We start from the raw sequence: 55467 nt of genomic DNA, 5'->3' as shown, positions 1-55467 counted from the left end.
AGCTCGTCGTAGGCCGAGGATGAGCGGGCCGCGGTCACGATCAGGTCGGGGTCGAGTTCGGCGACCGCCTCGAAGTCGGGCTCGAAGAGTGTTCCGACCTTCGGCAGGTCCGCGTAGGCGGCGAGGTAGTCGGGCAGCAGCGCGTCGGGAATGCCGACGACGGCATCGCCGAGGCCCAGGGCATCCAGCGTGTCGAGGGTCGCGAGGTCGAAGGTCACGACGGCAGCCGGCTGGAACGGGACCTCGACACTGCCGGCGGCGACCGAGTAGTCGACCACGGTCTGGTCGGTGGCTGAGGCGTCGTCACTCGCCATGAACGCGGGCTGGGCGTTCTCGACGGTGATGGTCGCCGTGGCGATGCTGGCGGATTCGGCGGCGCTGCTGCACGCGGTGAGGCCCAGTGCGGCGGCGGTGACGAGCGCGAGCGGCGTCGCGATTCTCCTGCGGTCGGTCAGAGGCATTGAGTGTTCTCCTTGAGTCGGTGACCGGGTGTTCTCCCGGGCCTGACGTGACGCACCGGGCGGTGCGCCTCGGCGAGCATATAGGAAGTTAGGTGAGGCTTACCAAACTAAAGAGCTACACTTTCGGCGATGAACTTCTCTCTCTCCCGCACCCCGCTCACGAACGGGCCGCGCCGCGTGCGCGTGCGCCGCGTCGAAAACCTCACCCCGACCTACCGTCGAATCGCTCTCGAGGGCGACTTCGCCGGGTTCGACTCCCTCGGAGCCGACGATCACCTCCGGCTCTTCTTCGCCCCGGCCGAGCTGGAGGTCACCGAGCTGTCCCAGCTCGGCGACGTCCCCTCGCGCGAGTACACCCCGGTGTCGTGGGGCCCGGACGAGCTCGTGCTGGACTTCGTCGTGCACGGCGAAGGCCCCGGGTCCGCGTGGGCGGAGGCGGCGACGCCCGGCGCGGGCGCCATGGTCGGTGGACCGCGCGGCTCCCAGGTGATCGAGGGGCGACCCGATCACTGGCTACTGGCGGGCGACCGCACGGCGCTCCCGGCGATCCGCCGCTTCGCCGCGCAGGCCGAGGCGGGCGTCCCGGTTGAGGTCATCGCGATCGCCCACGACCCCGCCGACGAGCAGGAGGTCGCCTCCGCGGGCGAGCTTCGCACCACCTGGGTGCGCGATCTTCCGGCGCTGCTCGAGGCGCTCGCCGCCGTTCCGCGGCGCGACGGTGACGGCTTCGCCTTCGTCGCCGCCGAGCAGTCGGTCGTCAAGCCCGCGCGTGCCGCGCTCGTCGAGTTGGGCTTCGACCTCGAACGCTCGGTCGTCAAGGGCTACTGGAAGCGCAACGAGGCCGAGTACCACGCGCCGCACTGAGTCGGGCGTGCCCTCTAGCCTGGAGTCATGACCTCCGCCGCGCCCGCCGCCCAGCCGAGCGCCCCCGCCGAGGTGCTGCACCGGGTCTTCGGCTACGCCGCGTTCCGCGGCGAGCAGGCCGAGATCGTCGACCACGTGGTGGGCGGCGGCGACGCGCTCGTGCTGATGCCGACCGGCGGCGGTAAGTCGCTGTGCTACCAGATCCCCGCCCTCGTGCGTTCCGGCACCGGCGTCGTCATCTCGCCGCTCATCGCCCTGATGCAAGACCAGGTGGATGCCCTCGCCGCTCTGGGCGTGCGCGCCGCGTTCCTGAACTCGACGCAGGATGCCGAAACCCGCCGCGAGGTGGAGGCGGCCCTCGTCGCCGGCGAGCTCGATCTGCTCTACCTCGCGCCCGAACGCCTCAACGTCGGCGCGACGCTCGATCTGCTTGATCGCGCGCCGCTCGCCCTGTTTGCGATCGACGAGGCGCACTGCGTGAGCCAGTGGGGTCACGACTTCCGCCCCGACTATCTGCGTCTCACCGTGCTGCACGAGCGCTGGCCGACGGTGCCGCGCATCGCGTTGACCGCGACGGCGACCGATGCCACCCGCCGCGAGATCGTGCAGCGGCTCGAGCTCACCGACGCGCGCCAGTTCGTGGCGAGCTTCGACCGCCCCAACATCCAGTACCGCATCGAGCCGAAGGCGCAGCCGATGCAGCAGCTGCTGACGCTGTTGCGCACCGAGCACCCGGGCGATGCGGGCATCGTCTACTGCCTCTCGCGCAAGAGCGTCGAGAAGACGGCGGATGCGCTGGTGGCGGCGGGCATCCCCGCGTTGCCGTATCACGCGGGTCTCGACACCGCGACGCGCGCCCGCAACCAGTCGCGGTTCCTGCGCGAGGACGGCATCGTCATGGTGGCGACGATCGCGTTCGGCATGGGCATCGACAAGCCCGATGTGCGCTTCGTCGCGCACCTCGATCTGCCGAAGAGCGTCGAAGGCTACTACCAGGAGACCGGACGCGCGGGGCGCGACGGCCAACCGAGCACCGCCTGGCTCGCCTACGGCTTGCAAGACGTCGTGCAGCAGCGCCGCATGATTGACGAGGGCGAGGGTGATGTCGCCCACAAGCGGCGGCTGTCGGCGCACCTCGACGCGATGCTGGCGCTCTGCGAGACGATCGAGTGCCGCCGTGTGCAGCTACTGAACTACTTCGGGCAGGCCTCCACGGCGTGCGGCAATTGCGACACCTGCCTCAGCCCGCCTGAGTCGTGGGACGGCACCGTTCCCGCGCAGAAGCTGCTGTCGACCGTGGTGCGGCTGCTGCGCGAGCGCGACCAGCGATTCGGGGCCGGGCACCTGATCGACATCCTGTTGGGGCGCGAGAACGACCGCATCCGCAGCAACCGGCACGATGAGTTACGCACCTACGGCATCGGCGCGGAGCTGAGCGAACAGGAGTGGCGCGGCGTCGTGCGGCAGCTGCTCGCGCAGGGTCTGCTGGCGGTGCAGGGCGAATACGGCACGCTCGGCATCACGGAGGCGTCCGCCGCCGTGCTCGCCGGCGAACGTCCCGTGCACCTGCGCCGCGAGCCGGAGCGCCCCGTCAAACGCGCCAAGCGCAGCGGAGGGGCGGAGCTACCCGAGCAGGCGCAACCGCTCTTCGAGCGCCTGCGCGAGTGGCGTGCGGGGGTGGCCCGAGAGCTCGGCGTGCCCGCTTACATCGTCTTCGGAGACGCCACCCTGCGCGGCATCGCGCTGACCGAGCCCACCTCGATCGAGCAGCTGGCCGAGATCAGCGGGGTCGGCGAGAAGAAGCTCGAGGCCTACGGCGACGCGGTGCTGGGAGTTGTGACCGCGACTCAGTAATCTCGTGCCATGACCGACCTGCTGAGTCGTCGCGCCGGTGATGTCACCGCCGGCGTGGCGTTGCTTGCGTTCCCGTTCGTCACCGCGATCGTGAAGCTGATCGCCCCCGGGTGGATGGCCCTGATCTACCTGATGGGCCTGATGGTGTTCGTGCCCTTGTACGTGCTCGTCGTCGTGATCGTGATCACCGGCTTCTTCGCTCGGCGGAGCCCCTTCGCGTTCGTGACCGGGGGCCGGCTTCGCGCGCGCACGGCCGCGTGGCTGCACATCGCCGCGTTCATCCTCGCGACGGCCGTGCTCGTCGACGGCGGCGACGACGGCAGTTGGACCTCGCCGCTCGCGCTGACTCTGGGGTTCCCCTCGAACAGTGCGTTCGCGGATGCCGCCAACGTCGCCTTCGTGCCGCTCACGGTGCTGTCGGGCGCGGCCCTCGTCTGGCTCCTGGTGGAGTGGATCGTGGCGCTGCGCGCCCGACGAAACCTCTAGGGGCCGTCGGCATCGTTTGTGGAATGAGTACAAGGCGATGCCCCCGGCGCGCCGCGCCGATTGCGCTCACAAACGACGATCTCGCAACTCTCAGCCCCCGGACGTAGCCTCGCGTCAGGACCTCACGAGGGAGTTGTGTGTCATGACCGATCTGGTCGATCGTCCCGCCGCTGCGGACGGCAAGGATTTCGAGAACACCGAGACGAGCGCGATCGAAACGAGCGCTCTCCACATCGACGTGGCCGCGCTCGGTGAGCAGCTGCTCGGCCGCTGGGCCGAGTCGCGCCGGCGTTCGCGCGAGTTCATGAAGAACCCCGCAATGTGGCGCGATCCGGCGCTCGGCATGGACGAGCACCGCGAGCGCGTGCTGGCCCAGTTGAAGCTCCTGGTCGAGAACGGTTCCGTGCACCGCGCGTTCCCGAAGAAGTTCGGCGGCGACGACGACCACGGCGGGTTCCTTGCCGCCTTCGAAGAGATCGTCACGGCCGACCCGTCTCTGCAGATCAAGTCCGGCGTGCAGTGGGGACTGTTCGCCTCCGCGATTCTGCACCTGGGCACCGAGAGCCACCACGAGCGCTTCCTGCCCGGGGCCCTCAGCCTCGAGGTGCCGGGTGCCTTCGCCATGACGGAGACCGGTCACGGCTCCGACGTCGCCTCGATCGGCACGACCGCGACCTACGACGAGGCGAGCGACGAGTTCGTCATTCACACGCCGTTCCGCGCCGCGTGGAAGGACTACCTGGGCAACGCGGCCCTGCACGGCACCGCCGCGGTGGTCTTCGCGCAGCTCATCACGAAGGGCGTCAACCACGGGGTGCACGCCTTCTACGTGCCGATTCGCGACGCGAACGGATTCCTTCCCGGCATCGGCGGCGAAGACGACGGGCTGAAGGGCGGCCTCAACGGCATCGACAACGGCCGGCTGCACTTCACGAACGTTCGCGTGCCGCGCACCCACCTGCTCGACCGTTACGGCCAGGTGGCCGAGGGAGGCGCGTACTCCTCGCCGATCGAGAGCCCCGGCCGCCGCTTCTTCACGATGATCGGCACCCTGGTGCAGGGGCGCGTCTCGCTCGACGGCGCCTCGGTGGTGGCGAGCAAGATGGCGCTCACGATCGCGACGCGCTACGCCGCCGCCCGCCGCCAGTTTGCCGACGGCACCGGCCGCGGCGAGGTGACGCTGCTCGACTACCAGCGCCACCAGCGCCGCCTGCTGCCGCGTCTCGCCGCGACCTACGCGATGTCGTTCGCGCACGAAACCCTGCTGGAGAAGTTCCACGCGGTCTTCTCCGGCGCCGAAGACACGGATGATGACCGCCAAGAGCTCGAGACGCTCGCCGCGGCGCTCAAGACCTTCAGCACCTGGAAGGCGCTCGACATCCTGCAGGAGAGCCGCGAGGCGTGCGGCGGTTCCGGCTTCCTCGCCGAGAACCGTCTCACCGGACTTCGCGCCGACCTCGACATTTACGTCACCTTCGAGGGCGACAACAACGTCCTGCTGCAGCTCGTCGGCAAGCGCCTACTCTCGGACTACGCGCGACGCTTCGCGAAGGCGGATGCGGGGGCCCTTGCCGCGCTCGTCGCCGGCCAGGTGGGCGACGTCGCGATCAACCGCTCGGGGCTCCGCGCCCTCGCGCAGAAGGTCGCCGATTTCGGCTCGACCGCCCGCTCGATCGGCTACGTGCGGGGCGCCGATGCGCAGCGTCAGCTGCTCACCGACCGCGTCGAGTCGATGGTCGCCGAGCTCGCCGGGCACCTCCGCGAGGTCGGCAAGCTGCCCGCCGACGAGGCGGCGGCGCTGTTCAACCGCCACCAGAACGACCTCATCACGGCGGCACGCGCGCACTCTGAACTGCTCGAGTGGGAGGCGTTCACCGAGGAACTCGACAAGGTGGCGGACGACGACACGCGCCAGGTGCTCACCTGGCTGCGCGACCTGTTCGGCTTCACCCTCATCGAGGAGCACCTCGATTGGTACCTGCTGCACGGTCGCCTGTCGGCCCCGCGCGCGCGGGCGATCACCGACTACATCGACGACCGCTTGCTGCCGCGGTTGCGGCCGCACGCTCTCGACCTCGTCGACGCGTTCGGCTACGAACCCGAGCACCTGCGGGCGCCGAACGCCACCGACGCCGAGCACGAGCGCCAGGAGGAGGCACGCGCCTACTACCGCGACCTCGAGGTGACGGGGCAGGCGCCCGTGATGGAGAAGTCGTCGAAGAAGTCGACGAAGGGCTGAGCATGAACCGGCGAGCGATCGGCATCGCGCTCGTCGTCGTGCAGTTCGTGCTTCTCGCGGCGCTCGTGCTGCTCCCGTGGACGACCCCGTTCTGGGAGCGCTCGCCGGTCGCTTTCGCGATCGGCGGCACGCTCGCCCTTGCCGGTGCCGTGATCGCGGTGCTCGGGGTGGTCGGTCTCGGGCGCTCGCTCACCGCCAATCCGGTTCCCCTCGACGAGTCGGAACTGGTCACGGGCGGGCTCTACGGGCTGGTGCGGCATCCGATCTACAGCGGACTGCTGCTGGCGGGCCTGGGCGTCATGCTGGTGGCCGCAACCTCGTGGCACCTGGTCGCGTGGGCCGCGCTCGTCGCCTTGCTGATGACCAAGGCGCGCTGGGAGGAGCGGATGCTGTTCGAGCGCTACCAGGACTACGCCGACTACGCGCGCCGAACCGGCCGTTTCGTTCCCGGGATCGGACGAATCGGCTGAGCCGACCGCGCGGTTAGTGCTTCGTCGCCTTCGTCACGGCGTCGGTGTTCGCCGTCCGGGCATTCGATGCGCGCTTGTCGGCCTTGGCGAGACGCTTCTCCTTGAGCGTCTTCGAGGCGGCCGTCTTGGAGCTGTCTTTTCGAGCGGACTTGTCACCCATGAGGGCTCTCCTTGGTGAGCCGAAACGGCTCTGTGCTCGTGAGCGTACGCCCTAGATCTGGTCGCTGAGTGCGCCGGCGAGGGCGGCGACCTCCTCGGCGCATCCCCAGGAGAGCGTGACGCCCGACCCGCCGTGGCCGTAGCAGTGGATGACCGGGCGGCCCTGCGCATCCGGAATCGTCTCGACGCGGACCTCGTGGCGACCGGGGCGAAGGCCCATCGCGCGCGAGGTGATGGGGGCGTCGCGCAGTTCGGGGATGAGCGCGCGCACGCGCTCGAGCACCCCGGCCTCGACCGCGGGGTCGAGCTCGAGGCCCCACTCGCCCTCCTCGTCGGTGCCGCCGCAGACGATCTCGTCGATGCGGGGGATGACGTAGGTGAGCCCGGCCGGGTTGCCGTAGTCGAGCGTCCACTCGAAGTAGCCGGGGTTCTTCAGCCGCACCGTCTGCCCGCGGATCGGCGTCACGTCGGCGTCGTCGGCGAAATCGTTGGACGCCAGCCCCGCGGCGAGCACGACGAGGTCGCCGCGCTCGAACGCCTCGTCGAGGTCGGTCAGTTCGCGGCGGACGGTCTGCACACCGCGGGCGTCGCACTGGGCCTGCAGCCAGGGCAGGTAGCGCGACATGTCGATGACGGGCACCGTGCAGACGCTTGCCGAGACGACGCCGTCGGGAAGCTCGGCGGGGTCGTCGATCGTGGTGACCGAGGGCACCGCGGCCGTCCACCAGAGGTCGGGGTTCGCGGTGCGGTGCAGCACGCGGCCGCGTTGCATCCGCACGCCGGTCTCCGGGTCGGCGGTGAGGGCCTCGAGGCGCTCGAAGGTGCGCGCACCCCAGCCGAGCACGCGAGCCGCGGGCGCCGAGCGGAACGGAAACCACACCGCGCCGGCGCGTGCCGAGGTGGTGTCGGCGAGCTTGTCGCGCGCGAGAACGGTGACGTCGTGACCGGCGTCTGTCAGTTCGAGTGCGCAGCTGAGGCCGATGACCCCGCCGCCGACGATGGCGATTCTCAGCGGTTGACCCTGCCTCGCCCGAAGATCAGCCAGAGGATCGACCCGAGGATGCTGAGGAAGAACGCGACGAGCGTCCAGACCACCTTGCCGAGGAATCCGTGATTCGGATTCTTGATGATCGAGACGAGCGTGATGATGAAGATGACCAGCGGGACGATGCCCGCGAAGCTGAGAGTAATCGGATCCACGGGTCGATCGTATCGGCCCGGACGAGCCCGAGCTTGGGTGTTGGGGCCGCGCCGCGCGCTGCGCGTCGGGTGTCGCTACAGCGCCTCGAGGATGATAGCGGAGCCCTGCCCGCCTCCGCCGCAGATGCCCGCGGCGCCCACCGATCCGGTGCCGACCGCGCCGAGTCGCCGGGCGAGGTGACCGACGATGCGGGTTCCGGAGGCGCCGATCGGGTGGCCGAGCGCGATCGCACCACCGTGTGCGTTGACGAGCGCGGGATCGACGTCGAGCACGCGCGTGGACTGCACCGCGACCGCGGCGAAGGCCTCGTTGATCTCGATCGCGGCGAGCTCGTCGGCGGCGAACTCGGTGCGGGCGAGCGCCGACTCGATGGCGCGCGCGGGCTGCGAGTGCAGCGAGACGTCGGGGCCGGCGACGAAGGCGTGCGCGAGGATCCGCGCGAGCGGGTGGATGCCGCGGATGCGTGCCTCGTCTTCGTGCATCACGACGATCGCGGCGGCGCCGTCGGAGATCTGCGACGAGTTGCCTGCCGTGATCGTGCCGTCCTTCGAGAACGCGGGGCGGAGCTGCCCGAGCGACTCGACGGTGGTGTCGGCGCGGAGCCCGTCATCGGTGTCGACCGTGGTGCTGCCGCGACGGGAGGTGACCTCGAACGGGGCGATCTCCTCGGCGAGGAACTCGGTCGAGGCTGCGAGTCGCTGGTGCGAGGCCGCGGCGACGGCATCCTGCTGTTCGCGGGTGATCGACAGGCCCGGGTTCCGCTCCTCGGTGGAGAGCCCCATCGAGCGTGACTCGAAGGCATCGGTGAGCCCGTCGTGCTCCATCGTGTCGAGCAGTTCGATCGCGCCGTACCGCGTGCCGGTGCGGGAGCCGGGGAGCACGTGCGGCGCGAGCGACATCGACTCCTGGCCGATGGCGACGACGATGCGGGCCTCGCCGGTGGCGATCAGGCGCGCGGCGGCGGTGACGGCCTCGAGGCCCGACAGGCACACGACGTTGAGGGTTTGCGCCGGCACGTCGTAGGAGAGGCCGGCGGCGATTGCCGACTGACGGGCCGGGTTTTGGCCGGCACCTGCCTGCAGCACCTGACCGGCGAAGACGTGGTCAATGTCGTGCGGGCTGAGCCCCGCGCGGGTGATCGCGGCGGCGGCGGCGTGTCCGCCGAGCGTGGTGGCGGGCACGCTGGCGAGGGCGCCGAGGTAACGCACGAAGGGGGTGCGGGCGTAGCCCGCGATGACGGCGCTCATGCGGTGCCTCCGGTGATGAGCGCGGCGGGCGAGTCGTGGTCTGACCACATGGTGGACACGGGGCTCCTTTGTCCGGTGCGACTGAGTCATGTCTGACGCTAGGAGGCCGCACCGAACTGGTCAATACTTGAGACGCGCGGGGATGCGCGACAGGTCAGTCGCTGAGCACTCGCATCGAGACTTCTCACCATGTGAGCAGGAGGCGACTGTGGCGGCAGAGATTCCGGGGAGCCAGGTCGTGCGCCGGGTGGGGGCGATCCTGCGCAGCGTGGGCGCGGGCGAGCCGCACGGGGTCTCGACCGCCGAGGTCGCCCGCGGCACGGGGCTCACGCGGCCGACGGCGCATCGTCTGCTGCGCTCGCTCGCCGCCGAGGGCCTGCTCGATCAGGGTGCCGACCGCACGCGCTGGCACCTCGGCCCCGAGTCGTATCTGCTGGGACGGGTGGCGCACACGCGGTTCGATGTCGTGGATGCGGCGCGCGAGAGCGTGCAGGCGCTCGCCGATGCGACCGGCGAGAGCGCGTTCTTCTCGATGCGCCGGGGCGCGGAGACGGTGTGCCTGTTGCGCGAGGAGGGCAGCTTTCCGGTGCGTTCCTTCGTGCTCTCGGAGGGGGTGCGCTTCCCGTTGGGGGTCGCCTCGGCGGGGCTCGTGATTCTGGCGTTCGAGAGCGACGGGTTCATCGACGACTACCTGGCCAGCGCAGCGCTCAGTGCCGAGTGGGGTGCGACGCACACGCCGGAGCGCATCCGGGAGCGGATCGCGGAAACCCGCGAGGCTGGTTACGCGGTGAATTCGGGGCTCGTGGTGGAGGGCAGCTGGGGGATGGGGGCGGCCGTGTTCGACGACGCGGGCGCGCCGCGCTGGGCGCTCAGCTTGACCGGGATCGAGGCGCGGTTCCGCGCCGAGCGTCAGCCGGAGCTGGGGCGGCTGCTGGTGGAGCACGCCCATCAGGTGTCGCAGCGCTTGAGTGCGGCGGAGCGACCGCCGGTCAGCGCAACGCGGCGAGGATGAGCTGGGCGAGTTCGTGCGGCTTGGTGAGCTGCGGCCAGTGCCCGGTCGGCAGCTCGACGATCTCGCGGCTCGGGATGCGCGCGAGCTCCGCCACGTAGGGGTGCCCGCCCGCGATGAACTGCTCGAGCAGTTCGCGGGGCATCGTGCAGCTGATGATGGTGACCGGCACGTCGTAGCGGCGTTCGTCGTGCAGGTGCTGCGGTTCGGTGGCGACTCCCACAGGTTCGGGCACGGCGATGCGCCGGAACTCGGCGCGCAACGCCTCGTCGAGGTCGGTGAGCTCTTCGTCTTCGAACGCGCCCCAGTCGGGCAGTGGAATGCCGTGGTCCTCCGACTCGAAGTCGTCGTTGATGACCGCGCCCTCGCCCAGGGGGCCGGAGTCGACGTAGACGACGCGCGCGATGCGGTCGGGCCTGGCATCCGCCACCCCGTGGGAGATCGCTCCGCCGCCGGAATGGCCGACGAGCGCCACCGGCCCGTCGAGCGAATCGACGATCGCGGTGACCGCATCGATGTGGGTGCGAAGCCCCACGCCCTCGCGCTTCGCGGTGGCGGACTCCTTGCCCGGCAGGGTCGGGGTGAGCACCTGGTGCCCCGCCGTGACGAGGGCGGGTGTCACCGTCGCCCAGGAGTCGCCCTGCAGCCAGAAGCCGGAAATCAGGATCACGTGCATGCGCGTCACGCTACGCGTGGCCGCCGACGTTGTCGATGAGTGGATCAGTGCTCGTGCTCGTGCTCGTGCTCGTGCGCGTCGCCGTCCCCGTCGAGCAGCATCCCCACCGAGGTGGCGCAGGTGTCGCCCTTCCAGGCTTCGAGTCCTTCCCGGATCGCGAAGGCGGCGATGAACAGTGCCGCAACCGAGTCGGCCCAGGCCCAGCCGAACAGCGAGTTGAGCGCGAGGCCCGCCAGCACGGCGACCGAGAGGTAGGCACAGATCAGCGTCTGCTTCGAGTCGGCGACGGCGGTGGCGGAGCCGAGTTCGCGCCCGGCGCGGCGCTCCAGCAGCGAGACCAGCGGCATCACGATCACGCTGAGCGACGTCAGCACGAGGCCGACGGTGCTGTGCTCCGGTTCGGTCACGCCCGCGAGCGAGAGCACGGCGCTGACGGTGACGTAGGCGGCGAGCAGGAAGAACGAGACGGCGATGACGCGTAGCGTCGGCTTCTCCCAGCGCTCCGGGTCTTTGCGCGTGAACTGCCAGGCGACCGCGGCGGCCGACAGCACCTCGATGACCGAGTCGAGGCCGAATCCGATCAGCGCGGCCGAGGATGCCGCCGTGCCGGCGGCGAGCGCGATGACCGCCTCGATGGCGTTGTAGCCGATCGTGAACGCCACGATCCAGCGGATGCGGCGCTGCAGCACCGCGCGACGGGCGTCGGTCGCGCTGGTGGCCGGCGCGGTCACTCGCAGCACCCTTCGACGGCGCAGTTGGGGTTCTCGCAGGGCACGCCCGCGTCGACGGTGGCGACCACCGCGAGCAGCTCGGTGAGCGCATGGCCGAGGTGCGGATCGGCGATCTCGTAGCGGGGCTGGCGCCCCTCCGGTGTCGCGGTGACGAACCCGCAGCCACGCAGGCAGCTGAGGTGATTGGAGACGTTGGAGCGCGTCAGGTCGAGGTCGCGGGCCAACTCGGCCGGGTATCCGGGGTTCTCCAGCAGAGCGAGCAGGATGCGGGAGCGGCTCGGATCGGCCATCGCCCGACCCAGGCGGGTGAGCACGTCGACGCGCGAGGAAATGGTCAGCATGCGCTGACTATACAGCCATCGCTGAACTGTCGCGAACCGCCGCCGCGCGCGCCTACCGCGACAGCGTGGCGAACTTGCGGATCGAGAGCGGGATGAACACCAGCAGCAGCACGACGACGCCGATCAGCACGGTGGCGATCGGGTTCTGGGCGGTCCAGGCATCCCCGGCGGGTGTTCCGGGTGGCACGTTGCCGAACAGTTCGCGCGCCGACTGCACGAGCGACGAGACGGGGTTCCACTCGGCGAAAATGCGCAGCGGGGTGGGCAGGTTCTCGCTCGGCACGAAGGCGTTCGAGATGAAGGTGAGCGGGAAGAGGATTAAGAACGAGGCGTTGTTGATCACCTCGGGGCTTCTGACGCTCATGCCGAGGAACGCCATCACCCACGAGAACGCGTACGCGAACAGCAGCAGCAAGCCGACGGCGGCGAAGAACTCGAGCGGCGAGGTGTTGACGCGCCAGCCGACGATGAAGCCGGTACCCATCATCACGGTCATCGCGAGCGCGTTGATGACGAGGTCGCCGTTGGTGCGGCCGATCAGCACCGCGGCGCCGCTCATCGGCAGGGTGCGGAAGCGGTCGATGATGCCGTCTTTGAGGTCTTGCGCCATCGCCGAGCCCGAGTAGGTGGAGCCGAACACGACGGTCTGGGCGAAGATGCCGGCCATCAGGAACGAGGTGTAGCCGTCGCCGGGAATGTCGATCGCGGCGCCGAAGACGTAGCTGAACAGCAGCACGAACATGATCGGCTGGATGAGGCTGAAGACCAGGACGTCGGGCACCCGGACGATCTTCATCATGTTGCGCCAGGACATCACCCAGCCGTCGGAGAGCAGGCGGCTGAGCGGGGTGCCGGGGATCGCTTGCAGGGTTCCGCTGGAGGTTGCGGTGCTCATGCGGGGGCCTCCGTCGCTTCCTCTTCTTGTTGTTCTGCGACGTGTCCGGTCAGTTGCAGGAACACGTCGTCGAGGGTGGGGCGGCGCATGCCGGCGTCGTGCACGGCGATGCCGGCGGCCGAGACGGCACCAATGATCGCGCTGAGCGCGGAGGGGCCGTCGTCGACGGGCACAATCCAGGTGCGCCCGCCGGTGAGGGCCGGTTCGCCCGTGCCGAAGCGGGCCAGAATGTCGCGCACCGCGGCACCGTCGGCGGGGTCGACGAGGGTGAGGGCGACGCGCTGCCCGCCGACGGAGGATTTAAGTTCGTCGGCGGTGCCCTTGGCGATGACGCGGCCTTCGTCGATGACGGAGATGGAGTCGGCGAGCCGGTCGGCCTCGTCCAGGTATTGGGTGGTGAGCAGCACGGTGGTGCCGTCGGAGACGAGGGTTTCGATGACATCCCAGAGGCCGAGGCGACTGCGCGGGTCGAGGCCGGTGGTCGGCTCGTCGAGGAAGAGCACCGGCGGTTTGATGACGAGCGCGCCGGCCAGGTCGATGCGGCGGCGCATGCCGCCCGAGTATCCCTTCACGGGGCGCTTCTGCGAGTCGACGAGGTCGAAGAGTTCGATGAGCTCGGTGGCGCGCTGCTTGGCGACCTTCGTGCCGAGGTGGTAGAGCTTGCCGACCATGACGAGGTTTTCGAAGCCGGTGAGGTTTTCGTCGACGGCGGCGTACTGCCCGCTGGCGCCGATCATCCGCCGGATGGCCTGCGGGTCGCCCAGCACGTCGACCCCGTCGATGGTGGCGGAGCCTGCGTCGGGGCGGATGAGGGTGGTGAGCACCTTGACGGTGGTGGTCTTGCCCGCGCCGTTCGGGCCGAGTAGCGCGGTGACGGTGCCTTGTGGAACCTCGAGGTCGAGCCCGTCGAGGGCGCGCACGACGGGTGCCCCTTTAGGGGTGTAGGTCTTGACGAGCCCGGACGCCTCGATGAAAGCCATGGGCGGGATGCTACTCGGTGCGGGTGACGTTCAGGCGAGCGTGCGAGTGCGACTCCGCCGAGGGCGGCCGGCTCGCTAGAACGGCGGCGGGTCGGCGTTGCGGCGGTGGCCGGTGGGGCTGGTCCACACCGCACGGGGCGAACCGGGAGGTCGTTCGACCCGCCACTTCGTTTGGTGTTTCATCGTGTGGTGTTTGCGGCAGCGGTAGCTGAGGTTGTCGGCGGTGGTGAGGCCGCCCTCCGCCCAGGCGGTGGTGTGATCGAGGTCGCATTGCGCCGCACGCCGGCCGCAGCCGGGGAAGTCGCACGTGACTTGTTGGATTGCGAGCCACCGCCTGAGTGCGGCCGAGGGGCGGTATTGGTGAGCATCCATGTGGAGCACCGTGCCGCTGATCGGATCGGTGAGAAGCCGCGTAAAGGTGGGCGCGGTTGCGCACAACCGGCGAGCGGTGTCGAGGTCGATCGGACCGACTCCCTCCAGCACCGCCGGTCGGTCGTCGTGCCCGAGCAGGCTGAGCACGGGGACCGTGAGCGCGACGGTCACTCCGACGTTTGACTGGGTGCCGGTGCCGGTGCCGCCGCCGATGACCAGGTCGGTGAGCACGTCGGCGCGCAGTTGCGTCATGGTGCGGGTCTCGTCGGTCTCGGTGAACAGTCCGAACGCGAGCGTGTCGAGCCGAGCGCCGACCATCGCGAGCTTCTCGGCGGGCAGGTAGGCGTGCAGCCAGCCCATGCCGTCGCGGTCGAGTTCGGTCCAGGTGCCGCGGCCCGCTTCGGCCGCGAGGCGGCGCTCGGCAATCGTGGCGCACCGCAGCTTCTCGGCGATGGCGTGCGCGCGGGTGCGGAATCTCGCGGGAGCGAGAGTGCGGGAGGCATCCAGAATCTGGTTCTCAAATGTGACCCAGCTCTCGGGCGGCAGCTCGGCGACGATCGCGGCGGCTTCGCGGGCGTTCTGCGTGTGGATTTCGCCCTCGCTGAACTCGGCCCAGAGGAGGGGAAGTCGCTCGCGCAGCGTGCTGGCGACCCGCCCGTGGGAGCGCACGGTCGCTTCGGCGATGTTCAGTCGCACGGACAGGTCGGCGGCGGCCGCCCGCTCGGCGAACTCGACCGCATCCCCGCGCAGCATGGCCGCGTCGATGAAGACCTCCGGATGCGCCGCCGCCTCGCGCAGGGTCGCATCGATCGCGCGGAACACCTCCGCCGATGCGCGCCACTGCGTGCGCTGGGCGATCTCGGCCTCGGCCATGCCGAACTCGACGCGCGTATCCGCGTTCGCCGGGTCGAGCAGGAGGGCTTCCATGGAGACAGTCAAGCAGTGACCACCGACATTGGACGACCGCAGAAAGGCCTGGTCAAATACCACTTATCCACCTGCGAGCGGCCCCAGGGGCGTCTGTGGAGGAAGTACCGAACTGCGCCGAACGCGGGCGGCGCTCGGAGGTAGCGCGGTCGAAACGAGCGAATGCCCCCAAACGAACGAAAGCCCCCATCGTCATGGGGGCTTCGAGTGGCTCCGACGGGCGTCGATCCCGTGACCTCACGATTTTCAGTCGTGCGCTCTACCAACTGAGCTACAGAGCCTCGGGAACATGTTCCCGATGTGGAGCGAGCCTCTCCAGATTCCTCAGGAGAGGCTCGCTTTCCGCGACCCTGACGGGACTTGAACCCGCGACCTCCGCCGTGACAGGGCGGCACGCTAACCAACTGCGCTACAGGGCCTTGCTATTTGATTGTGTGTTGAGTGACCCCAACGGGATTCGAACCCGTGCTGCCGCCGTGAAAGGGCGGTGTCCTAGGCCACTAAACGATGGGGCCATGAAAAAAATCACATAGCAACCGAGGGTCAAGCATACGCACGGCGCGCCAAAAACTCCAATCGACGCAATCGGCGGTTTCGGCGCGCGCAACGCGGCCTTCCCAGCCACTCGGGTTAGGTTCAAGCCAGGGTCGAGGGTTACGACGCTGCAGCTCGAGGCATCCCGGTGCTTTCAATGCTGGGCAAGTCTCGGGGTTGTTGCTAATGTGACTCGTGTTGCCTTTGTGACTCGAGTGGGCCAAATCCACGTCACGAAGATTTGAGGGAAACCATGGGATCACATCCCGGCCGGGGGGCCGTGGGCGCGAGCCGCATCGCACACTGGCGGGCGGCGCGCCCGCGGACGGCCGCGCTCCTGCTCGCGCTTGCCCTCATTCCCGCGCTCGGCGTCGCCGCACCCGCCTCCGACACCGCCAGCGCCGCGGTGCTCGTCGACTACCCCAGCTGGGACGACGTCCAGGCAGCCAAGGCCGACGAAGCGGCGGCGAAGGCGGAGATCACCCGCATCCAGGCGCTGCTGGCCGATCTCGAAGACGAGGTCGCGGCCACGCAGAAGGTCGCCGAGGAGAAGGGCGCCATCTACGCCGAGGCGCAGAGCGCCTACGACGAGCAGGCCTACATCGCCCAGCAGCTCCAGGAGCAGGCGGATGCGGCCCAGGAAGAAGCCGACGACGCCAAGCGCACCGCTGCCCAGCTCATCGCCAACCTCTCCCGCGGCGCCGCCGGCACCGACCTGACGGCGACCCTGTTCGCGCAGAGCGACAAGGCGGATGCGCTGCTCTACAACCTGTCGGCGCAGCAGAAGTTCAGCTCCACCAACCAGCAGCTCTACACGCGGGCGGTGCAGCTGCAGAACAACGCGCAGTCGCTGACCGACCAGGCCGCGGTGGCGCAGGAGCTGCTCGACGAGCTTCGCGCGATCGCCGAGGCCGCCTTCGAAGAGGCGCAAGAGGCCGCGATCGTCGCACAGGAGGCCTACGACGCGCAGGCCGAGAACAAGGCGCGCCTCGAGGCGCAGCTCGAGGTGCTCACCACCAAGCGCGAGGTGACCGAAGCCGACTACCGGGCGGGCGTCGAAGCGCGGGCGGCCGCCTCCGGCGGGGTCGTCAACGCGCAGGGCTGGGCGAACCCGACCTCCGGCTACATCTCGAGCCCCTTCGGCAACCGCTACCACCCGATCTACCATGTGTGGAAGCTGCACTCCGGAACCGACATCGCGGGCGGCGGCTACAACGCCCCTATCTACGCGGCAGCCGACGGGCGCGTCGTCTACGCCGGCTACTACAGCGACCTCGGCTACTACATCAAGATCGACCACGGCGGCGGAATCGTCACCGGCTACGCCCACATCAACACCGGGGGGATGCTCGTCTCGGTCGGCGAGATCGTCATCGCCGGGCAGCAGATCGCGAAGGCCGGCTCAACGGGGGGCTCGACGGGCCCGCATTTGCACTTTATGGTCTACCAGAACGGGGTGCTCACCAACCCCGTCACGTTCATGCAGGACCGGGGGGTCACGCTTGGCTGAGCGCGCACGGAGCGAACAGGGCCGCTGATGACAGCGAGCCGGCGCTTCAGGGGGGCGGCGGCAGTAGCCGTCGCTCTCGTCGTCGCGCTCGCCCCCGGCGTCGCCGCGCACGCGGCCCCGATGCCCGACTACCCCAGCTGGGACGAGGTCGAAGCCGCCAAGGCGGACGAGGCGGCCAGCGCGGCTGCCGTCGCGCAGATCGAGGCGGCGCTCGCCGTGCTCGAGACGGAGGCCGCCGAGCTCGGCAAGGTCGCGCTGCTGCGGGCTGAGGAGTCCGATCTAGCGCAGCAGGAGCTGGAGGCGGCGACCGAGCGGGTCGAGAACCTCGAGACGCGCTCTGCCGAGGCCCGCGACCAGGCCGACGAGTCGGCTCGACGGGCCGCCCAGATCCTGACCCAGCTCTCGCGCACCGGCGGAGGCGATCCGACGCTCGCGCTGCTGTTCGGCTCGGCGGAGGACACCGACGAGGTGCTCTCGATGCTGGCCTCCATGTCGCGCCTGAGCGAGACCTCGCGCGCGCTGCTCGAACAGGCGGTCTTCGACCGCAACTCCGCCGACTCCCTCGCAGCCGAGGCGGAGCTCGCCGAGGAGAAGCGGGGCGAACTGGCCGAGGTGGCCGCCGAGGCGCTTGCCGAGGCCGAAGCGGCCGTGGAGGAGGCGCAGGCGCGGGTCGAGGAGACGCGGGCCGACTCCGAGCGCATGTACGCGCAGCTGGCGAGTTTGAAGAACACCTCCGCCGACCTGGAGCAGGCCTACCAGGAGGGTCTCGCCTGGGAGCGGGAGCAGGCCGCGGATCCGACGCCGCCGGTGCCGCCCGCCGACGACCCGGACCCGCCCGCCGAAGAGCCGGCCCCGCCGGCGAGCGACAAGGTCTCGGGCGCGATCAGCTACGCCCGCGCCCAGCTCGGCGAGCCGTATGTGTGGGGCGGTGCCGGGCCGAGCGGCTGGGACTGCTCCGGGCTCACGATGATGGCGTACTCATCGGTCGGCGTCTCGATCGGCGGGCACGGTTCAACCAGCCAGTACAACTACCTGAAGTCCGCAGGCAAGCTCGTCAACATCGCCGACCTGCAGGCCGGGGATCTGCTGTTCTACTCCGACGGCGGGTCGACGACCGGCACGAAGTATCACGTCGCCCTCTACGTCGGCAACGGCAAGATGATCGAGGCGCCGTACCCGGGGCAGGTCGTGCGCGAGGTGTCGATCCGCTACGGCGACCTGGTGCCGTATGCGGGGCGTCCGACGGGCTGAGCGGGTCGCCGGGCGCGGTTTCGATACGCGCTGCGCGCTACTCAACCGGCGAGTGCCGCGCTGCGCGCTACTCAACCGGCGGGTGAGTCGGTCGAGTAGCCGACGGAGTCGGCGTATCGAGACCTAGTGGGTGGGCGGCACGAAGGCGGCGAGGCCGGCCTGCACGACGCGGTCGGCTTCGGCCGCATCCCCCCAGCCCTCGGTCTTGACCCACTTGCCGGGCTCGAGGTCCTTGTAGTGCTCGAAGAAGTGCTCGATCTCTTTGCGCTTGTACTCCGGCACATCGTTGATGTCCTGGATGTGGTCCCAGCGCGGGTCCTTCGCGGTTACCGCGATGACCTTCGCGTCGCTGCCGCCGTCATCCGTCATGTTGAAAACGCCGACGACGCGCACGCTCATGCCGATGCCGGGAAACAGCGGGTACTCGCCGAGCACCAGCACGTCGACCGGGTCGCCGTCGAGGCCGAGCGTCTTCTCGAAGTAGCCGTAGTCGGTCGGGTACGCCATCGGCGTGTAGAGCACGCGGTCCAACATGACGCGACCGGTCTCGTGGTCGATCTCGTACTTGTTGCGGCTGCCCTTGGGCACCTCGATGGTGACGTCGTAGTACTCGGCCATGTCCCTGGTCTTTCGTCGCAGATGGATGTCGCCATTACGTTAGTCGAATGGTCGCGCGTCCGAGACTCAGCCCCGCGATCGCGGACGTCCGTCGCGCCGTCCGCGCCCCACTCTTTTCAGGAGTTTCTGCGACGGGTGGGGCTGGTGAGGCCGCCGACGCCACTTCCGCCACACCTGTCACACAAACTCCTGAAAACGGAATCGTGTTGGTGGCGCTGAGCGGGGGCGGGGACTCGTTGGCGCTTGCGGCGGCGGTCGCGTTCGAGGCGCCGCGCGCCGGCTGGCGCGCGGGGGCGATCGTCGTCGACCACGGGCTGCAGGGCGACTCGGCCCGGGTGGCCGAGCGCGCCGCCGCCCAGGCGCGCGGCCTCGGCCTCGACCCGGTGCGGGTGGTGCGCGTGCAGGTCGACGCCGCCGACCCGGCGGGCCCGGAGGCGGCCGCCCGAACCGCCCGCTACGCCGCCCTGGATGCCGCGGCCGACGAACTCGGCGCCGACCTGATCCTGCTCGGCCATACCCTCGACGATCAGGCCGAGACCGTGCTGCTGGGCCTGGCGCGCGGTAGCGGCGCGGCGAGCCTGCAGGGGATGCCCGCCCAGGCCGGCCGCTACCGCCGCCCGCTGCTCGGCATCCCGCGCCAGACCACGCGCCAGGCCTGCATCGACGCCGGCCTCGATGTCTGGGACGACCCGCACAACGCGGATGCGCGCTACACGCGGGTGCGGGTGCGCGAGCGCGTGATGCCGGTGCTGGAGTCCGAGCTCGGACCCGGCATCGCCGAGGCGCTCGCGCGCACCGCCGAGCAGTTGCGCGAAGACGCCGCCGCGCTCGACGCCTTCGCCGAGGAGGTCGTCGAAGACGTCGTCGAGTTGGAGGAGGCCGGGGTCTCGCTCTCGGTCGCGGCGCTCGCCGCAAACCCGGCGGCGCTGCGCCAGCGCCTCATCCGACTGGTGGCGCAGAGCGAGTTCCACCAGGCGCTCAGTCGCACCCACACCCTCGAAATCGCGCGCCTCGTCACCGACTGGCGCGGCCAGGGCCCGATCGATCTGCCGGGTTTTTCGGCCGAGCGCCGCGGCGGTCGCATCCACCTCATCTCGACCGCGGCGGGCGAGCTCACCGGGCAGAAGCCGCCGCACGATCACTGACATAGGCTCGTGACATGGACACGAGTGACATCGAAGGCGACCTGACCGAGATTCTCTTCACCGAAGAAGAGATCCACGCCAAGATCGCCGAACTGAGTCGCCGGATCGAACTCGACTACGCGGACAAGAAGCCGCTGTTGGTGGGCGTGCTGAAGGGCGCCGTCATGGTCATGGCCGACCTGGCGCGCGAACTGAAGATCGACGTCGAGATGGACTGGATGGCGGTCAGCTCTTACGGCAACAGCACCGAATCCAGCGGCGTCGTGCGCATCGTCAAAGACCTCGACACCGACCTCGCCGGGCGCGACGTGCTCATCGTGGAGGACATCGTCGACTCGGGCCTCACGCTCTCCTGGCTGCGCGCCAACCTGGAAAGCCGCAACCCGGCCTCGCTCGAGATTCTCGCGCTGCTGCGCAAGCCCGAGGCGGCCAAGGTGGAGATCGACGCCACGTACGTCGGCTTCGAAATCCCGAACGCCTTCGTCGTCGGGTACGGTCTCGATTTCGCGGAGCGCTACCGCAACCTGCGCGCGATCGGCGTGCTCGCCCCGCACGTGTACTCCTGACTGGGGTCAGCTTCCGGCGAACATCCAGCGCTCACCCCGAGAGCGCGCGATAGCCTGAGAGTCTGTATTCCTCGAACGGGAGGCGACGGGCTTCGCCCGCTACACCTATGGACCTCAAGCGCTTCTTTCGCGGGCCGATCATCTACATCCTGTTGGGGATCGGTGCGATCGCTCTGGCCTTCTCCCTGCTCGGAAACACCGGATTCCAGCAGATCACGACCCAGGAGGGCATGAAGCTGCTCACCGGGTCCACCGTGGATGAGGTCAAGATCGTCGACGGTGAACAGCGCGTCGACCTGACCCTGAGCACCGATTTCGACGGCACGGGCACGCTCGTGCAGTTCTACTTCGTGGAGGCGCGGGCCGATGAGGTCGTCTCGGCCGTCAACGACCTGAGCGGCGCGGAGTACACCGACGAGGTTCCGCAGACCAACGTCTTCCTGAGTGCCCTCGGCTTCATCCTGCCGTTCCTGTTGATCGGTCTGCTCTTCTGGTTCCTGTGGTCGGGCATGCAGGGCGGCGGCAACCGCGTCATGCAGTTCGGCAAGTCGAAGGCCAAGCTCGTCTCCAAGGAGACCCCGCAGGTCACCTTCGCCGACGTCGCCGGGGCCGAGGAGGCCGTGGAGGAGCTCCACGAGATCAAGGAGTTCCTGCAGGACCCGTCGAAGTTCCAGGCGGTCGGCGCACGCATCCCGAAGGGTGTGCTGCTGTACGGCCCTCCCGGAACCGGCAAGACCCTGCTCGCCCGCGCCGTCGCCGGGGAGGCGGGCGTGCCGTTCTACTCGATCTCGGGATCCGACTTCGTCGAGATGTTCGTCGGTGTCGGCGCGAGCCGCGTGCGCGACCTCTTCGAACAGGCCAAGCAGAACAGCCCGGCGATCATCTTCGTCGACGAGATCGACGCCGTTGGCCGTCACCGCGGCGCCGGCATGGGCGGCGGGCACGACGAGCGCGAGCAGACGCTCAACCAGTTGCTCGTCGAGATGGACGGCTTCGACCCGAAGACCAACGTGATCCTGATCGCGGCCACCAACCGTCCCGACATCCTTGACCCGGCGCTCTTGCGCCCGGGCCGCTTCGACCGTCAGATCGGCGTCGACGCGCCCGACTTGAAGGGCCGCGAGAAGATCCTGACCGTCCACGCCGCCGGCAAGCCGATGGCCCAGGGCGTCGACCTCGAGGTGCTCGCGCGTAAGACGCCCGGATTCACCGGTGCCGACCTCGCGAACGTGCTCAACGAAGCGGCGCTGTTGACCGCGCGCAGCAACGCGCAGCTGATCGACAACCGCGCCCTGGATGAGGCGGTCGACCGCGTCATGGCCGGCCCGCAGCGCCGCACCCGCGTGATGAAGGACAAGGAGAAGCTCATCACGGCGTATCACGAGGGCGGCCATGCCCTCGCCGCCGCCGCGATGCGCCACACCGACCCGGTGACGAAGGTCACGATCCTTCCCCGCGGGCGTGCCCTCGGCTACACGATGGTGCTGCCGCTGGAAGACAAGTACTCGGTCACGCGCAACGAACTGCTCGATCAGCTCACCTACGCGATGGGCGGGCGCGTCGCCGAGGAGATCGTGTTTCACGACCCGACGACCGGGGCATCCAACGACATCGAGAAGGCGACCGGCATCGCGCGCAAGATGGTGACCGAGTACGGCATGAGCGCCGACATCGGTGCCGTCAAGCTCGGCGCAAGCAGCGGCGAGGTCTTCCTCGGGCGCGACATGGGCCACCAGCGCGACTACTCGGAAGAGATCGCCGAGAAGGTCGACCTCGAGGTGCGCAAGCTCATCGACGAGGCGCACGACGAGGCGTGGAAGGTGCTCAACGACAACCGCGACATTCTCGACAACCTCGCCAAGGAGCTGCTCGAGAAGGAGACCCTCGACCACAACCAGCTGGCCGAGATCTTCGCCGACGTGAAGCGCCTCGACGAGCGTCCGCTCTGGCTGTCGAGCACCGATCGCCCGTTGAGCGACCTGCCGCCGATCCAGGTTCCGGGCAAGGCTGCGATCGACGCGGAGGCCGCCGACGGCGCCGTGGAGAGCGCGCCGAAGCGCCGCGCGCCGAGGCCGCGCAAGAACCCCGGCATCGCGACTGCGTGAGGCTCGCCCCGATGCCGATTGATGGTCCGCGCATCGAGGCGGCGGTGACCGAACTGCTTTCGGCGATCGGTGAAGACCCGGCGCGGCCGGGCCTTGCCGGGACGCCGCGTTACGTCGCGCAGTCCTACGCGGAAATCTTCGCCGGCGTCGGCGGCGACCCGATCGCGCCGCTGCGCGACACGGTCGCGCTCGAGGCGCAACAGACGGGGGAGCTCGTGTTGTTGCGCGACATCGCGTTCCGCTCGATCTGCGAGCACCACCTCTTGCCGTTCTCGGGCGTCGCGCACCTCGCCTACCTTCCGGTCGACCGGGCGGTGGGCTTGGGGCGGCTGGTGCAATCGCTTGAGGTGCTGGCGGCCCGTCCGCAACTGCAGGAGCGACTCGGCGACGAGCTGGCCGACGCCATCGACGCGGCGCTCGCACCGCGCGGCGTGCTCGTCGTGCTCGACGCACGGCACGAGTGCGTGGCGGCGCGCGGGCCGCGCCAGTCGGGGTCGAGCACCGTCACCGTCGCCGCACGCGGCGAACTCGCCGAACCGGCATCGCAGGCGGGCGTTCTCGCCGTCATCGGAGGGGGAACCGAATGACCGTCATCATGGGGATACTCAACGTCACGCCGGACTCGTTCAGCGACGGCGGCAAGTACCTCGACGCGGAGGCCGCGCTCGATCACGCGCTCGCCCTGCGCGACGCCGGCGCGGCCGTCATCGACGTCGGCGGGGAATCGACCCGCCCCGGGAGCGAACCCGTCGGTGCCGACGAGGAGCAGCGCCGGGTGCTGCCCGTGATCGAGGCGCTCGTCGCGCGCGGCGTCCCGGTGAGCGTTGACACGCGCCGCGCGAGCACCGCGCGCGAGGCGGTCGCGACCGGCGCCGTCATGGTCAACGACGTCTCGGGTGGTCTCGCCGACCCCGACATGCCGCGCACGATCGCCGAGACCGGCGTCGTCTACGTGGCGATGCACTCGCGCGGCCCCGCCGCCAACCCCGGTGAGTACCGCGACGTCGTCACCGAGGTGCGCACCGAGTTGAAGGATCGCATCGCCGCGCTCATCGTCGCCGGCGTCGACCCCGCGCGGGTCGTCATCGATCCCGGCCTCGGATTCTCGAAGAACGGCGTCGAGAACTGGGCGCTGCTGCGCGCCCTCCCGGAGTTCGGCACGCTCGGCCACCGCATCCTGGTCGGGGCATCGCGCAAGCGGTTCCTGGGCGAGTTTTTCCCGGAGGGCGCCGCGGTCGAGCTGCGCGACGTGCCCACCGCGCTCGTGAGTGCGCTCGCCGCGCAGGCCGGGGCCTGGGCGGTGCGGGTGCATGACGTTGCCGCGACACGGCTCGCGCTCGACGTCGTCGACTCGTGGAACGGGGCGCCCCCGACGCACGCGCTGCGCGGCGGACGCGGGGGCGAGCAGGCCGGCGATGACGCGCGCGACGCGACGACCCAGGACGAGTTGGAGTCGGGCGCGCCCGCGGAGTCGGAGGCTGCGGAGTGAGCGGCGACCGCATCCGCCTGGAGGGCCTGCGGGCCCGGGCGCACCACGGCGTCTTCGCGCACGAGCGCGAGCAGGGCCAGGAGTTCGTGATCGATGTGACGGTGTGGCTGCCGCTCGGCGCCGCGGCGGCCCACGACGCGCTCGCGCAGACCGTGCACTACGGCGAACTCGCCGAGGCCGTCGTCGCCGCGGTCGAGCGCGACCCGGTCGACCTGATCGAGACGGTTGCCGAGCGGGTCGCCGACACGGCGCTGGAATTCGAACGCGTCCGCCGGGTCGAGGTCACCGTGCACAAACCGGAAGCGCCGATCACGGTGCCGTTCGCCGACGTGAGCGTCACGATCGAACGGGACCGCGGATGACCGGGGCCGGCCACGCCGTCATCGCGCTCGGCAGCAACCTGGGCGATCGGCAGGCGATCTTCACCGCGGCACTGCGCGACATCGCCGAGACGCCCGGCATCGACCTGGAGGCGATCTCGAGCTTCCACGAGACTCCCGCCCTGCGGCCGTGGGGCGTCGACCCGGAGGCGCCCGCGTACCTGAACGCGGTCGCGCTCGTCTCGACGACCCTCGACCCCGAGTCCCTGCTCGACCGGCTCAACGCGGTGGAGCGCGCGCACGGGCGCGTCCGCGACGAGCGCTGGGGTGACCGCACCCTCGACCTCGACATCGTGGCGATGGGGGAGCGCACGCTGCACACCGAGCGGGTCACGCTGCCGCATCCGCGCGCGCACGAGCGCGACTTCGTGCTGCGACCGTGGCTGGAGATCGCCCCGGATGCGGTGCTCCCCGGCCACGGCACGGTGCGTCAGTTGGTCGCGGCCCTCGAGGCCGCCGCAGAGTCCGGCGCGCACGACGATGAGGAGGCTCGCTCGTGAAGCGCACCGCTCCGGTCACCCTGCTCGTGCTCGCGCTCGTCGCGGGTGCCGGGGGGTATCTCGTGCAGCGTGCGCTCGCCGCGGCGAGCATGGTCAAGATCCGTCCCGAGTACACGCTGTCGTTCTCGCTGGTGATCATCGCGGTGCTCGTGGTGCTCCTGGCGGTGCCGATCTGGCAGTCGACGCACGCCGAGGTGCGCCGCCCGGTCGACCCGTTCCGCGCCACCCGAGTGGTCGTCTTCGCCAAGGCGAGCGCGTACCTGGGCGCCGGGCTGCTCGGGGTGAGCGCCGGGTTTCTGATCGAGGTCCTCACGCGGTCGGTGGCGGCGGAGCTCGACAGCGTGCTGCGCGTGGCCGCGATGCTCGCCGCGAGCGCCCTGCTTCTCGCTGCCGGGCTCGTCGCCGAGCACCTCTGCACGGTGCCGCCGGACAGCGACGACGACCGTGACGGGCCCGCGCCCGCGCGATAGCGTGGGCACGTGACTGACACAACGCAGAACGACTCCCCGAGCAGGCTCGAACCGGTCGAGGGCGAGTGGCAGCGCGTCTCGCCCAAGTTCGTCGTCGTCGACCTCGTCGGCGCGCTCATCGTCGGCGCGGTGGCCACCGTCGCCACGGGGATCCCCTGGTTCATCTCCCAGCTGCCGTGGCTGCTCGCGCTTCCGATCACCGTGGGGGTGATCTCGCTGCTCGTGATCGCGTTCACCCCGCGCCGCGTGCGGTCGATCGGCTATCAGCTGCGCGACGATGACCTGCTCTTTCGGCGCGGCATCATGTTCCAGCGCTTCATCGCGGTGCCCTACGGGCGGATGCAGCTGGTCGACATCAATCGCGGCCCGTTGGATCGCGGGCTGGGCCTTGCCGAGCTGAAGCTGGTGACGGCGGCGGCGGCCACCAACATCACGATCCCCGGACTCCCCGAACCGGATGCCGAGGCGCTGCGCGATCACCTGGTCGCGGTCGCCGAGTCGCGGCGCGCCGGGCTGTGAGCGGGACCGAACCGGCACGTCGGGCGCGGGAAGACCTGCTCGACGGCGCCTGGCACCGGTTGCATCCGGCGACACCGTTGCTGCGCGGCGGGGTCGCACTCATCGCCATCTTGGCGTTTGTGATCGCCAACCTGCGCGACCAGTTCTTCGAGTGGGTGGTTCCGGGGATTCCGAGTGCCGACAACGGGGATCCTCTCGGCTACATCGTCGACAACGGCTACATCGTCGTCGCCCTTCTCGTGGTCGCCGCGCTCCTGCTGGTGCTGATCGCCGGGTTCTATCTCTCCTGGCGTATGCACACCTTCCGCATCACCGACGAGGTCGTCGAGGTGCGCAGCGGGGTGATCTTCCGCACCAATCGCAAGGGGCGCCTCGACCGCATCCAGGGCATCAACATCACGCGGCCGCTGATCGCGCGCCTGTTCGGCGCCGCAAAGCTCGAGGTGAACGTCGCGGGGCAAGATGCCAACGTGCAGTTGCACTACCTCGCCAGCGCGACGGCGGATGCGCTGCGCGCCGAGATCCTGCGCCTCGCCTCGGGAGCGCGGGGCACGCCCGTCGAGGGGGAGTCACTCCCTGCCGAGGCGGCGGGGGCGACCGCGAACGCGAGTCTGCTCGATCGGCGCCTGGCCGAGTTCACCGCGCCCGAGCTCGACCCGAAGCTCGCCGCGCGCGAGTCGATCGTCGCGATGCCGATCGGTCGAGTCCTCGGCTCGGCGGCGCTCAGCGGCGGTCTCGTGCTGGTGATCCTGCTCGCCATTCTCGCCACCCTTGGTGTCGTGCTCGCGGTGACGATCGGGGGCGACATCTGGGCGCTGCCGGCGCTCGGGCCGGTGCTGTTCGGTTTCATCCCGGGTCTGATCGCCGTCGGGTCGTATTCGATCAGTCGCTTGGTCAAGTCACTGCGTTTCACGGTCGCCGCCACCCCCGATGGGGTGCGCATCGGCTACGGGCTGCTGTCCACCACGAATGAGACGCTGCCGCCGGGGCGCATCCACTCGATCTCGATCTCGCAGCCACTGCTGTGGCGGCCTTTCGACTGGTGGGAGGTCAAGGTGAATCGCGCGGGCACGTCGTCGGCGCAGGGCGCGGGCGGGCGGCAGAACACGACCATCCTGCCGGTCGGGTCGCGCGCCGACGCGTTCCGCGTGCTCGAACTGGTGCTCCCGAGCCTGGAGGCTCCCGAGGTCGCGGCGCGCGTCTCGGCGGGTCTGGATCGCGGAACTCCCGAAGACGGTTACACCACCTCGCCTCGTCGCGCGGCCGTGTGGCGCTGGTTCTCGTGGCGACGCAACGGGTTCGCGCTGCTGCCCGACTCGGTGCTGCTGCGGCGTGGCGCGATCTGGCGCGAACTCGTCATCGTGCCCGCCGCGCGCATGCAGAGCGTCGCGCTCACCCAGGGACCGATCGAGCGCCGGATGCGACTCGCGGTCGTGCAGCCGCACACCGTCGCCGGTCCGATCTCGGCGCGGCTCGGCGCGCTCGACGAGGACGACGCCGCACGCTTCTTCCGCGATGTCGCGGCGCTCGGCATCGCGGCCGCCGAACGCGACCGCAGCCACCACTGGCGCGCCGACCGGGAAGGCGCGTGACCGCGGCCGCGCGCGACGGTCGGCTCGGCGTCGGCATCGTCGGTGCCGGGCGCGTCGGGCCCGTGCTCGGGGTCGCGCTCGGCGGGGCGGGGCACGCGCTCGTCGGCGTGAGCGCCGTCTCGGATGCCAGCCGCGACCGCGCCGAAGCGATGCTGCCCGGGGTGCCCGTGCTCACCGTGCCCGAAATCGTCGAGCGCAGCGAACTGGTGCTACTCGCCGTCCCCGAGTCGGAGCTGGCCGAATTGGTCAGCGGCCTCGCCGCCGTCGGCGCCTGGCAGCCCGGACAGCTCGTCGTGCACACGGCTCCCGGTCTCGGCATCGGGGTGCTGGCTCCGGCGCTCCAGGCCGGAGCCATCCCGCTCGCGATCCACCCGGCGATGGCCTTCACCGGCACGAGTCTCGACCTCATCCGGCTGCGCGAGTCTTGGTGTGCCGTCACCGCCCCCGCGCCCGTGCTTCCGATCGCTCAGGCGCTCGTCGTCGAGATGGGGGCCGAGCCCGTCGTTGTTGCCGAGAAAGATCGCCCCGCCTACGCCGAGGCGATCGCGACGGCGACCGAGTTCTCGACCGCGATCGTCGGGCAGGCCACCGGCATCCTGCGCGACATCGGCATCGACAACCCGGGACGCGTGCTCGGCTCGGTCGTGCGCTCGAGCGTCGAGAACGCGCTGCAGGCGGCATCGGGAGACGACGAGCCCCGGTAGCATCGGGGATGCACGTCGGGCCGCCCCCGGCTCAGGGAGGTTCACCGTGACGAGGCCCGTCGTGATCGAGACGATCGCCGCGCTCCGCGAGGCGCTCGTCGGACGCGAGGTCGCGCTCGTGCCGACGATGGGCGCGCTGCACGAAGGGCACCTCGAACTCGTGGCCGAGGCGGCGCGTCAGGCCGAGACGGTCGTGGTGTCGATCTTCGTCAACCCGCTGCAGTTCGGGCAGGGCGAGGATCTCGCCCGTTACCCGCGCGACCTCGAGAACGACCTTGACGCGCTCGCCCCCCTCGGCGTCGCCTACGTCTTCGCCCCGAGCGCCGAGGAGATGTACCCGCGGGGAGAGACCTCGACCCGGATCACCGGCGGCCGCGTCGCTGGCATGTTCGAGGGCCGCGCCCGCCCCGGCCATTTCGACGGTGTGCTCACCGTCGTCGCCAAGCTCCTCGGCATCGTCCGCCCCGCCGTCGCGGTCTTCGGTCAGAAGGATGCGCAGCAGCTCTTCCTCGTGCAACAGATGGTCGCCGACCTCAACATCGACACCCGGATCGTGCCCGTCGAGACGGTGCGCGCCGAGGACGGCCTCGCGCTCTCCAGTCGCAATCGCTTCCTCAACGGCGAAGAGCGCCACGCGGCCAAGGCCCTGTCGCGCGCGCTCGAAGCGGCCTCCTCGGCCGGCGACCGGGGGATCGATGCGGTGCTCGCGGCATCCCAGTCGGTGCTCATGGATGAGGACCTCGTTAAGCTGGACTATCTGAAGGTCGTCGATCCGGCGACCTTCCTGCCCGTTGATGATGACTTCCACGGGCCGGCGCGCGTGCTGATCGCCGCGCAGGTCGGGTCGACCCGGCTGATCGACAACGACGCCATCTACCTCAACTGACCGCTTCAACCTTTTTCAGGAGTTTCTGTGACCGATGTGACCCCAGGGGCTCCGGACGCGACATCCGCCACACCCGTCACACAAACTCCTGAAAACGGAGAAGAGGTTGCCGAGCAGAAGGCGGTCCGGTTGGCCAAGCGCGAGCGGATGCTCGCCGAGGGCGGCGAGGCCTACCCGGTCGTGCTGCCGATCACCCACACCATCGGCGAGGTGCGCGCGCAGTTCCCCGAACTCGAAGCCGACACCTCGACCGGAGTGACGGTCGGCGTCGCCGGCCGCATCGTGCACCTGCGCAACACCGGCAAGCTGTGCTTCGCCGCGCTCCAGGCGGGCGACGGCAGTCGCATCCAGGCCATGGTGTCGCTCGCCGAGGTCGGCCAGGAGGCGCTTGACCGCTGGAAGGAGCTCGTCGACCTGGGCGACCACGTCTTCGTCGCGGGCGAGGTGATCTCGAGCCGCCGCGGTGAGCTCAGCATCATGGCGAGCGAGTGGAAGATGGCCGCGAAGGCGATCCTGCCGCTGCCCAACCTGCACTCCGAGCTGAACGAGGAGACGCGGGTTCGTCAGCGCTACCTCGACCTCATCGCGCGCGAGCAGGCGCGCACCACGGTCATCGCCCGCGCCACGACGGTCCAGAGCCTGCGCCAGACGTTCGCGAGCCACGGCTTCCTCGAGGTCGAGACCCCGATGCTGCAGACGATCCACGGCGGCGCCGCGGCCCGCCCGTTCGTCACGCACTCGAACGCCTTCGACACCGAGCTGTTCCTGCGCATCGCGCCCGAGCTGTTTCTGAAGCGCGCCGTCGTCGGCGGGCTCGAGCGCGTGTTCGAGATCAACCGCAACTTCCGCAACGAGGGCGCCGATTCCACGCACAGCCCCGAGTTCGCGATGCTCGAGGCCTACCAGGCGTACGGCGACTACCAGCGGATGGCCGACCTCACCCAGGAGCTCATCCAGAACGCGGCCATCGCCGTCGCCGGCTCCACGACGGTGACCTGGGCCGATGGCACCGAGTTCGACCTCGGCGGCGAGTGGGAGCGGATGCCGATGTACGCCTCGCTCTCCGAGGCGGCCGGCGTCGAGATCACCCCCGAGACTTCCCTCGGCGAGCTCGCGGCGCTCGCCGAGAAGGTCGACGTGGAGGTGAAGCTCCCCACTCACGGCAAGTACGTGGAAGAGCTGTGGGAGCACTTCGTGAAGGGCTCGCTCGAGCGCCCCACCTTCGTCATGGACTTCCCCGTCGACACCTCTCCGCTCGTGCGCGCGCACCGCGACACCCCCGGCGTCGTGGAGAAATGGGACCTGTATGTGCGCGGCTTCGAGCTGGCCACCGGCTACTCCGAGCTCGTCGACCCCGTCATCCAGCGTGAGCGCTTCGTCGAGCAGGCCACCCAGGCGGCGCGTGGCGACGTCGAGGCGATGCGCCTCGACGAGGAGTTCCTGCGCGCCCTCGAGCACGGCATGCCGCCGACCATGGGCATGGGCATGGGCATCGACCGCCTGCTGATGGCGATCACGGGCCTCGGCATCCGCGAGACGATCCTGTTCCCGCTCGTCAAGTAGGCCCCGCCCGGCGCAATTCCTGAGCAACACTTGATTAATGTCGGTGGTGCTCGGTACCGTCGCACGTAGCGGAACCTCGCCCCCGAGCTCCGTGGTCACGACCCGAACGAGTTACCCGACTCCGTGGCCTCTCTCAGCCCCCGAAGGATCAACCCGTGTTCTCCGTCCCCCGGCGGAGCCTTGCCCTGCTCACTGCTCTCGCAGTGAGCGCCGTAGGCTCCCTTGTCTTCGCCTCCCCCGCCCTCGCCGCCGATTCGACGCGGCCGACCGTCACGCTCGACGCCCCGACGTCGACCTTCGTCTTCCCCGGCGACACCGTCACCGTCTCCGGCACCGATGACGTCGAGCTCGCACAGCTGACCGTCAACGTGCACACCGGAGCAGGGTTCCTCCGCTCCGTCGGCACCTCGGCGGTCACCGGCGCGTCCGCGTCGTCGAGCTGGACGCTCCCGGCGCTCCCCGACGGCGACTACGAGCTGCGCAGCGGCGCCCGCGACACAGCCGGCAACATCGGCACGCTGCGGACCTCCGTCACGGTGGACACCGTCGCCCCGGACGTCGTGATCACCGCACCGGCCCCCGGACTCGTCGTCGCCCCCGGCACGATCATCCCGCTCGTCGGGTCGATCAGCGATGCGCATCCGTTCCGCACGTATGTCGCGGTCCAGGGCGTCGGCTCCGACACCGACGAGACCGGCCTGACCTCGGTCTCGCGGTCGATCGACACGACCGGGTTCGCGAGCGGCACCTACATCGCGCAGATCGAGGCGCGCGACGCCGCGGGCAACAAGGACTCCGGCTCGATCGCGAAGGTCACCTTCACGGTCGACGCCGACGCCCCGGACGTCGTCATCACCGCGCCGGCCGACGGAAGCTTCGTGAAGCCGGGCACGGTGCTCGACTTCACCGCGACCATCTCGGACGCGAATCCGTCGATCTACTACTCGCAGCTTGACGGCGTCGGCCTGGACTACGGCTCCTCGAGCTCGTTGACCAACTACGCGACGACGGTCGACACGACCGGTTGGGCGGACGGCAGCGTCCACGTCTTCAAGTTCGAGGCGCGTGACGCGTTCAACCAGAAGGACGCCGGATCCACGGCGACCGCGAAGGTCACCGCCGACGCCTCGCGCCCCAGCGTCACGTTCGCGGCACCCGCGGCCGGCGACCTCGTGTCGGGCACCATCACCGCCACCGGCACGGCCCACGACTCCGGGTCGGGACTCGCCGGCGACCAGTTCTCCCTGAAGGTCCGGGCGATCAACCCCGCGACCGGCAACTGCGGCGCGTTCGTCGACTCCTACGACGTCAATGTCGATGCCAGCGGGCACTGGAGCGTCGACATCGACACGACCGCCGTCGCCGACGGCGAGGTCTGCCTGACCGCGCTCGCCAGCGACGCCGTCGGCAACACCAATGGAGGCGGAAACCACCTCAAGTCGTTCGAGATCGACAACACCGCGCCGGCGACCCCGACCGTCGCCTTCCCGACGGGCTACACCCTCGAGGCGTCCGAGTTCCGCTGGTACCCGGTGACCGACCCGAACGGCGTGCGCTACGAGGTCGTGCTCGGCCGTGGACCGAACACCACCGACGGCCGCCTGAACGACGGCGTGACGATCGGAAGCGACCTGACGGGCACGACGCTCGCCTACGACATCCCGACCGGTCCGCTGCGCTGGCAGGTTCGCGCCATTGACGACCTGGGCAACGCGTCGGCATGGAGCTCGGGCACCGGCGCTCAGATCATCGGCATTCCGGAGATCATCACGCCGACGACGGGCTACACGTTCTCGGAGACGAGCCTGACCGCGACCTGGACGGCCGTGTTCGGCATCGGCGGAGTCGATCACTACGAGGTCGAGTACGGCGTCGATGGCGACGGCGACGGAACGCTCGAGTACGAGTACGTCGACGTTCCCGGCACCGCCTGGACGGCGGGCGCGACGGTGTCGCACACGCAGAGCTTCAGCACCGGCTATGAGGGACCGCTCTCGATCCGGGTGCGCGCGGTGTACAACATCCCGTACCGCGCCAGCGACCCCTCCAGCGTCAACGGTCCGTGGAGCGCGCCGGTCGTGCACTACACGCGTGATGCGACGGCGCCGACGATCCAGATCGACGAACCGCTCGACGGGGCGATCTTCTCACCGCGCGAGTCGATCGACGTGACGGTGACCGCTGCCGATGCGGGAGCGCTCAACCGGATCGGCGTGAACCTGTTCGACGAGGACAGCACGGCGTTCATCCAGGCGATCGGCTCGACGTCGGGCCTCAGCGCGCTCGGCACCAACGCCGAGACGCGTACCTGGACGATTCCGGCCGGCCTCGCCGAGGGCACCTACACGATCCGCGCCAATGTGACCGACACCGCCGGCCTCCGCGGCGTTCACGTGATCCAGTTCGTGGTCGACGGCACGCGTCCGGCCATCACGATCGATTCGCCCGAGCTGGACGAGCCGTTCCGCGGTTCGGCCACCATCCCGGTCACGCTGACAGGGACGGACGAGGTCGCCCTCAAGCGGCTCGACGTCAACCTGTACGACGCGACCAACTCGACGTTCATCACGAATGTCGGGACGACGGGCGGCGCATCGGCGCTCGGGACCACGAGCGAGACGCGCACCTGGGATCTCCCGGTCGCGGGCCTCGCCGAGGGCGTCTACACGCTGCGCGCGAGTGCCCATGATGTCGCCGGCAACGTCAAGACGACCAGCAGCACGTTCGTGGTCGACCTGACGCGTCCGACGATCGCGATCGACGCGCCGCTCGACGGTGCCGAGTTCAACGGAGAAGTGATCGTCGAGATCTCGGGCGCCGACGAGATCGGGCTCGCCCGGCTCGTGGCGAATCTGTACGACGAGAGCGGCTCGGTCTTCCTGGGACCGATCGGCTCCACCTCGGGCCTGACCTCGCTCGGAACGACGAGCGACTCGGCGTCGTGGACGATTCCGGCGGGACTCGCGGATGGCACCTACACGATCCGCGCCGCCGCGCGTGACCTCGCGGGCAACGTCCAGACGACCGCGTCGACCTTCATCATCGCGACCGCGGCTGAGCCGGTGGCGGGCAGCGCCGGAGGGCCGACGCTCGCGCCGACCACCTCCGGCGGCGACGGCGATGCGCCGGCACCGACCGGCGCCGGCGGGGCGCCGCATACGGACGGTCCCGAGGTCGCGCTGACGACGCTGGCGCTCGATGACGGCGCCGCGTCCGAGGCGGACGACACCGCGGGCGCCGGCTCCGGCGATGACACCGCCGAACTCGCCACGTCCGCGGCGCCGATGGGCTTCGACTGGTGGTGGCTGATCCTGCTCGCGCTGCTTCTCGCCGGCGTTGTCGGCTACTGGCGGATCCGCGTGGCGCAACGAGCCTGATCCCGAGGTCCGGGTCGCGCGGGCAGCGCGACCCGGACCCTCCGACTTCGGTAGGGTTCCTCCATGAGCAACCTGCCCCCGCAGCCCGGCGGCGAGAAGCCGAAGATCACGTCCGGCCGCATCGCGATCTGGGTAATCGTCGCAGGCATCGGCCTGTACCTGATCATCACCGGCGTCGTCGGCATCATCGCCAAGGGCTGACGTGGACCGACGCACCTCCCGGTTCGTGATGTACGCGGGTCTCGTGGTGATCCTGGTCGTCATCGCCGTCGCCTCGGCTCTCGGTTTCGGCGCGTAGGCTGTAGCCATGCCGACCGAGTACTGGGCCAACGCAATCTACAGTGTGATCCCGACGCTGCTGTTCGGGCTCGTGTTCTGGTTCGTCTTTCGCGCCATCTTCCGCGCCGACCGCAGCGAGCGCGCCTTCGCCGCCAAGATCGAGGCCGAAGAGCGCGCCAAGTTCGAGGCGGAGCGCGCCGCGAAACTCTGAGCGCGCGCCCTAGTCGTCGACGTCGGCCTCGAGCGCATCCGTCACGCGGAACAGCCGGGTCGCGAACCGGTCGCCGCGCGGCAGCGACGCCCGAATCGACTCGACGGGCACGATGCGCGGCCTCACCAGCCGCAGGGTCGACCCCTCGCACTCCAGCTGAGCCTCGCCCGCGCTGAGGACGTTCTGCACCCAGTCGGCGCCGGTGCCGTACGGCAGCGGCACCACGACCGTGCCGCCCTCGCGCAGCGCCCCGACGGGCGTCGTGAACTCGCGCCCGCTGACGCGTCCGCGGTGGCGGACCACCGAGAACGGCGCACCCGGCTGACCCGCCGTCTCCAACTGCCGCGGGTTGCTCACCGAGCGGTTCAGACGCGCGATCGAGCGCCGAATGCGAGGGGACCGGGCTCGGAACCCGAGCACCACGATCGCGCTCGCCACCAGGAATGCCAGCACCAGGCTGGCGGCGACGGCGCCGATCGCCTGCAGAACCTGCTGCCAGAACATCAGGGCCTCGCGGTCCCAGACGTCGGCAGGTCGCGCGGCCTCAGCCGCACGTTCGGCAGCTCGGGAGCCGGCAGCGCCGGGCCCGGGTAGCCGTCGACGCGGCCGAAGAGGCCGTCCGGATCCGTGCCGTCGATCACCTCGCGCTGCCACTGCTCGCGAAAGGCGACCACCTCGTCGTGGGTGCGTCCAACGAAGTTCCACCACATCAGGATCGGCTCGTTCAGCGGTGCGCCGCCGAGCAGGATCGCGCGCAGCGGCTCCGTGCCCGCCGCGACCTGAAGGGCGGCGGCGCCGGGTGGCGCGTAGCCGAGGTGATGGCGCGCGATCGCGACGCCGTCGAGCGAGGCCGTGCCGGCATCCACCAGCAGACCGTGCTCGAAGGCGGGGTCGACGTCGAGCGTGACGCTGGCGCCGGCGGGAAGATCCAGCTGCGCGCCGAGCAGCGGCGAGAAGGTGGTGACGGCCGAGCGGGAGCCGGCGAGCGTGCCGACGAAGACGCGGAGCGTCGCCGCACCGACCGAGACCGGCGCGGGCGAGTCGTGCTCGAAGAACGGCGCGTGATGGCGATCGGCATCGGGCAGCGCCACCCACAGCTGCACCCCGTGCAGGCCGGTCGCCCGCGCCGTCGACACCTCGGAGTGCTGGATGCCCGCCCCCGCCGTCATCAGGTTCACCTGGCCGGGCACGATCGTCGCGAGACTGCCGACCGAGTCCCGGTGCTCGATCTCGCCCTCGAACAGCCAGCTCACCGTCTGCAGACCCGTGTGCGGGTGCGGCGGCACGTCCATGACGGCGGCGTGATCCAGCGGATGCGGTCCGTAGTGATCCGCGAAGCACCACGCCCCGATGAGCGAACGGTGCTTCTGCGGCAGAGTGCGCCGCACCGTGATCGCGCGCGGTCCGCCGAGCGGCACCTCGCGCGGTTCGAGCACCTCGATGGCGACCGCCGGATCGCGGCCGCACACGAGCTCGGCCGGGTCGGCCTCCAGATTGCTCATGCATCGGAGGCTAGTCCGCCCGCCCCGGCAGCCTCACGCCCACGGCGAACACGGGACAATTCGCCAATCCCCGTCGTTACTCTCGATGTATCGGCGCGGCCCTCGCACCCCGTGCCAGATGGAGATCGAGATGTTCGAGCGCTTTACCGACCGGGCCCGCCGGGTCGTCGTCCTCGCCCAAGAAGAGGCGAAGATGCTCAACCACAACTACATCGGCACCGAGCACATCCTGCTCGGGCTCATTCACGAAGGCGAAGGCGTCGCTGCCAAGGCCCTCGAAGAGCTGGGGATCTCGCTCGACGCCGTGCGCGAGCAGGTGCAGGACATCATCGGCCAGGGGCAGCAGCAGCCGACCGGCCACATCCCCTTCACCCCGCGCGCCAAGAAGGTGCTCGAGCTGAGCCTGCGCGAGGCGCTGCAGCTCGGCCACTCCTACATCGGCACCGAGCACATCCTGCTCGGCCTGATCCGCGAAGGCGAAGGCGTTGCCGCGCAGGTGCTCGTCAAGCTGGGTGCCGACCTGAACCGGGTGCGCCAGCAGGTCATCCAGCTCCTCTCCGGCTACCAGGGCAAGGAGCAGGTCGCCGTCGGCGGCAACGACCAGGCGCCCGACAAGGGCAGCCAGATCCTCGACCAGTTCGGCCGCAACCTCACGCAGGCCGCGCGCGACGGCAAGCTCGACCCGGTCATCGGGCGCGAGAAGGAGATGGAGCGGGTCATGCAGATCCTCTCCCGTCGCAGCAAGAACAACCCCGTGCTGATCGGTGAGCCCGGCGTCGGCAAGACCGCCGTCGTCGAAGGCCTCGCCCAGGCGATCGTGCGCGGCGACGTGCCCGAGACGCTCAAGGACAAGCAGCTCTACACGCTCGACCTCGGCTCGCTGATCGCCGGCAGCCGCTACCGCGGAGACTTCGAGGAGCGCCTCAAGAAGGTGACGAAGGAGATCCGCACCCGCGGCGACATCATCACCTTCATCGACGAGATCCACACCCTTGTGGGAGCGGGTGCCGCCGAAGGCGCAATAGACGCCGCCTCGATCCTGAAGCCGCTGCTCGCCCGCGGCGAGCTGCAGACCATCGGCGCGACCACGCTGGATGAGTACCGCAAGCACTTCGAGAAGGATGCGGCCCTCGAGCGCCGCTTCCAGCCGGTGCAGGTGCACGAGCCCAACCTGCCGCACACCATCAACATCCTGAAGGGGCTGCGCGACAAGTACGAGGCCTTCCACAAGGTGTCGATCACCGACGGCGCGATCGTCGCCGCCGCGAACCTCGCCGACCGCTACGTGTCGGATCGCTTCCTGCCCGACAAGGCGATCGACCTGATCGACGAGGCGGGCGCGCGCCTGCGGCTGTCGATCCTGTCGGCCCCGCCGGAGCTGCGCGAATTCGACGAGAAGATCGCCCTGGTGCGCCGCGAAAAGGAAACCGCGATCGAAGACCAGGACTTCGAGGCCGCTGCCAGCAAGCGTGATGAGGAGAAGAAGCTCCTCGGCGAGCGGCTGCGCCTCGAGAAGCAGTGGCGCGCGGGTGACGTTGCCGCATCCGGAACCGTGGATGAGGGCGTCATCGCCGAGGTGCTGGCCAATGCGACCGGCATCCCCGTCTTCAAGCTCACCGAAGAGGAGAGCTCGCGCCTGATCTTCATGGAGAAGGCCCTGCACGAGCGGGTCATCGGTCAGGAGGAGGCCATCTCGGTGCTCGCCAAGACCATCCGCCGTACGCGCGCCGGGCTCAAGGACCCGAAGCGTCCGTCGGGATCGTTTATCTTCGCCGGCCCCACCGGTGTCGGTAAGACCGAGCTCGCCAAGGCGCTCGCCGAGTTCCTGTTCGACGACGAAGACGCGCTGATCTCGCTCGACATGAGCGAGTACGGCGAGAAGCACACCGTCTCGCGGCTGTTCGGTGCCCCTCCCGGGTTCGTCGGCTTCGAGGAGGGCGGCCAGCTCACCGAGAAGGTGCGCCGGAAGCCGTTCAGCGTGGTGCTCTTCGACGAGATCGAGAAGGCCCACCCGGACATCTTCAACTCGCTCCTCCAGATTCTGGAAGAGGGACGCCTGACGGATGGCCAGGGTCGCGTCGTCGACTTCAAGAACACCGTGATCATCATGACCACGAACCTCGGAACGAAGGACATCACCGGCGGCCCCGTGGGCTTCACGCTCGAGGGCAACGTCGAGAACTCGTACCGCGCCATGCGGGCGAAGGTTGTCGAGGAGCTCAAGAAGCACTTCAAGCCCGAGTTCTTGAACCGTGTCGACGAGACGATCGTGTTCCCGCAGCTCTCGCAGGACGAACTGCTGCAGATCGTCGGCCTGTTCGTCAAGCGCCTCAGCGAGCGTCTGCTCGACCGCGACATGACGATCGAGGTCGCCGAGGCGGCGCGCAAGCGTCTCATCGAGATCGGTTGGGACCCGACCCTGGGTGCTCGTCCGCTGCGCCGCGCGGTGCAGCAGGAGATCGAGGATCGTCTCTCCGAGGAGATCCTGCACGGTCGACTGGTGGCGGGCGACCACGTGTCGGTCGACTTCAAGCCGGGCACCGGCGCCGAGGACGGCGGGGGCGAGTTCACCTTCGTGACCGCGCGTCAGCCGGGTCGCGAGGAGCTCGACGAGAAGGTCGCCGCGATCACCGATTAGGTCGTTGTGTGGGGCCCGCGTCACGCCGTTCGGCGAGGCGCGGGCCTTACGCGTGACACACGACGGGAGCGAGTGCCGCAGGCGGCACGCGCTCCCGTCTTTGCGTACGCAGGTCGGGCATCCGCCGCTGCCGCGCCCGCCCTCCCCCTCGCCACCGCGTGCCCCGCGCCCCAACCGCGTGCCGCGCGCCTCACTCGGTTGCGCTCGGGATGCATCCCCGCCGCACCCGCCGCCCCGCGCTGCCCGAACCGCGTACCCCGCGCCCGAACCGCGTGCCGCGCGCGGCACGCCCCAGCGCTCGGGATGCATCCCCGCCGCACCATCGAGGGGGGTAGCTTGAGGGGGTGGATGCGTGCGCGATTCCTGAGCCGGATCCGGGGCTCCCGGATCCGCCGATCCTGGCGCGCATCCGCGAGTCCGTCATCGGCGACGACCAGCTCATGCACGGCCCGTTCGGCCCCCGCCGCGTGACCTACGCCGACTACACGGCAAGCGGTCGCAGCCTCGGCTTCCTCGAAGACTTCATGCGCGACGAGGTGATGCCGCGCTACGCGAACACCCATACCGAGTCGAGCGGCACGGGCCTGCAGACGACGCGTCTGCGCGAAGACGCCCGCGCCGAGATCCACGCGGCCGTCGGCGGCGACGACGACACGGTCGTCATCTTCGCGGGCAGCGGATGCACCGGCGCGATCGACAAGCTCATCGGCATCCTCGAACTGCGCCTGCCCGCCGACCTCGATGCGCGCTACGGGATGAGCGACCTGATTCCCGCGCACGAACGCCCGGTCGTCTTCGTCGGCCCCTTCGAACATCACTCCAATGAGCTGCCCTGGCGGGAGTCGATTGCCGACGTCGTGACCATCCACGAGGATGCGGACGGTCACGTCGATCTCGACCACCTCGCCACCGAACTCGAGCGGTTCGCCGACCGCCCGCTCAAGATCGGCTCGTTTAGCGCGGCGAGCAACGTGACGGGCGTCATTACCGAGACCCACACCGTCACCCGTCTGCTTCACGCCCACGGCGCGCTCGCGTTCTGGGATTTCGCCGCCGCCGCCCCCTACGTCGACATCGAGATGAACCCGCGCGACGGCGACCCGGCCGCGCGCAAGGACGCAATCTTCCTGTCGCCGCATAAGTTCATCGGCGGCCCCGGCACCCCCGGCGTGCTCGTGGTGAGTCGGCGGCTCCTCACCAACACCGTCCCGACGGTCGTCGGCGGCGGCACCGTCATGTACGTCAACCCGGAGGGCCACCGCTACCTGGATGACGTCACCCACCGCGAAGAGGCCGGCACCCCCGCGATCCTCGAATCCATTCGCGCAGGGCTGGTCTTCGGGCTCAAGCGCGAGGTCGGAGTGGAGGTGATTGCGGCGCGCGAGCGCGACTTCCTGGCGCGCGCCATCGCGGTGTGGCAGCAGCATCCACAGATCCAGGTGCTCGGCTCGCCCACCGCGGAGCGGCTTTCCATTGTGTCGTTCGTGGTGCGGCGACCCGACGGTCGCTACCTGCACCACAACGCGGTCGTGGCAATCCTGAACGACCTGTTCGGCATCCAGAGCCGTGGCGGGTGTTCGTGCGCCGGGCCGTACGGCCACCGGCTGCTCGGTATCGATCTGGAGCAGTCCCACGCCTTCGAGCGCGAGATCGCCCGCGGCTGCGAGGGCATCAAGCCCGGGTGGGTGCGCATCAACTTCAACTACTTCCTCGAGGAGGAGGTGTTCCGCTACATCGTGGAGGCGATCACGCTCGTCGCCGATCACGGGCACAAGATCCTGCCGCGCTATCGCTTCGATAAGGCGACCGGGCTGTGGCGCCACCGAGACGGCGCCGTCGAGCCCCCGCTGCGGCTCTCGATGGTCTCCTACGACGACGACGGCGTCTTGCGTTCCCCACACCATGTCGACCGTGCGCCGGTGTCGGTGCTCGCCGAGCACCTCGCCGAGGCGCGGGAACTGTTCGAAGGTCTTCCCGCTGTACCGGAGCAGGCCGACCGCGAGAGCCTCGGCGATGACTTCGAGGAGCTGCTCTGGTTCGAGCTTCCGGCGGCGTCGGTCGCTCACAGGTGATGGCGGCGCAGTAGAGTCGGGCGTTGTGAACGACTTGGTGGTGCGACGCGCGCGAACGGCTGACGTGCCCGCGATCGACGCGCTGATCGCGCCGCTGGTCGAGAAGCGCATCCTGCTCGGCAAGGACCGCGTGGTGTTCTACGAGGCGGTGCAGGAGTTCCGGGTCGCCGAGGCTAATGGCCGGTTGGTCGGCTGCGGCGCCTTGCACGTGATGTGGGAAGACCTGGGTGAGGTGCGCACGCTCGCCGTCGACGACGCGTGGCGGCACCGCCGCGTCGGCCATGCGCTGCTGGACCAGTTGGAGACGGATGCGCGGGAGCTCGGCCTGTCGAGGCTGTTCTGTCTGACCTTCGAGACTGAGTTCTTCGGTCGGCACGGCTTCGAGGCGATCTCGGAGGGGATCGTCTCGCCGGACGTCTACGCCGAGCTGGTGCGCTCGCCGGATGAGGGCGTGGCGGAGTTCCTCGACCTGGCGCGGGTGAAGCCCAACACGTTGGGCAACACGCGGATGCTGAAGCGGTTGTAGGGCCTGGGTCTCGATACACCGACTGCGTCGGCACTCGACCCGCGTGAGTTAGTCGGCGTCGAGCTCGCTCGCGACAAGCGTCGCGAAGCTGTCGGCGACGGCGTCGGCATCGTCGCCCTCGACGGTGATCGTCACCTCGTCGCCGTGGTTCACGCCCATCGCGAGCAGGGTCAGGATGCTCGCGGCGTTCGCCTTCTTGCCCGCGGGGGTGGTGAGCGTGATCGTGTGTCCGCTCTCGCCCGCGGCCTTGGCGAGTGCGGAGGCCGGGCGGGCGTGGAGGCCGACGCTCGAGCCGAACTCGACGGTGCGTTGCGCTTCTGACATGGGTTCTCCTTCGATTCGGAACTACGCGGTGCGGGACTCGGCCAGCACGGTCGCGCGGATGACGTCGGTGCCGGCGGCCTCGACTTCGGCGACCAGTTCGGGGTTGACTCTCTCGTCGGTGATGATCGTGTCGACCGCCGCGAGCGGGGCGATCCGGCTGAACTCTTCGCGGCCGAACTTGCGGTGATCGGCGAGTACGACCGTGCGCCGGGCGGCGCGGATCATGGCCGACTTGACCGCCGACTCGGCCAGGTTGCTGGTGGTGAGTCCGCGTTCCGGTGTGATGCCGTTGACACTCAGGAAGGCGACGTCGACGGCGACCATGCCGATCATCTGGTGGGTCCAGGTGCCGACGGCCGACAGCGAGTCACCGCGGAGCATCCCGCCCAAGAAGTGCAGTTCGATTTCGGCGCGGTCGGCGAGTGCCATCGCGACGGGCAACGAGTGCGTCACAACCGTGAGACGACGGTCACGCGGCAGGCTTTCGGCAAGGCGAATGGTCGTCGTGCCGGCGTCGATCAGGATCGACCCGGAGTCGGGGACTTCGGCGAGGGCCGCGTAGGCGATGGCGGTTTTTTCGGCCGCCTGGACGGTTTCACGCTCGGGCACCGTGTGACGCAGGCTCGCGCGTTCGATCGGAACGGCACCGCCGTGCGCGCGCCGGACGAGTCCGCGGCGCTCGAGACTGGTGAGGTCGCGCCGGATGGTCTCCGGTGTCACCTGGAGCTGCTCGGCGAGATCGCGCACATCAACGCGTCCCCGACTCTGTGCGAGTTCGAGGATTGCTTGGTGCCGCTCCGGTGCATACATCGGATTCACTTTCTCACGACCCCCGTCCCAACACAAACAAAAGTTTGATTTTCTGCTTTTCCTTTTGGAATTGTTTGTTTGAGCGGGGCAATCCGTGTAATGTCGCCGGAAAGGCCCCCACCGCCCGGATCGATGAAGGAGTCATCCATGCCCGAACTGCACGGCATCGGCATTGGCCGGCGCGTGGCCGTTGGCCCCGTTCTGCGGATGGCTGCCCCGCTCGACGCGCCGAACACGGAACCGCTCTCCGGTGACGCCGCCGACGCGATCGCGGCGGTCGATGCGGCCGTCGCTCAGGTGGCCGACGACCTCGAGTTCCGCGGCTCGGTCGCCGGCGGCGACGCGCGCGACGTGCTCGAGGCGCAGGCGCTGATGGCGAAGGATCCGGCGCTTCGGGACCTGGTCGTGGCGCGCATCGAGTCCGGCACCAACGCCGAGCGTGCCGTCTACGAGGCCTTCGACGAGTTCAAGCAGATGCTGATCGGCCTCGGCGGCTACCTGGGCGAGCGCGCCGCCGATCTCGGCGACGTCGCGCAGCGCATCATCGCGCGCCTCCGCGGCGTGGCAGCGCCCGGCGTTCCGGAGTCCGAAACGCCCTACATCCTTGTCGCCGAAGACCTCGCGCCGGCCGACACCGTGCTGCTTGATCTCGACATCGTGCTCGGCCTCATCACGCGCGAAGGAGGGCCCACCTCGCACACCGCGATCCTCGCCCGCGCGCGCTCGATCCCGGCGATCGTCGGTGTCTCGGGAGCCGAGGCGCTCGCCGACGGCGACCAGGTTGTGCTCGACGCCGCCGCCGGCACGGTGACGGTCGAACCGGACCCGGAGACTCTCGACACCGCCGCGATCCGCATCCGCGAACTCGCCGCGATTGCGACCGCGCCGATCACGCCCGGTGCGCTCGCCGATGGCACGCCGGTGCCGCTGCTGGCCAACCTCGGCTCGTCGAAGGATGCCGCCGCGGCGGTCGAGCTGGGCGCCGAAGGCGTCGGGCTGTTCCGCACCGAGTTCCTCTTCCTCGACTCGACCGAGCGCCCGAGCGTCGAGACCCAGACCGAGCAGTACCGCGAAATGCTGCAGCACTTCCGTGGGAAGAAGGTCGTCGTGCGCTGCTTGGATGCCGGAGCCGACAAGCCGCTGCCGTACCTCACCGCCGACAACGAAGAGAACCCGGCGCTCGGCCTCCGGGGCATTCGCGCCCTGCGTGAGCACGAAGAGATCCTGCGCGACCAGCTCGTCGCGCTCGTGGCCGCCGAAGCGGCGGTCGCCGCCGAGGGCGAAGCGGCCGACCTCTGGGTGATGGCCCCGATGGTCGCCGACGCCGAGGAGACCGAGTACTTCGTCACGCTCGCGCGCGAGCTCGGACTCAAGACCGTCGGCGTGATGGCCGAGGTCCCGTCCCTCGCGCTCCAGGCCGATGCGGTGCTCGCCGAGTGCGACTTCGTCAGCATCGGCACCAACGACTTGACCCAGTACACGATGGCCGCCGACCGGATGCTCGGCAGCGTCGCGCACTACCAGGACCCCTGGCACCCCGCGGTGCTGCGTCTGGTGAAGATGCTCGCCGATGCGGGCATCGCCGCCGGACGCCCGGTCGGCGTGTGCGGCGAGGCTGCCGCCGACCCGCAGCTCGCGGTCGTGTTGGTGGGGCTCGGTGTCACGAGCCTGTCCATGACTCCCGCCGCCCTCGCCGAGGTGCGTGCGGAGCTCGCGTCGCGCACCCCCGAGGACGCGCGACGCCTCGCGGAGGCGGCACTCGCCGCCCCGAGCGCTGCGACGGCTCGCGCCGCCGCCACGATCGTGCCGACGGCTTAGTCGGTCCTTCCCCTGCACCACCAGCCACCACACAACACAAGGAGAGACACCACCATGACAACGACGTCAGCAGCACCGGCCGCCACGGGCGGCGGTGCACGAGTGCGCGTGCAGCGTTTCGGCACGTTCCTCTCGGGCATGATCATGCCCAACATCGCGGCCTTCATCTCGTGGGGCCTCATCACCGCCTTCTTCATCCCGACCGGATGGGTGGGCAACGCCAGCCCCGTCGAGGCGTGGCGCTGGGAGGGCTCCCCCATCATCGGTGGTGGCGAGTTCGACGGCGTGACCTACGAGGGTCTCGTCGGACCGATGATTCTCTTCCTGCTTCCCCTCCTGATCGCCTTCACCGGCGGAAAGATGGTCTACGGCCACCGCGGTGGAGTGATCGGTGCGGTCGTGGCGATGGGTGTCATCATCGGCGCGTGGGGAACCCCGATGTTCCTCGGTGCGATGATCACCGGTCCGCTCGCGGCCTACATCCTGAAGCAGCTCGAGAAGCTGTGGGACGGCAAGGTCAAGGCCGGCTTCGAGATGCTGATCGACAACTTCTCGTCCGGCATCCTGGGCTTCGGTCTCGCGCTCGCCGCGTTCTTCTGGATGGCCCCGGTCGTCCAGTGGATTGCCGACGTGCTCGGCAACGCCGTCGGTTGGCTGATCGAGACCGGACTCATCCCGCTCGCCTCGATCATCGTCGAGCCGGCGAAGGTGCTGTTCTTGAACAACGCCATCAACCACGGTGTGTTCACGCCGATCGGAACCGAGCAGGTCACCGAGGCGGGTAAGAGCCTGCTCTTCCTCGTCGAGGCGAACCCCGGCCCGGGCGCCGGTCTGCTGATCGCGATCACCCTGTTCGGTGTCGGCGCCGCGCGCGCCACTGCCCCCGGCGCGCTGGTTATCCAGTTCCTCGGTGGAATCCACGAGGTCTACTTCCCGTACGTGCTGGCCAAGCCGATGCTCATCCTCGCGATGATCGCCGGTGGCGCCACGGGCGTGCTCACCAACGTGATCTTCGACTCCGGTCTTCGTGCTCCGGCATCCCCCGGATCGATCTTCGCGGTGCTGATCCAGACCGAGCCCGCCAGCTATGTCGGTGTGATCTTGTCGGTCGTGCTGTCGGCCAGCGTGACCTTCGTCGTCGCGATGCTGATCCTGCTGGCGAGCCGCAAGCGCGACCTCGCCAACGAGGACGAGGCCTTCACCGCGGCGATCGCGCAGACCGAAGCCAACAAGGGCAAGAAGTCCGACGTGCTGAGCGGCCTGACCGCGAAGAGCGGCGGGGTTCACAATGTCGTGTTCGCGTGCGACGCTGGCATGGGATCGAGCGCCATGGGTGCCTCGGTTCTGCGTCAGAAGCTCAAGAAGGCGGGCGTCACCGATGTCACGGTCACCAACAAGGCGATCGCGAACCTCGACGGCACGGAAGATCTGATCATCACGCAGGCAGAGCTCACCGACCGTGCGAAGCACGTCAACCCGTCGGCCGTGCACGTGTCGGTTGACAACTTCATGAACAGCCCGAAGTACGACGAAGTTGCTGAGATGCTCAGCAACAAGCCGGTTTCGAGCTAGGCACACCGAGAAAGGTTCCCCATGTCACGTCAGATCCTGTCGATCGACCAGATTCGTACCGAGGGCCAGGCCACCACCAAGCTCGAGGCGATCCGGGAGGCGCACGAGATCCTCGCGGGAGTCGGCGCGGTCAGCGCTGCCTACCTCCCCGCGATGATCGAACGCGAGAAGACGGTGTCGACGTACATGGGGAACCTTCTCGCCATCCCCCACGGCACGAACGAGGCGAAGGACGAGATTCTCGAATCCGCCCTGTCGTTCGTGCGCTACGCCGAGCCGATCGACTGGGACGGCAACCCCGTGCGCTTCGTCGTCGGCGTGGCGGGCAAGGGCAATGAACACCTCGACATCCTCGGTCGCATCGCGATCGTGTTCTCGGACGAGGACGAGGTGGCGGCGCTGGAGAACGCGGCGTCGCCCGCCGAGGTGATGGACATCCTCTCCGAGGTCAACGCCTGATGTCGGATGCGGGCGCCCGCACCGCGGTCCACTTCGGCGCCGGCAACATCGGTCGCGGTTTCGTGGGGCTCCTGCTGCACGAGGCCGGGTTCCGGCTGGTCTTCGCCGACGTCGCGAGCGAGTTGATCGCGAGCATCAATGACGCGGGCCGCTACTGCGTGCTCGAGGTCGGCCCGGGTGCCCGAGACCACGACGTCACCGGAGTCTCCGGCATCGACAGCGGGGCGGATGCCGAAGCACTCTTCGACGAGATCTCCCGCGCCACGGTCGTCACCACGGCCGTCGGCCCCAACATCTTGCGCTTCGTCGCGCCCGCGATCGCCGAAGGCATCGCGCGTCGCGCGGCCGAGGCGCCGCCGCTCGTCGTGATGGCGTGCGAGAACGCCATCAACGCGACCGACCGGTTGCGCGAGGAGATCGTCGCCGCGCGCCCCGAGGTGTCGCTTCCGGGACGCGCGGTCTTCGCGAACACCGCCGTCGACCGCATCGTTCCGGGCCAGCCCGACGGGCAGGGCCTCGATGTGACCGTCGAGGCGTACTGCGAGTGGGTCATCGAACAGCCGCCGCTCGACGGCGTCGAGCTTGAGATCCCCGGGGCGACGTTCGTCGACGAGCTCGGGCCGTTCATCGAACGCAAGCTCTTCACTGTCAACACCGGGCACGCGACGATCGCGTACCACGGGGTGCAGGCGGGGGCCACGACGATCGCCGAGGCGATCGCGCTGCCCGCGGTCGAAGCCGAGGTGCGCGCGGTGCTCGGAGAGACGGCCGCGCTGCTCGTGGCCAAGCACGGGATCGACGCCGCGGTGCAGGCCGCCTACGTCGACAAGAACGTGGTGCGCTTCACCAACCCGCACCTGCCCGACACCGTGCTACGCGTCGGTCGTGAACCGCTGCGGAAGCTCTCGCGGCACGAGCGTTTCATCGGCCCCGCGGCCGAGATCGCCGAGACCGGCGGCGACCCCGTCGCACTTGTTCGTGCGATCGGGGCCGCCCTCGCCTTCCGTTCTGACGACGACCCGCAGGCGGTCGAACTCGCTGAGCGGCTCGACGCGGTGCGCGCCGGGAACGAAACGCCCGAGGCGTTCATCGAGGCCGTCACCGGGATCGGTGACGGGCATCCGCTGTTCCCGGCGCTCGTCGCGCTCGTGCGGGCGTAAGCCCCGGACGCCCGTCGCCCGCGCGTTGCGCGGACGCGTTCGAGTGGCGACGTCGTGCGTTCTGAAATCGAGCATGTCTTCGACTCGCGATCACGTACACTCATCGCACCGCGGGGGCGGTATTGCAGATTCCGAGGCGCGGCCGCCTCGCATTAAATGGGGTGGAACGGGTTCGTGATTGACCCATGGACGGTGCTTCGAATCCCGGTGCGAGCGTGGGCGGCATGGCGCGAAGGTGAACTCGACACGGTGCCGCGGCCGCGCGACGCTCCGCGCGCCCACGCCGCCGGTCCGGATGCGCTCGAAGTGCTTGTCGTGGGTTCTGGTGCTGCGAGCGGGTGGGGTGTCGTCACGCATGAGCTCGGCCTGGTGGGTACGCTCTGTCGCGCCCTGGCTCATCGGCGACACGGTGGCGTGACCGTCGGCGGGGCCGTTCGCCCCGACATGCAGATGCGTCACGCAGCGGCCGAGCTGCGGAGACATCCGCTTGATGTCTACGCGATCGTCTGTCTCGTGCTCGGGGTCAACGACGTCATGGCGATGACGTCGCGCGCGGAGTGGGAGTGGGAATTGCGCCGGGCGCTCGATGAGATCGAGCGGCGTCGCGATCCCGGCACGCAGATCCTGGTCACGGGAATCCAGCCGATCCCCTCGATCCCGGTGTTCGCCGGCCCCTTCGCACGCGTCCTCGACCGGCGGGCTCGTCAGCTCAACGAGCTCACACGCAGAGAGTGCGACGCACGCCTTGGCGTGACCTTCGTTGAACTGCCCGAGACGCCCGGCGACATCGACAACGTCTACGGTGACTCGGCGCGCTACGCGTTCTGGGCGGAGATTCTGGCCGATGGCGTCTCGCCCGACACCCTTGCGGCAACTCCGCCGAGCGTGCAGCGACTGAACCCGGAGCAGCGCGCGGACGCGGTGCGCCGAACCGGAATCGCGGGCACCGAGCCCGAAGAGCGCTTCGACCGGATCGTCCGCGCCGCACGAACCGTCTTTCGCACCAGCTACGCCGCCTTCACGCTGGTCGACGACAACCAGCAGTGGTACAAGTCGCTCGTCGGGCCCGACCTTCCGCTGATCTCGATCGAGCATTCATTCTGCTACCACTCCGCGCAGAGCGGACGACCCCTCATCGTTCCTGACACGCTTCGCGACTCGCGGTTCGTGCACAACAAGTTCGTCATCGAGGAGCCGCGCGTGCGGTTCTACGCGGGGTACCCGGTTCGGGCGCCCTCGGGCGAGCCGGTCGGCGTGGTGTGCGTCTTCGATTCGTCCCCGCGCGATCGCGACACGATCGATCTGTCGAGCCTGCGTGAGTTCGCGCTCATGGTGGAGGCGGAACTCGCCGATCAGCCCGTTGCGGCGGTTTCGTCGACCCCCGCGCGGGAGACAGGATGGCCGCTGCGTCGGCGTTAACCTGTCCGCATGTCGACGCTCCGTCATCCGGTCGGCCCGCAGCCGCCCTCGGTGTATTGGCGACGTCGCGCGCTCGTCGGACTCGGCGTGCTCGCCGTCGTCATCGTCATCGTGCTGATCGTTGTTCGTCCTGGGGCGGGAGAGCCCGCGTCGACGCCCGCGCCCGTCGAGACCAGTTCGCCCGCGGCGACGGATGCCGCCACGACCGATCCGTCGGCCGATCCGAGCGAAGCCGCGGCCTGTGATCCCGCCATGGTGCGTCTCACGGCGGTCACCGACGCGTCGAGTTACGGCAACTCCGAGCAGCCGATGCTCTCGATGGAGATCGAGAATGCGGGCGCCGCGGCCTGCAGCTACGACGTGGGCACGGGCGCGCAGGAGTACCTGATCACGAGCGGTGCCGAACAGATCTGGACGTCGACGGACTGCCAGGAGGAGCCGACCGAGTCGGTCATCGTGCTCGAGCCCGGGCAGACGCTCGCGACGACGCCGTTCGCCTGGGACCGGACGCGCTCGTCCACCGACACCTGCTCGGGCACCCGGCCCGAGGTCATCGCGGGCGGGGCGAGCTACCACCTCACGGTGAAGCTCGGTGAGGCCGAGTCGGCCGAGACGAAGCAGTTCCTGCTCAACTAGCCCACCCGCCGGTTGCGTAGTCGCGGAGCGACGTATCGAAACCGCGCAGTTGCGCGCGGGGCTGGTCTCGATACGGGCGCTGTGCGCCCTACTCGACCGGCGAGTTGGGCCGGTTGAGTAGGCCGGAGGCCGTATCGAAACCGCGTCTGTGCGCGCGGTCGCTGGTCTCGATACGGGCGCTTCGCGCCCTACTCGACCGGCGAGTTGGGCGGGTTGAGTAGTCGCGGAGCGACGTATCGAAACCGCCCCCCTCTCGCGGCTGTTTCTCAGGAAGCAGAACGATCGCGCATAGACCGCGTCCGTAGCTTTCGGGTCATGCATCCCCGCGCATGCCGCGCGGCCGAGAGGAGATCATGAACTTCCGCAGCGCCTTCGCGCAACTACGCCGTCGCCGGTGGATCGTCATCGGGTCCGCCGCCGCTGCCGTAGTTGCCGCAACCGCCGTCGTCGTGGTGACCGTCGTGCTGCCGGCGACCGCCTCGTCGAGCGAAGAGACCATCACCACCACCGCTATCGCCAGCCTCGAAACCCTCGACAAGAGCGTCTCGACCTCCGGCACGCTCAGCCCCCTCGTCAACGAGGAGGTCTCGTTCGCGGTGTCGGGCACGGTCACCAAGGTCGCGGTCGAGGAGGGTGACACCGTCGAGGCGGGCGACACCTTGGCGACGGTCGACACGCTCAGCCTCGACGCGGCCCTGCTTCAGGCGAAGGCCGACCTCGCGAGCGCGGAAGCGAAGCTCTCCAACAGCTCTGACGAAAGCGACGGCAGCACGGCCGATCTCGCGCAGATCTCGGCCAACGCCGCGGCCGTCGAGGTCGCCGAAGCGGCCGTTGAGGATGCCGAAGACGCCGTCGACGACGCGACGCTCACCGCTCCGGCGGCCGGCGTCATCACCGCCGTGGCCGTCGAGGTCGGGGACTCGGTCGGATCCGCCGCCGGCGGCGCAAGCGCGGCCGCCTTCACGATCGTCGGAACCGACGCGTGGGCGGTCGATGTGACCGTCGGCGAGGCCGACGTCGCCCTGCTCGCGGTCGGAAACCAGGTCGAACTCGCCACCGATGACGGTGTGGCGTTCTTCGGCGTCGTGAGCGAGGTCGGGATGCTCCCCTCGACCGACACGGGTGCCGCTGCGTATCCGGTCAGCATTGACGTCACCGGCACGGCCGAGGGCCTGTTCGACGGCATCTCGGTGACCGCCGAGATCATCTACGAACGGCGCACCGACGTGCTGACCGTGTCGAGCGCCGCGGTCACGACCGACGGAGAGACGAGCACCGTCACGGTCATCACCGCCGACGGCGAGCAGGTCGTCACCACCGTCGAGGTGGGCGAGACCGTCGGCACGCTGACCGAAATCATCTCCGGGATCGCGGAGGGCGACGAAGTCCTCGTCGCCACCTTCACCCCGGGCGAAGGGAACGCCGGCACGACCGGCGGCTTCCCCGAGGGCTTCACGGGCAACTTCGAGCCCGGTACGGGTTTCGGGACCGGCGAGCGTCCCGACTTCGGCGGACAGGCGCCGGGCCAGTGAGCGCGGCGAAGCGGACACGGGTGATGCGGTGCTCCTCAACGGGGCCGCGGCGCAGGTCGCGGTGTCGGTGGCGACCGCGGACCGTGTGGTCGTGATCCCGATCTCGGCCCTGCATCGCTCGGATGCCGGCGACACCGTCTCGGTGCTCGACGGCGGCGAGTTGGCCACCGTGCCCGTCGAGGTGGGCGCGTTCGGCACCGAAGTGGTCGAGATCGTCTCGGGCATCACGGTGGGTGACGTGGTGGTGATCGCGGACCTGACGGCCGAGACCGAGGAGACCATTACCGAGACCGGCGGGTTGAGCGACCTCGGGGGAACGACCGAGGAGACGGGCGCGGGGTTCGGCGGCACGCTGCCGGACGGCGTCCGGCCCGGGGGAGTCGGCGGGCGCTAAACTCGCCGCGCGGCCTGTTCGACCGGGAGCTGAGACCCGGTCGGGCAGGCCGTCTTGCTGGTTGAGTAGCCCGCAGGGCGTATCGAAACCGCGTGTTCCGCGGGTTGAGTAGCCCGCAGGGCGTATCGGAACCGCGGTGCTGCACGGGCACTGGTCTCGATACGGTCGCTGCGCGCCCTACTCGACCGGCGACCTGAGCCGGTTGAGTAGGCCGGAGGGCGTATCGAAACCGCGTGTTCCGCGGGTTGAGTAGTCGCGCAGCGACGTATCGAAACCGCTAGAACTCCGGAACCCCCGCCGGCGTGCTCGCATCCGCCGCCGCGAACGCCCGCCGCAGCGCCTCGCGCAAGGGCCCGGCCTCCTGGTCGAGCACCGTCGAATACCCCAGTCGGCGCGCCTCGCTGGCGCGCTGCTTCGCCGCCGCGACCGGGCGGATCTCGCCCGCGAGGCTGATCTCGCCGACCGCCGCGAGCGTCTGCGGCAGTGCCACATCCTTCACCGCACTCGCGATGGCGAGCGCGATCGCGAGGTCGGCGGCGGGTTCCACGAGCCGGATGCCCCCGACGGTCGAGACGTACACATCCATCTGGCCGAGGCGCAGCCCGCAGCGCCGCTCAAGCACCGCAAGCAGCATGGCCACCCGCGAGGAGTCGACACCACCGACGACCCGACGCGGCTGCGGGGCCTGGGTGCCGACGACGAGCGCTTGCACCTCGACCGGCAGCGCGCGCCGCCCTTCGAGCGCGATGGTGACGCAGGTGCCGCTGACCGGGGTGCCGCCGCGCGACAGGAACAGCCCCGACGGGTCGGGCACTTCGGCGATGCCATCGCCGGTCATCTCGAAGCAGCCGACCTCGTCGGTGGGACCGAAGCGGTTCTTGAGTGCGCGCACGAAGCGCAGGCTCGTCTGGCGGTCGCCCTCAAAGCTGCACACCACATCCACGAGATGTTCGAGCAGTCGCGGGCCGGCGATCGAACCGTCTTTGGTGACGTGGCCGACGAGCAGCACCGGCAGTCCGCGCTCCTTGGCGACGCGGATGAGCGTGCCGGCGACCTCGCGCACCTGCGCGGGCTGGCCGGGGGCGCCCTCGCTCATCGCGCTCGAGACGGTTTGCACGCTGTCGACGATGAGCAGCTCGGGCTTCACGGCATCGACCTGGCCGAGGATGGTGGCGAGGTCGGTCTCGGCGGCGAGGTAAAGCTCGTCGTGCAGGGCCCCGGTGCGCTCGGCGCGCAGCCGCACCTGCGCGGTGGACTCTTCGGCGCTCGCGTACAGCACCCGACGGCCGGTCGCGGCGGCACGGGCGGCGGCCTCCAGCAGCAGCGTCGACTTACCGACGCCCGGTTCGCCGGAGAGCAGGATCGCGGCACCCGGCACGATGCCGCCGCCGAGCACACGGTCGAGTTCGGCGATGCCGGTGCCCCAGCGCGGGACGGCGTTCGTGTCGAGTTCGGTGATCGGGCGGGCGGCGCGCGCCGCGCTCACGCTGGCGGCGGAGACGGTGCTGCGGGGCGCATCCGCTTCGGCGACGGTGCCCCAGGCCTGGCATTCGGGGCACTGGCCGTACCACTTGGCGCCGGTCCAGCCGCACTCGGTGCAGCGGTATGCGGCGGATGCGGGGCGAGCCATGCGGACAGCCTAGGCGCGGCCGCCGACGCCGCCCGCGCATCCGTCCCGCCCCCGCCGTTGTTCACGAAATGCAGGAGATTCCGCGCCCTGCGCCCGCGTGGCGGGGGTGCCGTGGGGCTGAATTGCAGAATCTCCTGCATTTCGTCGAAGGGGGGAGGCTGAAGCGCGTCGCACGAGCGGATGCGGCTGCGACCGAGGCGCCGACCTCGATCCGCCGCTGCCCCCGCCGTTGTTCACGAAATGCAGGAGATTTCGCGAAGGATGCCCGCGTGGCGGGAGCGCGGCCGACCCGAACGGCAGGTTCTCCTGCATTTCGTGAATCAGCGAGCGGGCAGCCGGGCCGGTGCCCGCTCAGGCGGAGGGGAGCAGCGCGTCGAGCTTGTCGTAGCTTTCGACCATCCCGACCTCCATGCCGCTCTCGACCATGCCGTCGCGGGCCTCGAGACTCGGGAAGGTCGACTGCCCTTCGATCCTCGTGCGGCCGTTGCCGAGGTCGATGAATCGGTTGATTTCGATGGTGACGACGTCGGGAAAGCCTTCAAACTCGAAGGTCTGAGTCGTGAGGTCGTTCTCGCGCACCACGTGATAGACGCCGTTGAAGGCGTACTCCTCGCCGTCGTTCTTGTGCAGGTAGCGGTAGCCGCCGGCGGTGGCGAAGTCGTAGCGGTCGATGACCATCTCGTAGCCTTCCGGCGCGAGCCACTGCTTCGCGAGCTCGGGGTCCTGGTGCGCGCGGAACACCGCCGCAACGGGGGCGTCGAACTCGCGCTCGAACGTGACGAAGGGCAGGCCTTCGGGGGCGTTGACGGTCAATGCGTTGCTCATGGCTTCTCTCCTGAGGTTGTGGTTGGGTCGGTCATTCGGGCCAAAAGCCCGTCGAGCGCGCGAAACTGCCGCTCGGCGTCGAGGCGGTAGCGGTCGATCCACGCCGTGAGGCGTTCGAGGGCCGCGGGGTCGAGGTGCACGGGGCGCCGTTGGGCATCCCGTGTTCTCGTCACGAGACCGGCCTGTTCGAGCACGGCGATGTGCTTCGAGACGGCCTGCACCGTGATGTCGAAGGGCTCGGCGAGTTCGTTGACCGTGGCTGGCCCGCGACTCAGCCGGGCGATGATGCTGCGCCGGACCGGATCGGCCAGCGCCAAAAAGGCCCGGTCGAGCTGGTCGTTCGCGTCGCTCTCGCCCATCGTCTCCTTATTCAACTGTTCGGTTGAATACGAGGCTAGACCGGTTGAATGGATGCGTCAAGCACGATTCGGCAAGCCCGCATCCCTGCGTTAGGATGGTCGGCGGTACCGTGTCCGAGCGGCCGAAGGTGCAACTCTCGAAAAGTTGTGTGGGCCTTAAACCCACCGTGGGTTCAAATCCCACCGGTACCGCCACTGTCCTCTCTCAGGACATAGGAAACCCTCGAACCTATTGGTTCGGGGGTTTTCTGGTTCCCAGGGGTTGGTAGTCGCGGGTGGTGTCGATGGTGAGCTCGCGGAGGAGTTGGCCGGTGCTGGCGTTGATGACTCGGACGTCGAGTTCCTGGACCAGGATCAGGACGCGGGTTCGAGCGTGGGCGCGGCCGAGTGGGATGTGGCGGAGCCGGCTTGCGACGCGGAGTGTGACGGTGCCGTTCTTGTCGATCCGGTCGTGTCTGACGCGGTGATGCGCGCTGTCGGTCGTGGCGGTGCTGGGGGTTGCTTTGGGCAGGCCCTGGTAGCGAGTCGCCGGGGTTGCGTGGTGAGGCAGCGAGCGGTGAGGGCGGTGCTGGTTGTAGTGCTCACGAAACGCGTCGATGTCGTGCTGGAGCTGCTGCAGCGTGTCGGCGGGTGTCGCGGCGGTGAGCCATTTCTTCATCGTCTGCTGGAACCGTTCGACTTTGCCTTGGGTTTGCGGGTGAGCGGGTGATCCGTTCTTTTGTCGGATCCCACGACGCTGAAGCTCGTGCTCGAAGGCGTTGCGGCCGCCTTCTCGGCGGCGGCCTGCGAGTCGGACGGTGAAGATCATCCCGTTGTCGGTGAGCGTTGAGGCGGGGCAACCGTGGGCGGTGATCGCGGTGTTGAAGACGTCGACCAGGGTTGTTGTGGTGACGGTGGGGTGGGCGGTGATCGAGATCGCGAAGCGGGAGCAGTCGTCGAGGAATGTCAGGATCTCAACCGTGGTGCCATCGGCAAGGCGCCAGTGGGTCATGTCGGATTGCCAGGTCTCGTTGGGTTGGGATGCTTCGAAGCGAATGTAGGCGAATTCAGATGATCGTCGCAACACGGCGGAGAGATCAGCGTAGCTCGACGTAAGTTCATCGAGAGCTGTATAGTCATCGAATGCTGACTATTGCTTCTCGTCTCGATGTAATGAACCGGCTCGGTCGAGCGATGGCCG

At 69.4% G+C, this 55467-nt stretch carries 56 protein-coding genes and 4 tRNA genes (1 of these 60 only partly in view); 36 read left to right on the top strand and 24 right to left on the bottom strand.

The features are described from left to right. Nucleotides 1-461 carry the 5' portion of a siderophore ABC transporter substrate-binding protein gene (locus QZ258_RS06555; protein ID WP_294179882.1) on the bottom strand. 586 nt of this gene lie to the left of the window's left edge, so 461 of the gene's 1047 nt are visible here — the first part of the coding sequence; the start codon lies at nucleotides 459-461; its stop codon lies beyond the left edge, outside the window. 129 nt (nucleotides 462-590) lie between these two features. Here QZ258_RS06555 and QZ258_RS06550 point away from each other — a divergent pair, with 129 nt between their 5' ends. The 5 genes from QZ258_RS06550 to QZ258_RS06530 all read left to right on the top strand — a co-directional run bounded on the left by QZ258_RS06550 (nucleotide 591) and on the right by QZ258_RS06530 (nucleotide 6374). Beyond that, the gene (locus tag QZ258_RS06550) at nucleotides 591-1325 is read left to right on the top strand and encodes a siderophore-interacting protein (RefSeq protein ID WP_294179881.1); all 735 of its coding nucleotides are present in this window, start codon (nucleotides 591-593) and stop codon (nucleotides 1323-1325) included. A 27-nt stretch (nucleotides 1326-1352) separates the two neighbouring features. Next, entirely contained in the window at nucleotides 1353-3179 is a 1827-nt protein-coding gene (gene recQ, locus QZ258_RS06545) for a DNA helicase RecQ (protein ID WP_294179880.1), read from the top strand. Between the two features lie 9 nt (nucleotides 3180-3188). Beyond that, a complete protein-coding gene (locus tag QZ258_RS06540; RefSeq protein WP_294179879.1) occupies nucleotides 3189-3665 on the top strand; it encodes a hypothetical protein in 477 nt (158 codons plus the stop codon). A 142-nt stretch (nucleotides 3666-3807) separates the two neighbouring features. Further along, a complete protein-coding gene (locus tag QZ258_RS06535) occupies nucleotides 3808-5904 on the top strand; it encodes an acyl-CoA dehydrogenase (RefSeq protein ID WP_294179878.1) in 2097 nt (698 codons plus the stop codon). A gap of 2 nt (nucleotides 5905-5906) precedes the next feature. Continuing rightward, entirely contained in the window at nucleotides 5907-6374 is a 468-nt protein-coding gene (locus tag QZ258_RS06530) for an isoprenylcysteine carboxylmethyltransferase family protein (protein ID WP_294179877.1), read from the top strand. A gap of 13 nt (nucleotides 6375-6387) precedes the next feature. On the opposite strand, the gene QZ258_RS06525 is transcribed toward QZ258_RS06530, so the two are convergent. From QZ258_RS06525 to QZ258_RS06510, 4 genes are all read right to left on the bottom strand, one after another. Next, nucleotides 6388-6534 (bottom strand): hypothetical protein, encoded by a 147-nt coding sequence (locus tag QZ258_RS06525; protein ID WP_294179876.1) that lies wholly within the window; start codon nucleotides 6532-6534, stop codon nucleotides 6388-6390. Between the two features lie 51 nt (nucleotides 6535-6585). Beyond that, the gene (locus QZ258_RS06520; protein WP_294179927.1) at nucleotides 6586-7533 is read right to left on the bottom strand and encodes an FAD-dependent oxidoreductase; all 948 of its coding nucleotides are present in this window, start codon (nucleotides 7531-7533) and stop codon (nucleotides 6586-6588) included. 8 nt (nucleotides 7534-7541) lie between these two features. Then, nucleotides 7542-7733, bottom strand: coding sequence for a PLDc N-terminal domain-containing protein (locus QZ258_RS06515; protein ID WP_294179875.1), 192 nt, complete (start codon nucleotides 7731-7733; stop codon nucleotides 7542-7544). Nucleotides 7734-7808: 75 nt separating this feature from the next. After that, on the bottom strand, nucleotides 7809-8981 hold the full coding sequence (locus tag QZ258_RS06510) for an acetyl-CoA C-acyltransferase (RefSeq protein ID WP_294179874.1): 1173 nt from the start codon (nucleotides 8979-8981) through the stop codon (nucleotides 7809-7811). Between the two features lie 208 nt (nucleotides 8982-9189). Between QZ258_RS06510 and QZ258_RS06505 the strand changes: the two genes are divergently transcribed. Further along, nucleotides 9190-9993 carry an IclR family transcriptional regulator gene (locus QZ258_RS06505; RefSeq protein WP_294179873.1) on the top strand — a complete coding sequence of 268 codons (804 nt, stop codon included), beginning with the start codon at nucleotides 9190-9192 and terminating at the stop codon, nucleotides 9991-9993. Here QZ258_RS06505 and QZ258_RS06500 read toward each other — a convergent pair. From QZ258_RS06500 to QZ258_RS06460, 9 genes are all read right to left on the bottom strand, one after another. After that, entirely contained in the window at nucleotides 9971-10666 is a 696-nt protein-coding gene (locus tag QZ258_RS06500; protein WP_294179872.1) for an alpha/beta fold hydrolase, read from the bottom strand. The two genes, QZ258_RS06505 and QZ258_RS06500, sit on opposite strands and share 23 nt — an antisense overlap. 44 nt (nucleotides 10667-10710) lie before the next feature. Continuing rightward, the gene (locus QZ258_RS06495) at nucleotides 10711-11406 is read right to left on the bottom strand and encodes a cation transporter (RefSeq protein ID WP_294179871.1); all 696 of its coding nucleotides are present in this window, start codon (nucleotides 11404-11406) and stop codon (nucleotides 10711-10713) included. Then, nucleotides 11394-11738, bottom strand: a complete 345-nt coding sequence (locus QZ258_RS06490; protein ID WP_294179870.1) for a helix-turn-helix transcriptional regulator — start codon at nucleotides 11736-11738, stop codon at nucleotides 11394-11396. The genes QZ258_RS06495 and QZ258_RS06490 overlap by 13 nt, the downstream gene beginning before the upstream one ends. Before the next feature lie 52 nt (nucleotides 11739-11790). After that, nucleotides 11791-12633: an ABC transporter permease gene (locus QZ258_RS06485; protein ID WP_294179869.1), complete on the bottom strand. Its 843-nt coding sequence runs from the start codon at nucleotides 12631-12633 to the stop codon at nucleotides 11791-11793. Then, on the bottom strand, nucleotides 12630-13613 hold the full coding sequence (locus tag QZ258_RS06480; RefSeq protein ID WP_294179868.1) for an ATP-binding cassette domain-containing protein: 984 nt from the start codon (nucleotides 13611-13613) through the stop codon (nucleotides 12630-12632). The genes QZ258_RS06485 and QZ258_RS06480 overlap by 4 nt, the downstream gene beginning before the upstream one ends. A 75-nt stretch (nucleotides 13614-13688) precedes the next feature. Beyond that, nucleotides 13689-14912: an HNH endonuclease signature motif containing protein gene (locus QZ258_RS06475; RefSeq protein WP_294179867.1), complete on the bottom strand. Its 1224-nt coding sequence runs from the start codon at nucleotides 14910-14912 to the stop codon at nucleotides 13689-13691. A 208-nt stretch (nucleotides 14913-15120) separates the two neighbouring features. Next, nucleotides 15121-15193, bottom strand: a tRNA-Phe gene (locus QZ258_RS06470). Nucleotides 15194-15257: 64 nt separating this feature from the next. Continuing rightward, nucleotides 15258-15331, bottom strand: a tRNA-Asp gene (locus QZ258_RS06465). Nucleotides 15332-15354: 23 nt separating this feature from the next. Then, a tRNA-Glu gene (locus tag QZ258_RS06460) sits at nucleotides 15355-15427 on the bottom strand. A 272-nt stretch (nucleotides 15428-15699) separates the two neighbouring features. Between QZ258_RS06460 and QZ258_RS06455 the strand changes: the two genes are divergently transcribed. Continuing rightward, complete coding sequence (locus QZ258_RS06455) at nucleotides 15700-16956, top strand: M23 family metallopeptidase (protein WP_294179866.1); 1257 nt, start codon at nucleotides 15700-15702, stop codon at nucleotides 16954-16956. A 27-nt stretch (nucleotides 16957-16983) separates the two neighbouring features. Then, nucleotides 16984-18207, top strand: a complete 1224-nt coding sequence (locus QZ258_RS06450; RefSeq protein WP_294179865.1) for a C40 family peptidase — start codon at nucleotides 16984-16986, stop codon at nucleotides 18205-18207. 123 nt (nucleotides 18208-18330) lie between these two features. Here the strand turns inward: QZ258_RS06450 and QZ258_RS06445 are convergent, their stop codons facing one another. After that, nucleotides 18331-18825 carry an inorganic diphosphatase gene (locus QZ258_RS06445; protein ID WP_294179864.1) on the bottom strand — a complete coding sequence of 165 codons (495 nt, stop codon included), beginning with the start codon at nucleotides 18823-18825 and terminating at the stop codon, nucleotides 18331-18333. Between the two features lie 47 nt (nucleotides 18826-18872). On the opposite strand from QZ258_RS06445, the gene tilS reads away from it, so the two are divergent. The 16 genes from tilS (at nucleotide 18873) to QZ258_RS06365 (ending at nucleotide 34611) form a co-directional block, all read left to right on the top strand. Then, entirely contained in the window at nucleotides 18873-19970 is a 1098-nt protein-coding gene (gene tilS, locus QZ258_RS06440) for a tRNA lysidine(34) synthetase TilS (protein WP_294179863.1), read from the top strand. 14 nt (nucleotides 19971-19984) lie between these two features. Further along, entirely contained in the window at nucleotides 19985-20536 is a 552-nt protein-coding gene (hpt, locus tag QZ258_RS06435) for a hypoxanthine phosphoribosyltransferase (RefSeq protein ID WP_294179862.1), read from the top strand. Nucleotides 20537-20643: 107 nt separating this feature from the next. After that, nucleotides 20644-22641, top strand: coding sequence for an ATP-dependent zinc metalloprotease FtsH (gene ftsH / locus QZ258_RS06430; protein ID WP_294179861.1), 1998 nt, complete (start codon nucleotides 20644-20646; stop codon nucleotides 22639-22641). Between the two features lie 11 nt (nucleotides 22642-22652). Further along, the gene (gene folE, locus QZ258_RS06425; protein ID WP_294179860.1) at nucleotides 22653-23228 is read left to right on the top strand and encodes a GTP cyclohydrolase I; all 576 of its coding nucleotides are present in this window, start codon (nucleotides 22653-22655) and stop codon (nucleotides 23226-23228) included. Beyond that, a complete protein-coding gene (gene folP / locus QZ258_RS06420; protein WP_294179859.1) occupies nucleotides 23225-24130 on the top strand; it encodes a dihydropteroate synthase in 906 nt (301 codons plus the stop codon). The genes folE and folP overlap by 4 nt, the downstream gene beginning before the upstream one ends. Then, entirely contained in the window at nucleotides 24127-24492 is a 366-nt protein-coding gene (gene folB / locus QZ258_RS06415; RefSeq protein ID WP_294179858.1) for a dihydroneopterin aldolase, read from the top strand. The genes folP and folB overlap by 4 nt, the downstream gene beginning before the upstream one ends. Further along, on the top strand, nucleotides 24489-25010 hold the full coding sequence (gene folK / locus QZ258_RS06410; RefSeq protein ID WP_294179857.1) for a 2-amino-4-hydroxy-6-hydroxymethyldihydropteridine diphosphokinase: 522 nt from the start codon (nucleotides 24489-24491) through the stop codon (nucleotides 25008-25010). Before folB ends, folK begins: the two co-directional genes overlap by 4 nt. Continuing rightward, nucleotides 25007-25480: a DUF3180 domain-containing protein gene (locus tag QZ258_RS06405; RefSeq protein ID WP_294179856.1), complete on the top strand. Its 474-nt coding sequence runs from the start codon at nucleotides 25007-25009 to the stop codon at nucleotides 25478-25480. The genes folK and QZ258_RS06405 overlap by 4 nt, the downstream gene beginning before the upstream one ends. A 9-nt stretch (nucleotides 25481-25489) precedes the next feature. Then, the gene (locus QZ258_RS06400; protein ID WP_294179855.1) at nucleotides 25490-25999 is read left to right on the top strand and encodes a PH domain-containing protein; all 510 of its coding nucleotides are present in this window, start codon (nucleotides 25490-25492) and stop codon (nucleotides 25997-25999) included. Beyond that, on the top strand, nucleotides 25996-27591 hold the full coding sequence (locus tag QZ258_RS06395; protein ID WP_294179854.1) for a PH domain-containing protein: 1596 nt from the start codon (nucleotides 25996-25998) through the stop codon (nucleotides 27589-27591). Before QZ258_RS06400 ends, QZ258_RS06395 begins: the two co-directional genes overlap by 4 nt. Continuing rightward, on the top strand, nucleotides 27588-28295 hold the full coding sequence (locus tag QZ258_RS06390) for a Rossmann-like and DUF2520 domain-containing protein (RefSeq protein ID WP_294179853.1): 708 nt from the start codon (nucleotides 27588-27590) through the stop codon (nucleotides 28293-28295). Before QZ258_RS06395 ends, QZ258_RS06390 begins: the two co-directional genes overlap by 4 nt. A gap of 46 nt (nucleotides 28296-28341) precedes the next feature. Continuing rightward, nucleotides 28342-29181 (top strand): pantoate--beta-alanine ligase, encoded by an 840-nt coding sequence (gene panC / locus QZ258_RS06385; RefSeq protein ID WP_294179852.1) that lies wholly within the window; start codon nucleotides 28342-28344, stop codon nucleotides 29179-29181. A 36-nt stretch (nucleotides 29182-29217) separates the two neighbouring features. Then, a complete protein-coding gene (lysS, locus tag QZ258_RS06380; RefSeq protein WP_294179926.1) occupies nucleotides 29218-30744 on the top strand; it encodes a lysine--tRNA ligase in 1527 nt (508 codons plus the stop codon). A gap of 155 nt (nucleotides 30745-30899) precedes the next feature. Beyond that, on the top strand, nucleotides 30900-34121 hold the full coding sequence (locus QZ258_RS06375; RefSeq protein WP_294179851.1) for an Ig-like domain-containing protein: 3222 nt from the start codon (nucleotides 30900-30902) through the stop codon (nucleotides 34119-34121). A 63-nt stretch (nucleotides 34122-34184) separates the two neighbouring features. Next, entirely contained in the window at nucleotides 34185-34322 is a 138-nt protein-coding gene (locus tag QZ258_RS06370; RefSeq protein ID WP_294179850.1) for a hypothetical protein, read from the top strand. Between the two features lie 106 nt (nucleotides 34323-34428). Next, on the top strand, nucleotides 34429-34611 hold the full coding sequence (locus tag QZ258_RS06365) for a hypothetical protein (protein WP_294179849.1): 183 nt from the start codon (nucleotides 34429-34431) through the stop codon (nucleotides 34609-34611). 9 nt (nucleotides 34612-34620) lie between these two features. Here QZ258_RS06365 and QZ258_RS06360 read toward each other — a convergent pair whose 3' ends face one another. Both QZ258_RS06360 and QZ258_RS06355 read right to left on the bottom strand, forming a co-directional pair. After that, entirely contained in the window at nucleotides 34621-35115 is a 495-nt protein-coding gene (locus QZ258_RS06360) for a hypothetical protein (RefSeq protein ID WP_294179848.1), read from the bottom strand. After that, on the bottom strand, nucleotides 35115-36113 hold the full coding sequence (locus QZ258_RS06355; protein ID WP_294179847.1) for a pirin family protein: 999 nt from the start codon (nucleotides 36111-36113) through the stop codon (nucleotides 35115-35117). Before QZ258_RS06355 ends, QZ258_RS06360 begins: the two co-directional genes overlap by 1 nt. Nucleotides 36114-36243: 130 nt before the next feature. On the opposite strand from QZ258_RS06355, the gene QZ258_RS06350 reads away from it, so the two are divergent. The 3 genes from QZ258_RS06350 (at nucleotide 36244) to QZ258_RS06340 (ending at nucleotide 41349) form a co-directional block, all read left to right on the top strand. Continuing rightward, the gene (locus QZ258_RS06350) at nucleotides 36244-38751 is read left to right on the top strand and encodes an ATP-dependent Clp protease ATP-binding subunit (RefSeq protein ID WP_294179846.1); all 2508 of its coding nucleotides are present in this window, start codon (nucleotides 36244-36246) and stop codon (nucleotides 38749-38751) included. A 344-nt stretch (nucleotides 38752-39095) separates the two neighbouring features. Beyond that, nucleotides 39096-40823, top strand: coding sequence for an aminotransferase class V-fold PLP-dependent enzyme (locus tag QZ258_RS06345; RefSeq protein ID WP_294179845.1), 1728 nt, complete (start codon nucleotides 39096-39098; stop codon nucleotides 40821-40823). 25 nt (nucleotides 40824-40848) lie between these two features. Further along, complete coding sequence (locus tag QZ258_RS06340) at nucleotides 40849-41349, top strand: amino-acid N-acetyltransferase (RefSeq protein WP_294179844.1); 501 nt, start codon at nucleotides 40849-40851, stop codon at nucleotides 41347-41349. A 48-nt stretch (nucleotides 41350-41397) separates the two neighbouring features. Here QZ258_RS06340 and QZ258_RS06335 read toward each other — a convergent pair whose 3' ends face one another. Genes QZ258_RS06335 through QZ258_RS06325 form a run of 3 tightly spaced genes read right to left on the bottom strand, consistent with a single transcriptional unit; the run spans nucleotide 41398 to nucleotide 42632 of the window. Then, on the bottom strand, nucleotides 41398-41673 hold the full coding sequence (locus QZ258_RS06335; RefSeq protein ID WP_294179843.1) for an HPr family phosphocarrier protein: 276 nt from the start codon (nucleotides 41671-41673) through the stop codon (nucleotides 41398-41400). A gap of 21 nt (nucleotides 41674-41694) precedes the next feature. After that, nucleotides 41695-42483 carry a DeoR/GlpR family DNA-binding transcription regulator gene (locus QZ258_RS06330; protein ID WP_294179842.1) on the bottom strand — a complete coding sequence of 263 codons (789 nt, stop codon included), beginning with the start codon at nucleotides 42481-42483 and terminating at the stop codon, nucleotides 41695-41697. 5 nt (nucleotides 42484-42488) lie between these two features. Beyond that, nucleotides 42489-42632 carry a hypothetical protein gene (locus tag QZ258_RS06325; RefSeq protein ID WP_294179841.1) on the bottom strand — a complete coding sequence of 48 codons (144 nt, stop codon included), beginning with the start codon at nucleotides 42630-42632 and terminating at the stop codon, nucleotides 42489-42491. On the opposite strand from QZ258_RS06325, the gene ptsP reads away from it, so the two are divergent. The 8 genes from ptsP to QZ258_RS06285 all read left to right on the top strand — a co-directional run bounded on the left by ptsP (nucleotide 42631) and on the right by QZ258_RS06285 (nucleotide 51473). Further along, nucleotides 42631-44301 (top strand): phosphoenolpyruvate--protein phosphotransferase, encoded by a 1671-nt coding sequence (gene ptsP / locus QZ258_RS06320; RefSeq protein WP_294179840.1) that lies wholly within the window; start codon nucleotides 42631-42633, stop codon nucleotides 44299-44301. The genes QZ258_RS06325 and ptsP overlap by 2 nt on opposite strands. Before the next feature lie 54 nt (nucleotides 44302-44355). After that, on the top strand, nucleotides 44356-45873 hold the full coding sequence (locus QZ258_RS06315) for a PTS mannitol transporter subunit IICB (RefSeq protein ID WP_294179839.1): 1518 nt from the start codon (nucleotides 44356-44358) through the stop codon (nucleotides 45871-45873). A gap of 21 nt (nucleotides 45874-45894) precedes the next feature. Next, nucleotides 45895-46332 (top strand): PTS sugar transporter subunit IIA, encoded by a 438-nt coding sequence (locus tag QZ258_RS06310; RefSeq protein ID WP_294179838.1) that lies wholly within the window; start codon nucleotides 45895-45897, stop codon nucleotides 46330-46332. After that, nucleotides 46332-47492 carry a mannitol-1-phosphate 5-dehydrogenase gene (locus tag QZ258_RS06305; protein WP_294179837.1) on the top strand — a complete coding sequence of 387 codons (1161 nt, stop codon included), beginning with the start codon at nucleotides 46332-46334 and terminating at the stop codon, nucleotides 47490-47492. Before QZ258_RS06310 ends, QZ258_RS06305 begins: the two co-directional genes overlap by 1 nt. A gap of 174 nt (nucleotides 47493-47666) precedes the next feature. Beyond that, nucleotides 47667-48911 carry a GAF domain-containing protein gene (locus QZ258_RS06300; protein WP_294179836.1) on the top strand — a complete coding sequence of 415 codons (1245 nt, stop codon included), beginning with the start codon at nucleotides 47667-47669 and terminating at the stop codon, nucleotides 48909-48911. Between the two features lie 9 nt (nucleotides 48912-48920). Then, complete coding sequence (locus tag QZ258_RS06295) at nucleotides 48921-49547, top strand: hypothetical protein (RefSeq protein WP_294179835.1); 627 nt, start codon at nucleotides 48921-48923, stop codon at nucleotides 49545-49547. 353 nt (nucleotides 49548-49900) lie between these two features. After that, nucleotides 49901-51079: an efflux RND transporter periplasmic adaptor subunit gene (locus tag QZ258_RS06290; RefSeq protein WP_294179834.1), complete on the top strand. Its 1179-nt coding sequence runs from the start codon at nucleotides 49901-49903 to the stop codon at nucleotides 51077-51079. Nucleotides 51080-51107: 28 nt separating this feature from the next. After that, entirely contained in the window at nucleotides 51108-51473 is a 366-nt protein-coding gene (locus QZ258_RS06285) for an efflux RND transporter periplasmic adaptor subunit (RefSeq protein ID WP_294179833.1), read from the top strand. Nucleotides 51474-51750: 277 nt separating this feature from the next. Here QZ258_RS06285 and radA read toward each other — a convergent pair whose 3' ends face one another. The 3 genes from radA to QZ258_RS06270 all read right to left on the bottom strand — a co-directional run bounded on the left by radA (nucleotide 51751) and on the right by QZ258_RS06270 (nucleotide 54287). Continuing rightward, nucleotides 51751-53103 carry a DNA repair protein RadA gene (radA, locus tag QZ258_RS06280; RefSeq protein ID WP_294179832.1) on the bottom strand — a complete coding sequence of 451 codons (1353 nt, stop codon included), beginning with the start codon at nucleotides 53101-53103 and terminating at the stop codon, nucleotides 51751-51753. Between the two features lie 351 nt (nucleotides 53104-53454). Then, the gene (locus tag QZ258_RS06275) at nucleotides 53455-53928 is read right to left on the bottom strand and encodes an SRPBCC family protein (protein ID WP_294179831.1); all 474 of its coding nucleotides are present in this window, start codon (nucleotides 53926-53928) and stop codon (nucleotides 53455-53457) included. After that, nucleotides 53925-54287: a helix-turn-helix transcriptional regulator gene (locus tag QZ258_RS06270; RefSeq protein WP_294179830.1), complete on the bottom strand. Its 363-nt coding sequence runs from the start codon at nucleotides 54285-54287 to the stop codon at nucleotides 53925-53927. The genes QZ258_RS06275 and QZ258_RS06270 overlap by 4 nt, the downstream gene beginning before the upstream one ends. Before the next feature lie 104 nt (nucleotides 54288-54391). On the opposite strand from QZ258_RS06270, the gene QZ258_RS06265 reads away from it, so the two are divergent. Further along, nucleotides 54392-54482 (top strand) — tRNA-Ser (locus QZ258_RS06265). A gap of 34 nt (nucleotides 54483-54516) precedes the next feature. Here the strand turns inward: QZ258_RS06265 and QZ258_RS06260 are convergent. After that, nucleotides 54517-55353, bottom strand: coding sequence for an integrase core domain-containing protein (locus QZ258_RS06260; protein ID WP_294179829.1), 837 nt, complete (start codon nucleotides 55351-55353; stop codon nucleotides 54517-54519). Nucleotides 55354-55467 lie beyond the last annotated feature (114 nt).

The sequence above is a fragment of the uncultured Schumannella sp. genome, from assembly GCF_905479755.1.
GTDB lineage: Bacteria > Actinomycetota > Actinomycetes > Actinomycetales > Microbacteriaceae > DCRR01.
Note: the sequence above shows the minus strand (reverse complement) of the source record. Positions and strands in the feature narration are given on the sequence as shown.

Bases quoted from the DNA above. Each gene is read 5' to 3' on its own strand.
- QZ258_RS06535 (WP_294179878.1), top strand. From the start codon at position 3,808: ATGACCGATCTGGTCGATCGTCCCGCCGCTGCGGACGGCAAGGATTTC.
- hpt (WP_294179862.1), top strand. From the start codon at position 19,985: ATGGACACGAGTGACATCGAAGGCGACCTGACCGAGATTCTCTTCACC.
- QZ258_RS06550 (WP_294179881.1), top strand. From the start codon at position 591: ATGAACTTCTCTCTCTCCCGCACCCCGCTCACGAACGGGCCGCGCCGC.
- QZ258_RS06540 (WP_294179879.1), top strand. From the start codon at position 3,189: ATGACCGACCTGCTGAGTCGTCGCGCCGGTGATGTCACCGCCGGCGTG.
- QZ258_RS06325 (WP_294179841.1), bottom strand. From the start codon at position 42,632: ATGGATGACTCCTTCATCGATCCGGGCGGTGGGGGCCTTTCCGGCGAC.
- ptsP (WP_294179840.1), top strand. From the start codon at position 42,631: ATGCCCGAACTGCACGGCATCGGCATTGGCCGGCGCGTGGCCGTTGGC.
- QZ258_RS06355 (WP_294179847.1), bottom strand. From the start codon at position 36,113: ATGAGCAATCTGGAGGCCGACCCGGCCGAGCTCGTGTGCGGCCGCGAT.
- QZ258_RS06270 (WP_294179830.1), bottom strand. From the start codon at position 54,287: ATGGGCGAGAGCGACGCGAACGACCAGCTCGACCGGGCCTTTTTGGCG.
- QZ258_RS06490 (WP_294179870.1), bottom strand. From the start codon at position 11,738: ATGCTGACCATTTCCTCGCGCGTCGACGTGCTCACCCGCCTGGGTCGG.
- QZ258_RS06525 (WP_294179876.1), bottom strand. From the start codon at position 6,534: ATGGGTGACAAGTCCGCTCGAAAAGACAGCTCCAAGACGGCCGCCTCG.
- tilS (WP_294179863.1), top strand. From the start codon at position 18,873: ATGGTCGCGCGTCCGAGACTCAGCCCCGCGATCGCGGACGTCCGTCGC.
- QZ258_RS06275 (WP_294179831.1), bottom strand. From the start codon at position 53,928: ATGAGCAACGCATTGACCGTCAACGCCCCCGAAGGCCTGCCCTTCGTC.
- QZ258_RS06310 (WP_294179838.1), top strand. From the start codon at position 45,895: ATGTCACGTCAGATCCTGTCGATCGACCAGATTCGTACCGAGGGCCAG.
- QZ258_RS06360 (WP_294179848.1), bottom strand. From the start codon at position 35,115: ATGTTCTGGCAGCAGGTTCTGCAGGCGATCGGCGCCGTCGCCGCCAGC.
- QZ258_RS06350 (WP_294179846.1), top strand. From the start codon at position 36,244: ATGTTCGAGCGCTTTACCGACCGGGCCCGCCGGGTCGTCGTCCTCGCC.
- QZ258_RS06295 (WP_294179835.1), top strand. From the start codon at position 48,921: ATGTCGACGCTCCGTCATCCGGTCGGCCCGCAGCCGCCCTCGGTGTAT.
- QZ258_RS06330 (WP_294179842.1), bottom strand. From the start codon at position 42,483: ATGTATGCACCGGAGCGGCACCAAGCAATCCTCGAACTCGCACAGAGT.
- recQ (WP_294179880.1), top strand. From the start codon at position 1,353: ATGACCTCCGCCGCGCCCGCCGCCCAGCCGAGCGCCCCCGCCGAGGTG.
- QZ258_RS06315 (WP_294179839.1), top strand. From the start codon at position 44,356: ATGACAACGACGTCAGCAGCACCGGCCGCCACGGGCGGCGGTGCACGA.
- QZ258_RS06475 (WP_294179867.1), bottom strand. From the start codon at position 14,912: ATGGAAGCCCTCCTGCTCGACCCGGCGAACGCGGATACGCGCGTCGAG.
- ftsH (WP_294179861.1), top strand. From the start codon at position 20,644: ATGGACCTCAAGCGCTTCTTTCGCGGGCCGATCATCTACATCCTGTTG.
- QZ258_RS06455 (WP_294179866.1), top strand. From the start codon at position 15,700: ATGGGATCACATCCCGGCCGGGGGGCCGTGGGCGCGAGCCGCATCGCA.
- folK (WP_294179857.1), top strand. From the start codon at position 24,489: ATGACCGGGGCCGGCCACGCCGTCATCGCGCTCGGCAGCAACCTGGGC.
- QZ258_RS06530 (WP_294179877.1), top strand. From the start codon at position 5,907: ATGAACCGGCGAGCGATCGGCATCGCGCTCGTCGTCGTGCAGTTCGTG.
- QZ258_RS06305 (WP_294179837.1), top strand. From the start codon at position 46,332: ATGTCGGATGCGGGCGCCCGCACCGCGGTCCACTTCGGCGCCGGCAAC.
- QZ258_RS06290 (WP_294179834.1), top strand. From the start codon at position 49,901: ATGAACTTCCGCAGCGCCTTCGCGCAACTACGCCGTCGCCGGTGGATC.
- QZ258_RS06485 (WP_294179869.1), bottom strand. From the start codon at position 12,633: ATGAGCACCGCAACCTCCAGCGGAACCCTGCAAGCGATCCCCGGCACC.
- QZ258_RS06510 (WP_294179874.1), bottom strand. From the start codon at position 8,981: ATGAGCGCCGTCATCGCGGGCTACGCCCGCACCCCCTTCGTGCGTTAC.
- QZ258_RS06365 (WP_294179849.1), top strand. From the start codon at position 34,429: ATGCCGACCGAGTACTGGGCCAACGCAATCTACAGTGTGATCCCGACG.
- QZ258_RS06335 (WP_294179843.1), bottom strand. From the start codon at position 41,673: ATGTCAGAAGCGCAACGCACCGTCGAGTTCGGCTCGAGCGTCGGCCTC.
- QZ258_RS06480 (WP_294179868.1), bottom strand. From the start codon at position 13,613: ATGGCTTTCATCGAGGCGTCCGGGCTCGTCAAGACCTACACCCCTAAA.
- QZ258_RS06500 (WP_294179872.1), bottom strand. From the start codon at position 10,666: ATGCACGTGATCCTGATTTCCGGCTTCTGGCTGCAGGGCGACTCCTGG.
- folE (WP_294179860.1), top strand. From the start codon at position 22,653: ATGCCGATTGATGGTCCGCGCATCGAGGCGGCGGTGACCGAACTGCTT.
- QZ258_RS06450 (WP_294179865.1), top strand. From the start codon at position 16,984: ATGACAGCGAGCCGGCGCTTCAGGGGGGCGGCGGCAGTAGCCGTCGCT.
- radA (WP_294179832.1), bottom strand. From the start codon at position 53,103: ATGGCTCGCCCCGCATCCGCCGCATACCGCTGCACCGAGTGCGGCTGG.
- QZ258_RS06370 (WP_294179850.1), top strand. From the start codon at position 34,185: ATGAGCAACCTGCCCCCGCAGCCCGGCGGCGAGAAGCCGAAGATCACG.
- folP (WP_294179859.1), top strand. From the start codon at position 23,225: ATGACCGTCATCATGGGGATACTCAACGTCACGCCGGACTCGTTCAGC.
- QZ258_RS06445 (WP_294179864.1), bottom strand. From the start codon at position 18,825: ATGGCCGAGTACTACGACGTCACCATCGAGGTGCCCAAGGGCAGCCGC.